The organism is Vibrio sp. CyArs1, assembly GCF_022432925.1.
In the GTDB taxonomy this organism is placed as follows: domain Bacteria; phylum Pseudomonadota; class Gammaproteobacteria; order Enterobacterales; family Vibrionaceae; genus Vibrio; species Vibrio mediterranei.
On the sequence record NZ_JAKRBO010000008.1, the window covers coordinates 173,015 to 228,109 of the forward strand.

Consider the following 55,095-nt stretch of genomic DNA (forward strand, 5'->3'; position numbering starts at 1 on the left):
CAGCTTCTGGGGTGCGAAATCCAACAGTGAAAATAGCCAAGCAATAGGTTTACCGAAACTAGCAAAGCCTTTTTGGCTAGGACTCCAATTGCGAGCGAGCTCTAAAGTCAGTCGATACAGCAAAGCGCCAACACCACCACTAACGCCGTACCAAAATAGCACGCCGACTACGTTTCTAGCATAACTCAGAAGTAGAGTTTCAGAGCCTGCCTTGCCTATGCCCAGAAGCGATAGGTTGTTGGTCTCTCGGTTTACTTTGGTTGACAGCAGTCTACGCGCATTGGCTTTATCTTCTTGAGCGAGGGCATTAATAAGTTTGTGGGCGTACTGTTCGTTGTTGCGCCAATCAATGGCCAAGAGAAGCAAGGCTAATTGATAGAATTCTGGCTTCCAAACTAATGGCTCAAGAGCCCAAAGTACTAGGCTAGTGGGGACTAACATTAGTAACAGGGCAAGCCAACCCGCAAGGCGTTGTTGCTCGTTTGTTGACGATGGGGAATTGACTTTACCTGCTACTAGCGCAGCAATCTGCTGCCAAAATCGAACAGGATGAGCGGCGGAGGGGATTGGAATTAGCAGATGAAATAACAGCGCACTCCACATTACCAGTAGTGCGCCATTTCCATATAAACTCTCTAGAAAAGAGCTCATTCAGCAGTCCTTGCGTTTTATTTCCCTTAGGAGGCTTAAGTTGAAGGGTTACTTAAGCAAATCCACCATATTTACTACCATTTCAGACGAGCTTTGCGCTGCCAAAGGTAGGAATTCTTCGAAGCTCATTGGTGACTCTTTGTCTGCCACGTCAGAGATAGCACGTACCACTACGAAAGGTGTATTGAACTGGTGGCAAACTTGCGCGATAGCTGATGCTTCCATCTCGACAGCGATAACACCAGGGAAGTTCTTACGGATAGTTTCTTGACGCTCTGGACGACATACAAACTCATCACCAGTACAAATTAGACCACGTACTGCGTGCTTATCTTTCATCTGTGCAAGCGCTTGTTCTGCTGTTTCCATCAATTTAGCGTCGGCAGCGAAGGCCGCTGGTTGACCCGCCATCTGACCAATTTCATAGCCAAATGCCGTCACATCAGCGTCGTGATGACGAACTTCAGTGGAGATGACGACATCTCCTAGGTTGAGTGAAGACTCAAAGCCACCTGCAGAACCTGTGTTAATAACCACATCAGGTTGGTAATCACTAAGAAGAATCGTTGTTCCTATAGCTGCCGCTACCTTGCCAATACCTGACTGTAGCAAGACAATGTCTGCACCGTTAAGTTGACCAGTAAAGAAGGTGCAACCGCCTTTTTTAGTTTCAACAAGGTTTGTTAATGCTGATTTTAGGATGGAAACTTCTTGTTCCATTGCGCCGATTACGCCGATTTTCATAGAGATTCTCTCAGGTTGGAAAACGTATTTGGCGTGCAGTATAGCAATAGTCTTTGCACAGCCCAACCATTGCTATAGCAATTACTCAAGGGTTTGCTTCAATCAGTCCTGATTCGATCAACTTGAGGCGAAATGCTTCAACTCTTTCACGGTTCACGTCAAAGTCGTAATAGCCAATTCTAGCTTCGGAGCGAACCAATAATTGGTCTCCTTCAATTTTTAGCTCCATATCATCGACATAGCGAAAAACACTGGAGGTGTATTCGACTCGCAGATAATTGCCTTCTTTGGCCGCAACTTCGGCATTCGGAAGGGTTAAGGCGACTTGTTCTATCTGATTGATATTGGTGTTTGGCGTCAATGTGAATGGGGCAAGTGTAAACTCTTCTCGGCTATCTTGAGTTGAAACACACCGAGGACTATCGCCACAGGGTTGCTCTGTCCGGTCCGTTGTTGTTTTATAACCTGCACCGCATGCGGTTAGGAGCATCACTGAAGAAAGTGTAAGCCACTTGGGTAATGTCATAATCATCCCTTAAACAAAAGCCCAGCTAGGCTGGGCTAAGAAAACAATGGTCATTCTGATTGATGAAGATCGGAATGGCGTGTCTGGTGTTAGACCTCTAAGAAGTCTAGTATGCCTTCTGCCGCTTTGCGCCCTTCGTCAATGGCAGTAACCACGAGATCTGAACCACGAACTGCATCACCACCAGCGAAGATCTTCTCATTGGTCGTCTGATACATAAATTCTTGAGAGGCTGGAGCTTTGATCCGTCCCCATTGATCGAGTTCTACACCGTGAGGTTCAAGCCATGACATCTGGTGCGGTTGAAAACCGAACGCCATGATAACAGCATCAGCGGCAAGAACGTGTTCACTGCCCTCTACTGGTTCTGGACGACGACGACCAGCCTCATCGGGCTCACCTAGTGCCGTTTTCACTACTTTAACGCCGCATGTGTTGCCATTGGCATCCACCTCTATGCCTAGAGGCTGCAAGTTGAACATAAAGTTCACGCCTTCTTCACGAGCATTTTTTACCTCGCGTCGGGAGCCCGGCATGTTAGCCTCATCTCGTCGATAAGCACAGACAACGCTACTAGCTCCTTGGCGAATAGACGTTCTGACACAGTCCATAGCTGTATCACCACCACCAAGAACGACCACTTTTTTACCTTTCATATCAATGAAAGGATCAGAGGCTTCCAACTCCATAACTTTGTAGGTGTTGGAAATCAAAAATGGTAGGGCATCAAATACACCAGATGCCTCTTCATTTGTCAGACCTGCCCGCATGTTTTTATAAGTGCCGACACCTAAAAACACCGCATCATAGTCTTTAACTAGTGTTGCCATGTCGATATCTTTACCCACTTCAGTATTGAGCTGAAACTCGACGCCCATTTCGCTAAAGATTCGACGTCGGTTTAACATGACATCCTTTTCCAACTTGAACGATGGGATACCAAAGGTCAGCAGTCCGCCGATTTCTGGGTAGCGGTCAAAGACAACGGGCTTAACACCATTACGAACTAGGATATCGGCAGCGGCTAGTCCCGCCGGGCCTGCACCTATGATAGCCACCTTTTTGTCCGTCCACTCTACATGGGACATATCCGGCCTCCAGCCCATTTCAAAGGCTTTGTCGGTAATGTATTTCTCGACATTACCTATAGTAACGGCACCAAAATCTTCGTTGAGTGTACACGAGCCTTCGCAAAGGCGATCTTGTGGACAAACTCGCCCGCAGACTTCAGGTAGACTGTTGGTTTGATGCGATAGCTCGACTGCTTCAATGATTCGTCCCTCATTCGCCAGTTTAAGCCATTGAGGGATATAGTTATGAACGGGGCATTTCCACTCACAGTAAGGGTTACCACAGTCAAGACATCGGTCTGCTTGAGCGGTTGCTTGTTGTTTCGTAAAGGGTTCGTAAATCTCTACAAACTCAATTTTGCGAACCTTGAGCGGCTTTTTAGCCGGGTCGACGCGGTTCACATCAATAAATTGGTATACGTTCTGGCTCATAATTCTGGCTCCTTCCAATTATTGTGCTTGAACGCGCAGCTCAGCGGCGCTTCTGCTTTGATGACCAAGTAGTGTGCGTAAATCCGCAGCTTTTGGTTTGACTAGGTAGAACTTTGGAATCCATTCATCAAAGTTCGCCAGAATATTCTCAGCATGCACAGAGCCGGTTTCTTCTAAATGCTCGGCAATCAGTCCACGAAGGTGTTCTTGGTGAATATAGAGATCGGATAAAGAGATAGCTTCGACAGATTCGGTGTTCACACGTCCTTCAAAATCCTCGTTAGTATCCATTACATAGGCAAAGCCGCCCGTCATACCGGCACCGAAGTTCACGCCTGTTGCTCCTAGAATCGCCACAATGCCACCAGTCATATACTCACAAGCGTTGTCACCTGCACCTTCGATAACTGCAATCGTGCCTGAGTTACGGACACCAAAACGCTCGCCAGCGGTCCCAGCGGCGAACAATTTACCGCCAGTGGCGCCATACAAACAGGTGTTACCAATGATAGTGGCTTCATTACAAGTGAATGTTGTACCGACATGCGGCTTCACGACCAGCTTACCGCCAGCCATGCCTTTGCCTACATAGTCGTTAGCATCACCGGTTAGATAGATTTCAACACCACCCGCGTTCCATACCCCAAGAGACTGACCCGCAGTACCATCGAGGTAAAGCTTAATAGGGCGACTCGCCATTCCCTGGTTGCCATAACGCTTGGCGACTTCACCTGAGAGTCTCGCTCCTGCAGAGCGATCGGTATTACGGATATCAAAGTAGAAGCTACCACCTGATTTAGCCTCGACCGCAGCTTGCGTTTCTTCGACAATCTTTTGGTTTAGCAGTGCTTTATCAAACGGCTGATTTGGCTCTGTCCAGTATAAAGGCAGCGAAAGAGGTGAGATAGGGGCCTCCAAGATATTCGACAGGTCAAGCTTAGCTTGTTTCGCTGTCATACCTTCGATACTGTCGAGCAGATCAGTACGACCGATAAGGTCAGTAAGCTTTTCTACTCCTAACTGAGCGAGCAACTCTCTTACTTCATCAGCAAGACCTGTGAAGTAGTTGACCACCATTTCAGGTAAGCCCTTAAAGTACTCTTTTCGTAAGGTCTCATCCTGAGTGGCTACGCCCGTGGCACAGTTATTCAAGTGACAAATACGTAAGAACTTACAGCCCATAGCCACCATTGGTGCAGTACCAAAGCCAAAGCTTTCCGCACCTAAAATTGCAGCTTTGACAACATCAAGCCCTGTTTTAAGACCGCCATCAACTTGAAGACGAATTTTGTGTCTTAAGTTGTTGGCAACAAGAGCTTGTTGAGTTTCAGCCAAACCGAGTTCCCAAGGACAGCCTGCATATTTGACCGACGTTAGTGGACTCGCCGCAGTGCCGCCATCGTAGCCGGAAATAGTGATAAGATCGGCATAGGCTTTTGCTACTCCTGTTGCGATAGTGCCAACTCCCGGCTCAGACACCAACTTAACTGACACGAGCGCATTTGGGTTGACTTGTTTAAGGTCGAAAATCAGCTGTGCTAAATCCTCAATAGAATAGATATCGTGGTGAGGAGGTGGGGAAATCAAGGTAACACCTTGTACTGAATGGCGCAGTTTGGCAATTTCCGCTGTCACTTTATGGCCAGGAAGCTGTCCGCCTTCACCGGGTTTAGCACCCTGAGCAACTTTGATTTGCAATACATCGGCATTAGTCAAATAGTGCGGCGTGACACCAAAACGTCCAGAGGCAATTTGTTTAATGCGAGAGTTACGATTAGTGCCAAATCGACGCGGATCTTCGCCACCTTCACCTGAATTGGAATATCCGCCAAGCTTATTCATCGCCATGGCCAGTGCTTCATGAGCTTCTGGGCTTAAAGCACCAATGGACATTGCAGCAGAGTCGAAACGTTTATACAGCTCTGAATTCGGCTCGACTTTGTCTAGTGCCAGTGGTGAGTCTGACTTTTTAAGCGCCATCATATCGCGCAGCATAGACACAGGACGTTCATTTACTTGTTTGGCAAACGTCTGATAATCAGATGATTCACCACTTTTCACTGCTTTTTGCAGCGTACCAACAACATCTGGGTTGTAGGCGTGGTATTCGCCGTCATGAACATATTTTAGTAGTCCACCGTGCTCGACAGGCTTGCGTTTTGCCCATGCTTTTCTAGCTAGGTTAAACAGGTCTTGTTGGAAATCTTCGAAGTTTGCACCTTGAATACGAGTAGTCACTCCCTTGAAGCAAAGATCGACGATGTCGGTGTGCAGACCAACGGCTTCGAACAGCTGAGAGCAGCGATAGGAGGCTACGGTGGAAATGCCCATTTTGGACATAATTTTATACAGACCTTTATTGATACCGTATTGATAGTTTTGCATCACGTCTCGGTAGCACTTATCAATAGCACCATCATCGATCAGTTTACCAAGTGCTTCGTAGGCCAAATAAGGGTAGATAGCCGTAGCGCCGAAACCAAGCAATACAGCAAATTGGTGAGGGTCTCGGGCCGTTGCAGTTTCAACGATAATATTGGCGTCACAACGTAAGTTGGCTTCGATTAAACGAGTTTGCACCGCGCCGACGGCCATTGCTGCCGGAATAGGTAGTTTTCCTTTGACTAGAGCTCGATCTGAGAGAACCAATAAAACGGTTCCTTGCTTGATGACGCTCTCGGCACTATCGCAAAGGTCAAGCAGAGCTTGCTTGAGATCTTTCTCATTTGGGTCGTAATTAATGTCCAAAATAGTATTGCGATAGTGCTTATAACTCAGCTCTAACAGTTGCTGCATATCAGAGTAAAGGAGTACTGGAGAGTCGAATGTGACTCGATAAGCGTGACCATCGGTCTCACAAAATACATTCATCTCTTGGCCAACACTGGTCGCCAATGACATCACATGCTTTTCGCGCAGTGGATCAATTGGTGGGTTGGTGACCTGAGCAAATTTCTGACGGAAATAGTCGGTGACCAAGCGCTCTTTAGAAGAGAGGACTGCCATTGGGGTATCATCACCCATAGAGCCGACGGCTTCTTGGCCCATATCACCTAAAACACGTAATACCTGATCCGTCTCTTCGTTCGTCATAGCGAACTGCTTTTGATAGGTTTTCAGCAGGGGTTCATCAAAACTGCGAGCTCCGACTTGGTCGTCCGGTAATTCACTAAATGAGGTCAGTTTGTGGACGTTGTTTTCCATCCACTCTCGGTAAGGATGACGGCTCTTTAGATCGTTATCTATGTCTTCTGAATGCCATAGCTCACCTTGTTGAGTATCGACAACAAGCAGCTCGCCGGGGCCAACACGACCTTTCTCTGCAACTTCATCAGGCGCGTAGTCCCAGATACCCACTTCAGACGCTAAGGTAATCAAATTGTCTTTGGTAATCACGTAACGCGCTGGACGTAGGCCGTTTCTATCTAGGTTACATGCAGCATAGCGACCATCAGATAATACGATCCCAGCAGGTCCATCCCATGGCTCCATGTGTTTGGAGTTGAAGTCATAGAAGGCGCGTAAATCAGGATCCATGTCTGGGTGATTTTGCCATGCTGGTGGCACAAGCATACGCATGGCACGGAAGATATCCATACCTCCAGACAGGAACAGATCCAGCATGTTATCTAAGCTGGATGAATCTGAGCCAGTCTCATTCACGAATGGCGCAGCGGTTTGTAAGTCAGGCAGGAGAGGTGATGCGAATTTGTAGGCACGCGCTTTTGCCCATTGTCTATTCCCCTCAATAGTATTGATCTCACCATTGTGCGCCAAATATCTGAATGGCTGTGCTAATGGCCAGCGAGGTTGAGTATTCGTTGAGAAACGTTGGTGGAATAGGCAGATCGATGACTCCATGCGGAGATCAGCAAGATCGAGATAGAAGCGTGGAAGATCAGCTGGCATGCACAGCCCTTTATAGACGATCACTTGTGTCGATAAGCTACAAATATAGAAATCTTCATCATCGATGATGCGCTTTTCAATGCGACGTTTAGCTATATACAAGCGTCGTTCAACATCTTGTTCACGCCAACCTGCGGGTGCAGAAATAAAGACTTGAACGATGCTGGGTACCGAGCTCAGTGCGATTGGACCAAGTACGTCATCATTGGTAGGAACGTCTCGCCAACCGGAAACAGTGAGTGTTTCCTGTGACAATTCTTGGTTGATGATATCTTTCGCTGACTGCGCTTTTACCGGGTCTTTGGAAAGAAATAGCATGCCTACGGCGTATTGTTTGCCGAGGTTCCAACCATTTTCTTCTGCGATGAGTTTAAAATAAGAATCCGGTTTTTGGAGTAGTAGGCCACATCCGTCGCCTGTTTTTCCATCTGAGTTGATACCGCCACGGTGAGTCATGCGGTCTAATGCTGAGATTGCGGTGCGAACCAGTTTGTGGCTGGGCTGACCTTGCATATGCGCAATAAGACCAAATCCACAGTTGTCTTTTACAAGACTTGGATCGTAAAGAGCCATTGCCTTTCTCCCTTTGAGCTTGCTGTCATCCTGACAGTAAATTAATGCTTTTTAATGACTTTTTGTTGTTATTTGCGTCAAATTTTTAGAATTTATAAACTTAACAAATTGTATCTATTCTATTTTCACGAACTTCACAACGTATAGCTTATGGCGATAAAGGTCAAGTTTTCAGAAATTTGTTGTGTATGATTCAGAAATTCAAACGATTTATCTGCGATAGCTGACAAGTCATTGCTGTGAAATAGTGAGAAGGTTAACAGTTTGTTGGGGTTGCAATGAAGACGGACACAAAAAAGGCCAGCAAACTGCTGGCCAAATTAGGAAGGAATACTGTTAGTTACTTATTGGTGTAACCAGACAGACAACCTTTAGGCTGAAAGCATTAATGAATCTGCTTTCGCTTCAAGGTTGGTGTTGCCCATAAGGTATTCATCGATGGCACGTGCACACTCACGTCCCTCGTTGATGCAACGCACGACCAGAGACTGACCAGTACGCATATCACCTGCGGCAAAAACACCTTGCTGGTTGGTTTGGAAACCTTGTGACGCTACGTTTCCTCGCTCATCCAGTTTGATATCAAGTTGTGCTAATACGCCCGTTGGTTCTGGGTGTAAGAAGCCCATTGCTAGGAATGCCATATCACAAGGAATGACACGCTCAGAGTTAGCCACTTCTTCAAAACTTGGACGTTCACCTGGCGCTGCGTCTTTCCATACGATGTCAGCAATACGAAGACCTGTTACTTGACCTTCATCGTTACCGATGAATTCTTTTGTCAGGATATTCCAATGACGGTCACAGCCTTCTTCATGAGAAGTGGTTGTTTTCATAATCATTGGGTATTGAGGCCAAGGCATATTCGCAGGGCGTTTTTCTGGTGGAATCGGCATGATTTCGACCTGAGTAACACTCGCCGCTTTATGACGGTTTGATGTACCAACACAGTCAGAACCTGTATCGCCACCGCCGATAACCACAACGTGCTTATTTTTAGCGTGGATTTCTTCGCCTTTCAGATCCATATCGTTAGCACGACGGTTATTCTGAGCAAGGAACTCCATAGCGAAATGTACGCCTTTAAGTTCACGTCCAGGAACAGGTAAGTCACGAGGAACGGTAGATCCACCTGTTAACAGCACCACATCAAACTCTTGGCGCAGTTGCTGAGCATTAACATCAACGCCCACATGTTGGTTTACTTTAAACTCAACGCCAGCTTCTGCCATCAGATTGATCTTACGGTCAATGATGTCCATACCCAGTTTGAAATCTGGGATGCCGAAGCGAAGTAGGCCACCCACTTTCTCATCGCGTTCAAATACAGTCACAGAGTGACCTGCACTGTTGAGCTGTTCAGCGGCAGAGAGACCAGCAGGGCCAGAACCGATGATAGCAACAGTTTTACCAGAACGAGAACGTGGCGTTTTCGGTTTTGCATAACCTTCGCGGTATGCTGTTTCAACGATAGTTTTCTCGATATTACAGATGGTGATAGGGTCTTGGTTAATGCCAAGTACACAAGCGCTCTCACAAGGAGACGGACAGACGCGACCTGTAAACTCAGGGAAGTTGTTAGTAGAACTTAGGATGTTCCAAGCTTCTTCCCAGCTATCACGATATACGGCATCGTTGAACTCTGGGATGATATTGCCGATTGGGCAACCACTGTGGCAGAACGGCACGCCACAATCCATACAACGAGAAGCCTGAGTATTGATTTTGTCGCCAAACTCTTCGTTTAGTACGAACTCTTTGTTGTCTTCAATACGAACGGCTGGGTCGAGCTTCTTTGGAAGCTCGCGACCATGTTCTAAAAATCCAGTAGGCTTACCCATTATACTGCCTCCACTTCTTCCGTTTGAGCTTGCTCAGCTTCTGCTTTGCGCTTTTGAAGTACCGCTTTGTAGTCACGCGGCATAACCTTAACGAGTGACGCTAGGCTTACTTCAAAGTTATCTAAGAACGACTGAGCGACTTCACTTCCTGTGAACTCTACATGCTTAGTCAGCATATCTTTAAGTAGTTCGCGATCTTCTTGTTCGATTGGGTCTAGGTCGACCAATTCAGGGTTTAGCTTGGTTTCAAAATCACCCGCTGTATCCCAAACGTAGGCAACACCGCCACTCATACCAGCCGCAAAGTTACGTCCTGTCGAACCAAGGATGATGGCCGCACCGCCAGTCATGTATTCACAACCGTGGTCACCGACACCTTCAACAACGACTTTAGCACCAGAGTTACGTACACAGAAACGCTCACCAGCCATACCGCGAATGAAGGATTCACCAGACGTTGCACCGTAGAAACATACGTTACCAACCACGATGTTATCTTCAGCGACAATCGTTGATTTCGCATCAGGGTAGAGTACTAACGTACCGCCTGACAGACCTTTACCCCAGTAGTCGTTCGCATCGCCTTCCACTTCAAACTTAACGCCTTTAGCAAGGAAAGCGCCGAATGATTGACCTGCGCTGCCAGTGAACTTCACGTTCATTGGTTGAGGTAGACCTTGGTCCTTGTAGACTTTAGAAATCTCATTCGACAGCATGGTACCAGCTGAACGGTCGGTGTTGATGATTGGGAACTCAGCATTTACGGCTTCGCCCTTCTCAAGTGCTGGAATTGCTGCTTGAATTAACTTACGGTCCAGAACCTGTTCTAGGTTGTGGTTTTGTTCCGTTTGGTTGTAAACGCCATCTTGCTCACGAGCCTGTTCAATATGTAGTACAGGTGTTAGGTCGAGGTTCTTATATTTCCAGTGACCAATATCTTCACGAACTTTTAGTTTGTGAGATTGACCCACCATCTCATCGATAGTGCGGAAACCAAGTTCAGCCATCACTTCACGTAAGCCTTCAGCCATGTATTGGAAGAAGGTAACAACATCTTCTACGCGACCATCGAAGCGCTCACGTAGTGTTTTGTTTTGTGTTGCGATACCCACAGGGCAGGTGTTCTTATGACACTTACGCATCATGATACAGCCTTCAACCACAAGCGCTGCGGTTGCGACGCCCCATTCTTCAGCACCAAGTAGAGTTGCTACCGCAAGGTCACGTGGCGTTTTCATCTGACCATCAGATTGAACCACGATACGGTTACGTAGACCGTTCTTCAGAAGCGTTTGGTGTGTTTCTGCCAAACCAAGCTCCCAAGGAAGCCCTGTATGGCGAATTGAAGACATTGGTGAAGCACCAGTACCACCGTCGAAGCCCGCAATCAGGACAACGTCAGCTTTCGCTTTTGCAACACCTGAGGCGATAGTACCTACACCCGCTTCTGATACTAGCTTCACGTTAACGCGACCCGCGCGGTTAGCGTTTTTCAAGTCGTAGATCAGCTGTGCCAAATCTTCGATTGAGTAGATATCGTGGTGTGGCGGTGGAGAAATTAGACCAACCCCTGGAGTTGAGTGACGAGTCGCACCGATCCAGTCATCGACTTTATCACCTGGTAGCTGACCACCTTCGCCTGGCTTCGCACCTTGAGCCATCTTGATTTGTAGCTCATCAGCGTTAGTTAAGTAGTAAGACGTGACACCGAAACGACCTGATGCTACCTGCTTAATTGCTGAGCGTTCCCAGTCACCGTTTTCTTTACGTTCGAAACGAGTTGGATCTTCACCGCCTTCGCCTGAGTTAGACTTAGCACCGATACGGTTCATGGCTACAGCAAGTGTTGAGTGAGCCTCGTAAGAGATAGAACCGAATGACATCGCACCTGTAGCAAAGCGCTTCAGAATGTTTTCAATTGGCTCAACTTCTTCCAGCGGGATTGAGCCTGCTGGGTTCTTAACGAAGTCTAATTGGCTACGCAGAGTCGCAGCGTTATCGCCTTGGTCATCGACGGCTTTCGCATACTTCTTAAACTGAGAGTAATCTTTGTTGCGAGTTGACTCTTGCAGTAGGGAAATAGTTTCTGGGTTAAACAGGTGCTTTTCACCACGCTGTTTCCACTGATAAACCCCACCCACATCAAGAACTTGAATTGGAATTTCACGTGTTGGGAAACCAATACGGTGACGAACCAAGACTTCTTTGGCGATATCATCGATGGTAAGGCCTTGAATACGTGAAACCGTACCCGTGAAATACTTCTCAACTACAGACTTACTGATACCTAGCGCTTCGAAGATTTGTGCACCATGGTAAGACTGAAGTGTGGAGATGCCCATTTTCGAGAAAATCTTTAATAGGCCACCGTTGATCGACTTACGGTAGTTCTCGAACAGCTCAGAGATGCTGGTTTCTGGATCCAGTTTTTTAGTGCGTTGTAGCTCAACCATGGTCTCGATAACGAGGTATGGGTTAACCGCGTTTGCACCATAGCCAACAAGCGTTGCAAAGTGGTGCGTTTCACGAGCATCGCCAGTTTCTACTACGATGTCACACTTAGCACGCAAGCCTTTGCGGATTAGGTGGTGGTGAACCGCGCCTACCGCCAGCATCGCTGGGATAGCGGCATGGTTAGAGTTGATAGCTCGGTCAGTTAACAGAATGATTGAGTAACCATCGATAACCGCATCTTCTGCGTATTGACAGATACGTTTTAGTGCACGCTCTAGCTTACCTTCGTCTTCACTTGCTTGGAAAACGATATCCAGAGTTTTCGCTTGCAGGTGCTCATTATCGATAGCACGCAGCTTCTCAAGTTCAGAGTTAGATAGAACTGGGGACTCTAGTTCAACTTTTTGGCAGTGCTCCGGAGATTCCGATAGCAGGTTCTGATCTTTACCAAGGTAAGTGTTCAGAGACATCACCATACGTTCACGAATCGGGTCGATTGGTGGGTTGGTAACCTGAGCAAATAGCTGCTTAAAGTAGTTAGACAGATGTTGTGACTGGTGCGAAAGGATCGCTAGTGGCCAGTCAGCACCCATTGCAGACAATGGCTCTTTGCCATCTTTTGCCATAGGTACAATGATTTCGTTCACTTCTTCTGAGCTAACACCAAACGCTTGCTGTTTGTGGAGTAGCTTTTCAGGAGAAGGTTGGCTGAATTCGTTGCTCGCGTCTGGAAGCTTTTTCAGGCTAAGCAGGTTCTCTTCCACCCATTTCTGGTATGGCTGAGCACTTGCGATGCCATCTTTCACTTCTTCATCAGAGATAATGCGACCTTGCTCTAGGTCAGCAACGAAGATACGACCAGGTTGCAGACGACCACGGAACTCAACGTTCTCTGGCTCAATGTCGACAACACCAGATTCTGATGCCATCACCAAGAAGTCATCTTTAGTCACGGTATAGCGAGATGGGCGCAGACCGTTACGGTCAAGCGTTGCACCTACCTGAACACCGTCAGTAAAGCACACCGATGCTGGTCCGTCCCATGGTTCCATTACGTTCGCGTGATACTGGTAGAATGCACGACGTGTTGGGTCCATGTTTTTGTTTTCTTGCCATGCTTCAGGGATCATCATCATCAACGCATGTGGCAGGCTACGACCAGAAAGAACCAGGAGCTCTAGTGCCATATCGAAGTTTGATGAATCCGAGCTGCCTTCTTGACAGATCGGGAGCAGCATGTCGATTTCTGCTTGTGTGAACAAGTCAGATTCGATGATCGCTTCACGAGCCTTCATCCAGTTCAAGTTACCGCGAACTGTGTTGATTTCACCGTTGTGGGCAATGTAACGGAAAGGCTGCGCTAGGCGCCATTTCGGGAAAGTATTGGTAGAGAAACGAGAGTGAACCAGTGCAAGCGCTGTCACCATCGTAGGATTTTGTAGATCTAGGAAGTACTGAGGCACTTGCTCAGTAGTGAGCTGGCCCTTGTAAACCAGTGTCTTGTACGACATTGAATTGATGTAGAAGTCATCACCAATGTTAGACACACTTTCTAAGCAAACGCGTACTGTGTAGTTACGTAAGACGTAAAGCTTACGTTCTAGCTCTTCAGGCGTACAGCCCGGACCACCAGAAACGAATACGTGTTCGAATTGTGGCTCAGTGCTTAATGGATCAGCACCAATCATTGAGTTGTCAGTTGGTAAGACACGATATCCAATTACTTCCAACTCTAAACGTTGTGCATTGCGCTCTAGAATGTCACGACATTGTGCGCGTTTGTGCTCGTCTTTCGGGAAAAGAACAACACCAACACCGTATTTCTCAAAAGAAGGCAGCTTGATACCAAGCTTAACAGCTTCTTCCAAAAGAAATTCATGGGGCTTCTGAAGTAGGATACCTGCGCCATCGCCACTGCATGGATCGCAGCCTTGACCGCCACGGTGTTCCATGCGCGCTAGCATATCCAGGGCTTGGGTCACTACTTCGTGTGATTTACGGTTTTTTAGGTGAGCAACAAAACCGATACCACAAGCGTCATGCTCCAACTCTGGAGTATACAGACCTTGTGTATTCTGCTCTCTATCTACCATAGATACTTCCTTCCAGTTTAATCTAGGCACAACTTGAGTGTGTGATTGTGCCTTGTCCTTTGTAATTTTGATTCTTGACTGCCAGAGGGGGCAGTTTTCGAGTCCATTCTGCATCTCGCAGGAAAAGTGTTGCGAGAAAAACATTCCGTGGTGATATTCAATGTCATCTTTCCACAATCCAGTGGAATATGTTGGTGGGAGTAGAATATCAACCTTCAATCTACTAATTCGTACTGTAATAAAAACGGCAAAAACAGCTGAATTGTGTAAGTATCCTACAATTTTGCGCTGTGTAATTCCAACGAAAGTTACGTCTGTTCCACATTTTTTTTATCTACTTTTGAATATATCTAATAACATACATGCAACATTTACCGTTTTTCTGTTGTTTTTATGAATATTTATTGATTTTGGTTAAGCATGCTTTTCGCACTCGTTGATACGATGCATGGTTTTCTTTTGCAGGGATGTAATTTAGTTTCACTAATTAGAGTGAGATTCATTCTTATTAATAGGTTTTTCGAACATGCAATTACATGAGTTGGTGAATACTATCGGCCAAGATCTCCAGCGTCGATACGGTGAAAAAGTTCACAAACTGACCCTGCACGGTGGTTTTAGCTGCCCTAACCGAGACGGCACGATAGGTCGTGGTGGTTGTACATTTTGTAATGTTGCCTCCTTTGCAAGTGAAGAGACACAGATTCAATCCATTCATGAACAGCTCACGGATCGTGCTGGTGAAGTGAAGCGTGCAAAGAAGTATCTCGCTTATTTTCAGGCTTATACCAGCACTTATGCAGAAGTACAGGTGTTGAAAAACATGTACGAAGAAGCACTTAAGTATGCTGACATCGTTGGATTATGTGTCGGAACGCGTCCTGATTGTGTTCCTGAATCCGTACTTGAACTTTTGGCTGGGTACGTTGAACAAGGATATGAAATTTGGCTGGAGTTAGGGCTGCAAACGGCTCACGATCACACACTTAAACGCATAAATCGAGGTCATGATTTTGCTGTGTACGATGAAATCACCCGACGCGCTCGTGCACTTGGAATCAAGGTATGTACACATCTTATCGTCGGTCTGCCAAATGAATCAAAGCAAGATAACCTTGTTACTCTAAACAAGGTGCTGGCCACCGGAACGGATGGCATTAAATTGCACGGTTTACATATTGTTGAAGGCAGTACGATGGCTAAGGCGTGGCGTGCTGGGAGATTAGAAGCGCCAACGCTAGAGTTTTACTTAGATGTGGCCAGTGAAATGATTCGTCGTACGCCAGCAGAGATCATTTTTCACCGCGTCTCCTCTTCCGCGCGAAGACCGACCTTGTTGTCGCCACTTTGGTGTGAGAACCGTTGGTTAGCGATGACAGAACTAGGCCGAGTGTTAACCAAACAAGGCCAACAGGGCTCATTGACTCTGAATCCGTTTATTTATCACAAACCTGTTCTCAAATAATTCTACTACCGTGTGAAGCTTCTGGCTTAATGATAGACTTAGGCCAGTTGTAACGCACGGAGTGCTGAATGAAACCTATCAAAAACCTCGCTCAATATTATGTCGACTTGTTAGTAAAGCTCGGCATTGTTCGTTTTTCTATTCTTCTCGCATTGGCTTTGGTGGCATTAGCCGTTGTGGTTCAGGTGGGTATAACCCTTGTTTTGAACGGGCGTGTAGATGACATCGATATTGTCCGTTCGGTATTTTTCGGCCTGCTTATTACTCCGTGGGCTGTGTATTTTCTCTCTGTTGTTGTCGACCAGTTGGAAGAATCACGTCAGCGTCTCTCTAAGATGGTTTCTAAGCTAAAAGACATGCGTTCGCGTGACCAAGATTTGAACCACAAGCTGCAACAAAATATCCGCAAACTCAATCAAGAGATTGAAGAGAGACAAAAAGCGGAGGAAGCGCGTGAAGAGGCGATGAAGGATCTAGAAAATGAGGTGTTTCAACGTGAACGTACTCAACTAGAGCTGGCTGAACGAACCGCTTTACTGCGTTCATTTATTGATGCTTCTCCCGACTTGATCTATTACCGCAATGCGGAAGGTGTCTTTTCTGGTTGTAACCGGGCGATGGAAGAGTTGACTGGTCGAAAAGAAAAAGAGCTAGTGGGTTTGACGCCATGGGACGTTTACTCTGAAGAGATCGCTAAACAAGTTGTTGAAACCGACCATAAAGTGATGGGTGATAACCAAGCACTGACGTATGAGCAGTGGTTAGAGTACCCAGATGGCAAGAAATGTTTCTATGAACTGCGTAAGGTGCCGTTCTATAGCAAAGATGGTAAGCACCTTGGGCTGGTTGGTTTTGGTCGTGATATCACCGAGCGTAAGCGTCATCAAGAGTCATTAGAGAAAGCGAGTCGAGACAAAACAACGTTTATTTCGACCATTAGTCATGAGCTGCGTACACCGTTAAATGGCATCGTCGGTTTAAGCCGAATGTTACTTGATAGCCATCTAAATACTGAACAGCGTAAGCACATGCAAACTATTAACGTCAGTGCCATCACGCTAGGCCATATCTTTAATGACATAATTGATATGGATAAGTTTGATAGACGTAAGCTTGAGCTTTTCCCTGAACCACTGAACTTTGAAGACTTTGTCACTGAACTTGAGAGCATTTCGGCTCTTATGGCGGAGCAGAAAGGGTTACGATTTGATCTTGAGCGTTTAACTGATCTCCCAGAAGGCGTGGTAGTCGATGCGACGAGACTGCGTCAGGTGATTTGGAATCTGGTTAGCAACGCCATGAAGTTCACTAAGCAGGGTGGCGTTGTGATGACCATCAGTGCGGATATTGAAGATAATTATGCTCATATCATTATCGAAGTTGAAGATACTGGAATAGGTATTCCTCAGCACGAACTTGATAAGATCTTCGCTATGTATTATCAGGTGAAGTCAGGGAAAGACAATTTACATGCTGTGGGCACCGGAATTGGTCTTGCTGTTTCTAAGCAACTGATAAAGATGATGGATGGTGACATCACGGTAGACAGTGAAGAAGGGTTTGGAAGTACATTTACGGTATCCATCAATGTCCCTTGTGCTGATAAACAACAATTGGCTCCAGTAGAAGTGAAGCAACAAGGTAGCCTCAATATTTTCTTACTGGAAGATATAGAGTTGAACATTACGGTCGCACGTTCGCTGTTGGAAAGCTTAGGACATACAGTCAGTGTTGCAATGACGGGCGAAGAAGCCATCGCGACGTTTAAGCCAGAAGAGTATGACCTCGCGTTGCTCGATATTCAGTTACCTGATATGACGGGCTTTGATGTTGCACAGAACTTTAGAGAGCACTACACACAATTGCCTCCTTTGGTCGCTTTAACGGCGAATGTGCTAAAGGATAAACAAGAGTACCTAACAAAAGGTATGGATGACGCTATCAGTAAGCCACTGAGTGTTAAAGCACTCACGGAAGTCATTAACAAGTTTGCTGGCGATGAAGAGTCTACTGACGTTGAGGAAGCAACCGTAGTTGAGAAAACAGATATTAATGACGAACTGTTTAACCGACTATTAGATTTCGATATGTTGGACTCTTATGTTGATATTGTCGGCACCAAACCTGTGTACGATAGCATCACTATGTTCGAGCAAATGATGCCAGACTATCTCGAGATACTGGATTCGAACATGACTGCGAAAGATCAATCCGGCATTGCCTCTGAAGCACATAAGATTAAAGGTGCTGCGGGGTCTATTGGCTTAAAACGCATTCAATCAGTTGCCCAGAAGGCTCAGTCTCCGGATATGCCAGCATGGTGGGAGAACATTGAAGATTGGGTTGAAGAGATAAAAAACGAATATCACAATGATATTCAAGTACTTAAAATGTGGTTGGAAAGTAAGGAATCAAAATGAAGAAAATACTCACAGCACTAGCACTTTCTGCAGCTTTAGCCGGTTGTGCAACCTCTCCAGCGACAGACTCAAAAGTATGGATGACGGGAAATACTGCTATGGTTGAACAGCAGACTGTTCGTCTAGAGTCGAACCTTTGGATCGATATGATGCCAAAAATCGGTGAAACGACTGCACTGGTAAAAGAACAAACTCTTCACGGTGCATTAAACCTAGTGACTGACACGCAGCTACCAGCTGATATGGATGTCGCTATGGTGGTATTGAAACAAGGTGATGTGTCTTGGGAGTTTGAAGGTGACGACTTTGAGCTGCGAAATCACTCTGAGAATCAGTGGGAAGTGGCGTTTAACTGGCAGTTAGAAGTCAACATTACTAAGCCAGTAGATGTTGCTGTGCAGCTGGTTGGTGGCGACAAACAAACTTGGGTCGTCAACAAACAAGTGAATGTGGATACGGTGTATTGATTGAGGCTGAATCGCTTTCATTAAAAAGGGACGCACAGTGCGTCCCTTTTGCATTCGTTAGAAGATGATTACTCTTCTAGATCGCCACAGAAGCGGTAGCCTTCACCGTGGATAGTTGCGATGATTTCTGGAGTACCAGAAACTGACTCAAAGTGCTTACGGATACGACGAATCGTTACATCTACAGTGCGATCGTGAGGCTTAAGCTCACGACCAGTCATCTTCTTAAGAAGATCGGCGCGAGTTTGAATCTTACCTGGGTTCTCACAGAAGTGCAGTAGAGCACGGAACTCTGAACGAGGTAGCTTGTAGCCGTCGCCACTTGGGCTAACTAGTGAGCGACTATTGATATCAAGAACCCAACCGTTGAACTCATATTTCTCAACGCTGCGCTTTTCTTCAGTAGCGGCACTTGTGCTCATTGAACGAGTTAACAGGTTACGTGCACGGATAGTTAATTCACGAGGGTTGAATGGCTTAGTGATGTAATCATCAGCGCCAATCTCTAAACCTAGAATTTTATCCACTTCGTTGTCACGACCAGTCAAGAACATTAATGCTACATTAGCTTGCTCACGAAGTTCACGAGCTAGTAGTAAACCGTTTTTACCAGGAAGGTTGATATCCATGATAACAAGGTTTACAGAGTTCTCAGACATGACTTGGTGCATTTCCTGACCGTCGCTGGCCTCGAATACAGCATATCCTTCTGCTTCAAAAATGCTTTTAAGGGTGTTACGGGTTACTTGCTCATCTTCAACAATAAGAATCTGCGGGCTTTGCATCGGCGGTACCTAATTTAAACTTGTGATAATTCTGTCGCTAGTAGAATAAATTCTAGGCAAAAAGTTAACATATAGGTAATGTTTCTTAGATGTTTACTCAAAATCGTAGAAACAGTTACAGGTTAAGTCGCCTTCCGTGATGTTGCCAAAAAAACGAGAAATCCCTTAAATCTCTTATTATTCTGCTATGTCATTGAGGCGAATTCTATAATGTTAACAGCATGCTAACAATGGTCAAATGTTAATTCCATGCACTTTGTTGATTTAAATCAATAGCGCCTTTGTAACAAATATTAATAGTATTGGGCAAATACAACAATTTAGATAATATGAGTATTGATGCACACTTGTGGCGTGCCTATTCAGAAATTTGCATAGAATTTATCACTGAGTGGGACAGTGAAAATTACGTGATCATAACGGCTTGGAACCCACAGAGTCGTAAACTGTCTAACGAACTAAATTGCATAAAAAACCTCGACTTAGAGCAAAGACTCAAAATTTATAACTACCAAAATGTTAAGGTGGGAAACCCGAGTTTTAGCTGGGTTGAAGACAGCTTTGCGGTAGAAATGACTTTAACGCAAGGCTGTGAGTTAGCGCAAAAATACCAGCAAAATGCCATTTATTGGGTAGAAAATGGTGTACTGTTTTTGGTTTCCTGTGATGAGAGTCAAACGCAAAAAAAATTAGGCCGATTGGGTGATTTCTTACGTTAGCAGAAAAAATTACCGGATAGGCGATAAAGGATTTTAATTTAATGCTCTTCTAAAGACTTGCTACTAGCATGGCTATTGAGCAAAAAATCACGGAGGAAAAATGAGAGATATCACACCTGATATTTGTGACCAACACGAAGATAAAGTCATGTTGCTGAATTTGCCACTGCAAAATTTCGGGCAACGTGCCGCGTTCTGGGGAGAGATTGTAACGGTACGCTGTTACCACGATAACTCAATGGTGCGAGAAGTGTTAGGGCAAAATGGTACAGGCAAAGTACTCTTTGTTGACGGTAATGGTTCTTGTGCCAAAGCACTGCTTGGGGACCAACTCGCGATTATGGCAATAGAAAACGGATGGGAAGGCGTGATTGTGAATGGCGCAGTTCGGGACGTGGCGGCTATGGCGGAAATGGATCTGGGAGTTAAAGCGCTAGCGGCATGTCCTTTCAAAACAGAAAAACGTGGAGCAGGTCAAATCAACGTTACATTAACGATGAACAACCAAATCGTTCAACCTGGGCATTACGTTTATTCTGATTGGAATGGGGTATTGATCGCTAAAGAAGCATTAGAGTTTTAAAGCGTAATCATGCTTGAACTGATGCTCAGTTAAAAACGGAAGCCTAGACCCACTTCAACGCCTTGTTGTATCTTCTCAAAATCGAAGGTGGCGTGAACGTCTAGGTTTTCGGTTAATCTCATCCTACTTGATATTTCCGCAGCCATTGCGCCTTGCTTTTCGTTATTCTCTTCATATTGGTAGCCACGAAGTGTGCTTTTTACCGAGATACGGTCAGACACATTGTAGCTAACGCCACTCAAAAATCCTTGGTCTATCGACTCGTGCGAATTATTCAATCGAGCCCCGATGTAAACATCTAACGAGTCAAAGATTGAATAGGAATAGCCACTATCAATATTCCAAGTATCAAAAGAATCACTGCTACCCAGCTTAGTGCCTGAAGAAAGAAAGAAGTTATGAGGGGAGGCGTCATGTTGCGAAGGCAGCGTAGGTAGGTCTACCGCGAGGGACATTCCTGAGAACAATAGCAAGGGTAAAGCGTAAAAAGACACTGCTTTCATAGCACCACTCCTTGGTTATTGTTTTTATAGTTTATTGACTTCTAATTAAAGCACATAAACTAAGCAAAAAGTTGTAAATCTATATAGCAATTGGTTATTAATAAAGATCCTAACTGAATAAGTTATCTGCAATTATCAATTTCTATGCGTTTAAGAAAAAAACGCCGCTAAAGCAATAAAAGTACATTTTTTAATTGACTCAGCTACAACAAATAGGTTAAACGTATGGGTAAGCACATAAGAGATTTTTAAGAAGACCCTATGTTTAGTTGCCAGCACGTAGTAATGACCACCACGATTATTATTACCGACATTACCAATGTTGGGGCGGGCTGGTAGACGGAAGAAATTCAAAAACAAGGCCTGTATCCCCAAGATACGGGCCTTTTTTTTACCTGTTTTGAGTATTTCGGGAGGAAAGGATGCGAGTACTAAAATTTGGAGGTTCATCATTAGCTGATGCAGACCGCTTTTTAAGAGCAGCGGACATCATCGCTAACAATGCCCAGCAAGAAGATTTGGCAGTGGTGCTATCGGCACCGGGTAAAACGACAAACAAACTTGTCGCCGTTATTGAAACTGCCCTAAAAAACAATGAAGTTGAGTTGCAGATTTCAGAGCTTGAAACATCATTCAACGAACTATTTTCTAATATTGCTGCTGTACTCCCGAATATTGAGCGCACAGATTTTGACAACCAAGTCAAAACATCTTTATTCCAATTGCATCAATTTGTCCACGGTATCCGATTACTCGGAACTTGCCCAGATCACGTGAATGCTCGCATTATCTCAAAAGGTGAGCGAATCTCGATTCAACTTATGAAAGCTGTACTGCAAGCTAAAGGTCAAGCTGCGGATCTTATTGATCCAGTTAAGTACCTTTTTGCTCAAGGTGATCATTTAGAAGCGATGGTGGATGTGGAAGTATCAACCCAAAACTTCCAAGCTAACCCACTGGCAGAAGGTGTCGTGCACATTATGCCGGGCTTTACTGCTGGCAACGCTAAGGGTGAATTGGTTACGCTTGGTCGTAACGGCTCTGACTATTCTGCGGCGGTATTAGCAGCGTGCTTGCGTGCTGATTGTTGTGAAATTTGGACGGATGTTGATGGGGTTTACAACTGTGACCCTCGCCTGGTTGATGATGCTCGCCTTCTCAAGTCACTGAGCTATCAAGAAGCGATGGAGCTTTCTTATTTTGGCGCTTCGGTTCTTCACCCAAAAACTATTGCACCTATCGCTCAGTTCCATATTCCATGTCTCATCAAGAACTCGTTTAACCCACAAGGGGCTGGTACCTTGATTGGTCAAGATACTGGTGAAGATAACTTACCAATCAAAGGTATCACGACGCTGTCTAACCTTATCATGGTAAACGTATCTGGACCTGGTATGAAAGGCATGGTGGGCATGGCGAGTCGCGTTTTTGGCGCTATGTCATCAGCGGGTGTGTCCATCGTTCTTATTACTCAATCATCTTCAGAATACAGCATCAGTTTCTGTATTGAAGAAGAAGACAAGCTCGATGCAGAGCGAGCATTGCGCGAAGCTTTTGAGCTGGAGCTCAAAAACGGCTTGCTAGAGCCTGTTGAGTTTATGGATGATGTCGCAATCGTGACACTAGTGGGCGATGGCATGCGCACGTCTCGCGGTGTCGCTTCTCAGTTCTTCTCATCACTGGCAGAAGTTAACGTCAATATTGTCGCAATCGCACAGGGCTCCTCCGAGCGCGCTATCTCAGCGGTAATCCCAGAAGACAAAATTTCTGAGGCCATCAAAGCGTGTCATGAAAATCTTTTCAATTCCAAGCATTTCCTAGATGTGTTTGTCGTTGGTGTTGGCGGTGTTGGTGGTGAACTGGTGGACCAAATTCAGCGCCAGCAAGCCAAACTGGCAGAGAAAGGCATCATTATCCGCGTATGTGGTCTGGCAAACAGTAAAGGTGTCTTGCTAGATGGTAAGGGACTTCCTCTCGACCAATGGCGCGATCGTATGGGCGATGTAAGTGAGAAGTTCTCGGTGGCAGGTTTAGCCGCATTGGTTCAGCGTAATCACATTATTAACCCTGTTTTGGTTGATTGTACTTCTAGTGAAGACATCGCCAATCAATATACCGAGTTTTTAGCCGCAGGCTTCCATGTAGTCACGCCAAACAAAAAGGCAAACACTGCGAGCATGTCTTACTATCATCAACTGCGTGATGTCGCTCGTAACTCTCGTCGTAAGCTAATGTATGAAACAACTGTAGGGGCAGGTCTGCCAGTTATTGAGAACCTACAGAACCTGATCGCAGCGGGTGATGAGCTAGAGAAATTCAACGGTATTCTATCGGGGTCGTTATCTTTCATTTTCGGTAAATTAGATGAAGGGTTAACGCTGAGCCAAGCAACTAATGTCGCAAAAGATAAAGGTTTCACTGAGCCAGATCCACGTGATGATCTATCAGGCATGGACGTAGCACGTAAACTGCTCATCTTAGCTCGCGAAGCGGGGATGGCACTTGAACTTGAAGATGTCGAAGTTGACCAAGCGTTGCCACCAGGTTTTGATGATTCAGGTTCAGTAGATGAGTTTATGGCCCGTCTGCCTGAAGCGGATGCTTACTTCAGCCAACTGTCAGCGGACGCTGCCAAAGAAGGCAAAGTGCTGCGCTACGTGGGCGAAATCGCAGATGGTAAGTGTCGCGTACGCATTGCTGCCGTGGATGAAAACGACCCTATGTTCAAGATTAAAGATGGTGAAAACGCACTGGCATTTTATAGTCGCTATTATCAGCCAATTCCACTGGTATTACGTGGTTACGGTGCGGGTACAGAAGTGACCGCGGCAGGCGTGTTCTCTGATGTGATGCGTACATTAGGCTGGAAACTAGGAGTGTAAGATGAGTGATAGCGTTGTCGTTTATGCTCCGGCCTCTATTGGTAACGTGAGTGTTGGTTTTGATGTATTGGGTGCTGCAGTATCTCCTATAGATGGCACTCTACTTGGCGATTGCGTTGAGGTTAAGCTAGGTGATAAACCTTTTGACCTAGCAACGAAAGGCAGCTTTGTTGATAAGCTGCCCGCTAACCCGCAAGAGAATATTGTTTATGATTGTTGGAAAGTGTACGCCCGTGAATTAGATAAGAAAGGGCTAGCCCTTAAACCTGTATTTATGACACTTGAGAAGAACATGCCGATCGGTTCTGGCTTAGGATCGAGCGCTTGTTCTATCGTCGCGGCGCTAGACGCTTTGAACCAATTTCATGGAAATCCATTAAATGAGACCGAGTTACTGGCTCTTATGGGAGAGATGGAAGGGCAAATTTCTGGTGGCATCCATTACGACAATGTGGCACCTTGCTATTTAGGCGGTGTGCAACTGATGCTGGAAGAGCTTGGTATTATTAGCCAAGAAGTCCCCTGTTTTGATGATTGGTATTGGGTGATGGCGTATCCAGGCATTAAAGTGTCGACGGCAGAAGCGCGTGAAATTTTACCTTCTCAATATCGTCGTCAAGACATCATTGCTCATGGTCGTCATCTGGCAGGGTTTATCCATGCATGTCATTCTAATCAGCCTGAATTGGCAGCAAAGATGATCAAAGATGTCATTGCCGAACCATACCGTGCTAAGTTGCTACCTGGCTTTAGTCAAGCGCGTGAATACGCAGCAACAGCGGGGGCTTTGGCAACCGGAATTTCAGGTAGTGGCCCAACGCTGTTCAGCATCTGTAAAGAAAAAGATGTGGCAGAGCGAGTGGCTCGCTGGCTAGAAGAAAATTATGTACAAAATAACGAAGGATTCGTGCACGTTTGTCGCTTAGACAAGCAAGGTTCGAAAGTAACAGGAAGTGAGCTATGAAGCTTTACAACATCAAAGAAAATGACGAGCAAGTCTCGTTTGGCCAAGCTGTCCGTCAAGGCTTAGGTCGCAACCAAGGTCTATTTTTCCCATCTGAACTGCCTAAGTTCTATGACGTAGATGCTTTATTGGCTGAAGATTTTGTGTCACGCAGTGCAAAGATACTTTCTGCGCTAATTGGCGATGAGTTGCCTGCAGAGAAGGTTAGCGAATTAGTAGACAATGCGTTCCAATTTCCGGCTCCAATCAACCAAGTGAAAGATGGTGTATACGCACTAGAGCTTTTCCATGGCCCAACGTTGGCATTTAAAGACTTTGGAGGCCGTTTTATGGCTCAGTCTTTAGCCGCGGTTTCTGATGGTGGCAAAATCACTATTTTGACAGCAACATCAGGTGATACTGGTGCTGCAGTCGCTCACGCTTTCTATGGTATGGAAGACATCAATGTCGTGATTCTTTACCCGAAAGGTAAAATCAGTCCACTTCAGGAAAAGCTGTTCTGTACGCTAGGCAAAAACATTCACACAGTGGCCATCGATGGTGACTTTGATGCTTGCCAAGCGCTCGTGAAACAGGCATTTGATGATGCAGCATTGCGTGAAGAAATTGGATTAAATTCAGCAAACTCAATCAACATCAGTCGTTTGATGGCGCAGATTTGTTACTACTTTGAAGCCGCGTCTCAACTTAGCAAAGAGCAGCGCGAAAACCTCGTAGTATCAGTACCAAGCGGTAACTTCGGTAACTTAACGGCTGGCCTGCTTGCGAAAGCGCTTGGATTGCCTATTAAGCGCTTTATCGCGGCAACCAATGCGAATGATACTGTGCCACGTTACCTAGAAACAGGTGATTGGGCTCCAAAACCGACGGTGGCAACAACGTCAAATGCGATGGATGTTAGTCAGCCAAACAACTGGCCGCGTATCGAAGAACTCTGCCGCCTTAAAGGTTGGGGTTTGGACACGCTAGGCAAAGGGGCAGTCTCTGATGAGCAAAGTGCTGAATCGGTTCGTGATCTTAATGCTCTGGGCTACTTATGTGAACCTCATGGTGCAATTGCTTACCGAGTACTTGAAGAGCAGTTGCAACCGGGTGAAACGGGCTTGTTTTTGTGTACCGCGCATCCTGCTAAGTTTAAAGAAGTGGTCGATGATATCTTAGGTTCTGACATTGAGTTACCTGGGCCATTGGCTAAACACGCAGCAATGGAGCTGTTATCTGAAGACTTAGCCAATGACTTTGAGGCACTAAAAGCGGTGTTACGCCGAGTCCAATAGGCCTAGATGACACTAATCGCAACGCCTTGAAATTTAAGTGTGGCTAAGTAAGCACATTTAGGTTTCGGGCGTTTTTTTGTATCTGTTGTTTGCGGATTACCTAAAACAATCAACACTGCCACTATTAAAGGAGCTCAGGATGACCCCTGTTCAAATGCGTGATTATTTCGACAAACTTGGCATTAAGAATGAGCTCAAGCCGACGGTGGCCGATATGATATCGCTTCATCGTGCTCAGCATCGGACGTTGCCATTTGAAAACTTTGACGTCTTCGCTGGGCAAGGAATTAAACTTGATATTGATACGATCTTCGAAAAACTGATACGTCATCAGCGTGGCGGCTATTGTTTTGAAGTCAACGGGTTACTGCTTCGAGTTATGGAGAGCTTAGGTTTTACCGTTAGGCCACTATTAGCACGAGTACATCTTAGCGGCGAGCCTTCGGGACGGAGCCATCAAGTGACATTGGCTACGATTGATGACCAGCAGTGGATTGTTGATGCAGGGTTCGGTGCGAATACGCCAAGAGCACCTCTGGAGCTGACATTGCATCGCGAGCAGTGTATTGACCACCAGTGTTTTCGATTTATCGAAGATGAACGCTGTGGTTATTTACTTCAAGTGAAACAGCAAGATTGGGTGAGTCTATACAGCTTGGATATGACCTATGTATGTCGTGGCGATATTGTGTATGGCAATCATTTTACCTCGACCAGTTCAGAGACTCACTTTACCAATAGTTTGATTGCAGCAAAGCCAATTGAAGGCGGCATCATTACACTACTCGATAGCACGTTAAAAATTAGAATGGATAACGAAGAGACGCAAGAAGTAGAACTGACTAAAGCGGACTTGGCGGAGAACGTTGAACGCCACTTTGGTATTCATCTAGAGGCATCACAGCTTGCTAGCATCATCGCAAAGCTTGGATGGTAATCGCTGACAATGTCACACCGTATGATACTTGAGTAATCGTATGACTTAGGTATGGTTGGCAAAAAACATAATGTGAAGGGTATAGGATGTTGGAGAAAGCTCGTTGGGGTATTGCAGGTTTAGGGAAAATAGCACGTCGGTTTGCCATCGACTTAACTCAACATTCGCAATGTGGCGAATTGGTTGCGGTGGCAGCACGTGATGAAGCTAGGGCCTCAAAGTTTGCCGAAGAGTTTGAGTGCAGCCGCTCGTATGGTTCCTACCAAGCATTAGCGGATGATGCCAACGTAGATGTGGTCTATATTGCGACATTGCATCCCTATCACCGAGATTTGGTGGAGCTTTTTTTAAGCGCTGGTAAGCATGTATTGGTAGAAAAACCCGCATTTACCAATGTAAAAGATTGGGATGAAATGGCTGCGCTAGCGATACGACATGGTGTCATCTTGGCGGAAGCCATGAAGTCTGTTGTGTTTCCTGCCTACCAAGAGTTAAAACAGTTTATTGTCAGCAACAATATCAAGCTAACCTCAGTACAGGCAGCATTTGGTAATTGGCATGAGTATGATGAAAACTACCAGATCTTCAATGCTCAGCAAGCTGGTGGTGCGACACTGGATGTGGGAGTGTATGCGCTGTGGTTGTACGCGGATTTATGTACATTGTGTGGCGTAACTATTGGTAAGCCCGATGTGGTCTTTTCTCAAGATAACCCTCAAGCAAAGGTGGATGAAACCGCAGAGTTTCATTTTAAATCTGGTCTTCAAGGTCAGTTAGCGGCCTCAATAACACGCAATTTAGTGCGTAGTGCTGTCATTCAGGGTGAGGACTTTGAAGCGACCATTGCTGAAAAGTGGTGGAACCCTAAATCAATTCAAGTGGTGTATCGAGGTGAGAGCGTATTGATAGCAGCGCAAACTATCGGGACTGGCTTTGAATATGAAATTGATCATCTAAGTGGGCTGATTTTGCAAGGTGCTAAGGCCTCATCAATCCTAAAGCATGAAACCAGCCGAGCCGTCATTGAGGTGATGGAGCAAAGTCTGATTGCTGGTGGTTTGGGTTATCTTAGCAAATAATCAGATAACAAATAAAAAGCGCCTTCAATGTGAAGGCGCTTTTTTAGCTCTAAGAGCGGATAACGGGATAATTAGTTAAGCAGTTTCTGCTTTGCCTTGTGGCTTCTCTTCATCTGCAAGGTCTGTTTCACCTTTACCTTTCGACTTCTTAATCACGTAGCCAGTGATAGATAGTGAGGCAACAATACCTAGAATTGTTGACAGCTGCATTGGCAGACCGAAGCCTAGGGTTGCGTTATTCAAGATGAAGGTAATAACAACCGTCGTCATAAAGATGGCTGGAACAGTCGTTACCCAGTGCATCTTGTTGTGACGTAGTAGGTAAGCCGAGGCTGTCCATAACATCATTACTGCAGTTGTTTGGTTAGCGAAACCGAAGTAGCGCCAGATAACACCAAAGTCTACTTGAGTTAAGATGCCACCGATAACGAATAGTGGTAGAGCCATCAGTAGGCGGTTACGTAGTGTTTTCTGCTCCATGTTGAAGTATTCAGCAAGGATTAGACGGCTAGAGCGGAATGCAGTATCACCTGAAGTGATTGGCAGAATAACCACACCTAGGAAAGCAAGCACACCACCAAATACACCCAATAGGCCAAATGAAGCGCTGTACACTACGTTACCTGGACCACCATTTTTTACTGCTTCAGCTAGCGAGTCGATAGAGCCGAAGAAAGACAGAGCAAGAGCACACCAGATAAGGGCGATAACACCTTCACCGATCATTGCACCGTAGAAGACGAAGCGACCATTCTTTTCGTTTTCCATACAGCGCGCCATCAGTGGAGACTGTGTTGCGTGGAAGCCAGAGATAGCGCCGCAAGCAATAGTGATGAATAGAGCTGGCCATAACGGTAAATCATTCGGGTTCATGTTGGTGAACATATCGCTGACTTCAAAGCCACCCATAACTTGGTGCTCGCTTGATAGTGCCACTGCTGTGATAAGACCAACAGACATGAAGATGAGCAGTGCACCAAATAGTGGGTAGAAGCGACCAATAATTTTGTCGACAGGTACGATTGTCGCGATGATGTAATAAGCGAAGATAACCACAACCATGGTTGTCATGCTCATTGACATGCCCATTTGGTCATTCACTAGGTTAGTGATCATGCCTGCAGGTGCAGAAACGAATACCACACCAACAAGTAGCAACAAGACGATGGCAAAAATGTTCATAAAGTGTTTGGCGCCATTGCCTAAGTAACGACCGGTAATAGTAGGAACAGAAGCACCACCGTTACGTACTGAAAGCATACCTGAGAAGTAATCGTGCACTGCACCAGCAAAGATACAACCAATGACAATCCAAAGCATAGCGGCAGGACCGTATAGCGCACCCATGATTGGGCCGAAGATTGGACCAACACCAGCGATATTTAACAATTGAACCAAGTACACTTTCTTGGTCGACATTGGCACGTAGTCAACACCATCAGCTTTAGTGTGAGCTGGTGTTTGACGTTTTGTATTAATACCAAAGACCTTCTCAATGAAAGCCCCGTAGATAAAGTAGCCGCCGATCAAGGCTGCAACACAAGTTAAAAACCACAACATAACTGTTATCCCTAGTTTGTGATGACATTAAATTCTGGTAACCATTATAAAAATGATGAATTGGCTACACATCGGCTTATTCGGTTAGTGGTGGAATAGATGATTAAGTGGTCAATAACCAACTTAAGTGGTTTTATCGAAGAGTAAGTGGTCGTTTTTCCGAGTTAAGTGGCGGTAGAAAAGCGTGAAGCTCATCACTTAGTCAAGGATTGAGTGGTAAAAAACACTTAAAACTGGCATTGTGACGGCAGAGAGAGTTGGATGAAAAGGAATCTCATGAAAGCGTTTTTAGTGGCAGCATCCGCTTTGTTAATATTTGGATGCGCCAAAGGAGTGGATGACCTCGCTAAAGAGGGAAGTTGGGAACAGATTGGCTATCAAGATGGTGTGCGTGGGCAATTGTCTCGCAGTTACTCTGACCTTAATAAACTCGGCGCTGCCGTTCATTCAGAGTACGACTCGGGCTATCAAAGAGGCATTCTAGAGTTTTGTGATGCTGATTTTGCTTATCAAATCGGGTTATCTGGGCAGTATTACACTGGGGCGTGTGAAGGCTTACCCGATGGACAGCGTTTTAGAATGGAATGGCAACGCGGTTGGAATGACTATTCTCATTAAAAAATGATTCAGGAAGCTAGGGCATGACACCCTAGCTTTTTTATTCACTTTCTTGGCTCTTGCTTATTACCGCTTTTCTTAGGAAACCGTCTTGTTGATGTAACTGCTGATGTGCTTGCTGCTTATCTAATCCAGTTAGAATCATGAGAATCGACAGCTTCACGTCATATTGAGTTTCTTTTAACGTGACTTCTGCCTGTTGTTTGTTGCAATCCGTAGCCTGCATCACAATGCGCGTTGCTCTGGCGACTAACTTTGCATTGGTCGCTTTTACATCCACCATCAGGTTCTCATAGCTTTTACCTAAACGGATCATACTTGCTGTCGTGAGCATGTTGAGAACTAACTTCTGTGCGGTCCCCGATTTCAGTCTAGTGGAACCTGTCAGAGCTTCCGGACCAACCACAGGACTAATAGCTATTTGAGCGATGTTAGCAATATCAGAAGCGGGATTGCATGACAGTGCGACTGTCGTGGCACCCAATTGATTGGCGTATTCTAATGCGCCAATGACGTAAGGCGTGCGCCCACTAGCGGCGATGCCAACAACCACATCTTTTGAAGTCAGCTTATGGTCAATAAGGTCTTGTTCACCAAGAGCTGGGTCATCTTCTGCACCTTCTTTGGCTCGGAACATCGCGTCATTACCGCCAGCGATGATACCGACGACCATATCAGGGTCGGTGCCAAAGGTTGGTGGGCATTCTGATGCATCAAGTACGCCTAATCGGCCGCTGGTGCCAGCACCCAAATACAATAATCGACCACCTTGTTTAAAGGCCTTAGTGATGGCGTCTACCGCCAGCGCAATGTCTGGAATGACCTTTTCTACCGCAAGAGGCACTAGGGCATCTTGTTGATTCATGCGCGCTAGAATCTGTTGCGATGAGAGTAAATCTATATCCATGGTCTCAGGGTTTCTTCCCTCGGAGACAAGTTGAGAAAGCGCATTGAGAAGTGCGTCGTTAGTCATAGTGGTTCCTAGTCAGCTGAATAGAGTACGCCTAAAGGGACGGCTTTACTGGCGCCAGTTACTGAGGGCAAATTGCTCGGTATCTTGTTGAGATAGCAATGTGCAAGCCAAGCGAAGGCCATGGATTCCATATAATCTCCACTAATGGCTTCGCTATCGGTTGGTGCCACATTCCAGCCTTTAAGCAGTTCACTCAGGCGTTTCATTATTATTGGGTTATTTGCGCCACCGCCACACACTAAAAGCTTCGGCGCAGTACCGATGGGATAGTTCTCAATGGCATTAGTGATAGTCAGGGCGGTAAATTCGGTCAGTGTTCTGAGCACATCATGCTTGTTCATCGGCGTTGAGATGGCAGCAAGGCATTGTTTCAACCACTGTTCATGATAATGCTCGCGTCCGGTACTTTTTGGTGCAGGACGTTTTAGGTAGTCATCTTTGAGCATTTCATCTAACAAATGGGTAATCACATTGCCTTGTGCAGCAAGCTGTGCATCTTTGTCAAAAGGTTGGCAAAAAGCGTGAGAGCACCAATGATCCAAAAGCACATTTCCAGGTCCTGTATCAAAGCCAATCACCTCGCCGTTGGGCTGCAATATGGAAACATTGGAAATACCACCAATGTTTAAAATCACCTGTGTTGAGTCACTATCGGCAAATAAGTAACGATGGAATGCGGGTACTAAGGGTGCACCCTGTCCACCGAGTGCCATATCTTTACGTCGAAAGTCTCCGATCGTATCAATACCTGTTAGTGTTGCTAGGAGGTTATTGTCTCCCAACTGAGTGGTAAAGCGTATTGCACCACCTGGTTGGTGAAAGACGGTTTGGCCGTGATTACCGATGGCTGCGATATCGTGCTCCGTATAGGTGGTTTTACTAAGCAAAGAACTGACGGCCTCAGCATAAAGTAGCCCTAGCTGGTGGTCGAGCTCACCGATATGTTTAAGGTTGGTTTCTTGACCATGACAGATAGCAAGCACTTGAGTTTTCAGTGATTCAGGGTAGCTAAGGAAATCGCTGGCGAGTAAGTTAATTTCACGGTCTTTTATCGATACCAGTGCAGTATCGACACCATCCAAACTGGTACCCGACATTATGCCTATGTAAAGCGCTTCCTTAGTCATCATAAACTTACTCCGTTTTTACCTAGCAATATTGTAAATCAAAAATAATCAGAATAATCTCTGGAGACGCCCATTTGATAATAAATTTGCAGAGGAGCAATTATGGGACCGCTATGGCTTGATGTGGAAGGTTATGAACTGAGTGCTGAAGATAAAGAGATTCTTGAGCATCCTACCGTTGGGGGCTTGATTTTGTTTGCGCGTAACTATCATGATTCCGAGCAGCTTATTGAACTGAACCGCCAAATCCGTCAAGCGGCGAAAAAGCCCATTGTTATCGGTGTGGACCAAGAGGGGGGGCGTGTTCAACGTTTTCGAGATGGTTTTACATTATTGCCGCCAGCCGCTCGATACGCGCAATTACGTGATGAAGCGCTCGCGAACCAAGCTGGTTGGCTTATGGCAGCAGAATTGATTGCCCACGATATTGATTTGAGCTTCGCGCCTGTTCTCGATCAAGGACATCAATCTAAAGCCATCGGCAATCGTGCTTTTGGTGATAACTTTCAAACCATCGTCCAGTACAGCACAGCGTTTATGGCCGGCATGAAAGCTGCGGGTATGGCGACTACTGGCAAGCACTTCCCTGGTCACGGAGGAGTAACGGCAGATTCTCATTTCGAAACGCCAATGGACAGTCGAGACACTATCTTTGAAGATGATATGCGAATCTTCAAGGCTCATATCAAAGCGGGTGTGTTGGATGCAATGATGCCAGCTCACGTAGTGTTCCCACATTATGATGACAAGCCTGCCAGTGGTTCGAGCTATTGGTTAAAAGAGGTACTTCGTAATCAGCTAGGCTTTCGAGGCATGGTGTTCTCTGATGATCTTTCTATGGAAGGCGCGGCGATCATGGGAGGGCCCGCAGAGCGTGCTCAACAAGCGCTGGACGCAGGCTGTGATACGTTGCTCATGTGTAATAATCGTCAATACTCTATCGAGGTACTAGATAACTTACCAATTACTAAGGTGAAGCAGGCTAGTCGGATGTTGAGGAAAAAAGAGTTTAATTTAGAAGACCTTAAGAAGAGTGCTCAATGGAAAGCGGCGAATCACAAAATTCTGTCGTCGTTGGAAGGTTAAGAGTCGCTATTGCTATCCCCTTGTCGGTGCAGGGGGATAGGAATTGAGAAATGCCTAGCCTCAGCTGATCGAGATAGGTGGTAATACTTCCGTTAATGAAAGCCTAACGTCTCTTTTAATGATTTCAGGTAGCGGCGACTTACAGGTATTGGGTGATCACTTTGAGTAATGATCTCGGCTAACCCATTGTCTAACAACTTAATTTCTTTAATAGCCTTGACGTTCACTAAAAACTGGCGGTGGCAACGGATCAACGGCGTTTTATCTTCGAGTACTTTAAGCGTTAGCTGCGATGTGGCTTTTTGTTCGGCAGTTTGAACATGTACACCGGAAAGGTCGCTGTAGGCAAACTCAACATCGGTAGTTGGAATAATGACGATACGGTTGTGGCCGACACAAGGGATTTGGTCGAGTGTTTGTGGTGCGAGAGTATCGATCGCTTCCAGCGTTTGTTGCTCACGTTTTTTTAGTCGCTTAACGGTTTTTTCAAGACGACACGGATCAACAGGTTTTAGTAAGTAATCGAACGCATTATCTTCAAACGCTTGGATGGCATATTGATCGTAAGCGGTGACAAAGACGACTTTCGGCATGGTATCAGGGTCGAGCATGCCAAGTAGTTCAATACCGGTGACTTGTGGCATTTGAATATCAAGAAAGACCACATCTGGTTTGAGTTGGTTAATTTTCTTAAGACCTTCAATGGCATTACTTGCCTCACCAATGATGTCAATTTGCTCGGTTTCCTCCAAGAGCTCTATTAGCTCTTCACGAGCAAATAACTCATCATCAATTACTAAAGCTGTTAACTGTGTCATGACGCAATAGCCGTCCTTTTATCTTTGCGTGTAGAAGGCGAGGGGATGATAAAGCTCATTCGCGTAAAGTGGTCTTTTTCCACTTCAATTTTTAGCGCTCCGTCACGACCAAATTGATTTGTTAGGCGTTTACCGACAATTTGCATACCTAGCCCTTCATGTCCCTCCTTGGGCGCAATAAAGGTTCCGGCATTATCCTCGACGACTATCTCGCTCCCTGACAGAGTGGTGTGACTATAGATTCGAATGATCCCACCTTCAATTAAATTGGAAATACCATGCTTAATCGCGTTTTCAACCAGAGGTTGTAAAGTGAAGCTCGGTACTTCTTGTTCTAACAGTTCTGGAGCAATATCAATATCTACTTCTAAACGGTCGGTAAAACGCGCCTTTTCGATAGTGAGGTAAGCGTTAACGTGGGCTAATTCCTCTTTCAAGGTGACCGTTTCGATATTCTGTTTCAGGTTGCTACGGAAAAACTGAGAAAGATGCTGTATTAGGCTGCGTGCTTTATCAGGGTCGCGTCTAGTGATAGCACTAATGGTATTCAATGCATTAAACAGAAAATGTGGGTTAACTTGTGCGTGAAGTAGCTTGATTTCTGCCTGTTTGAGTAAGGTCTGTTTATTTATGTAGTCACCATGAAGGATCTGGCTAGAGAGCAGCTGAGCAATACCTTCAGCCATGGACATATTAATGGTTGAGAACAGCTTACGCTTGGGTTCGTATAGCTTGATAGTGCCAATTACTTCGTCACCCGTGCGCAGTGGAATTATAAGCGCAGATCCCAATTTACAGTCTTCAGATATTGAGCACTGGTAAGGATTCTCTTTGCCATCGAGGTAAATGATCTCGTTGTTGTTCATCGAATCGAGCGTACTTTGAGAGGAGATAGGTCGGTTAAGGTGATGATGGTCAGCGCCTATACCGACAAAAGCCAGTATCTTGTCATGATCGGTAATGGCGACGGCACCGACATTGGTTTCTTCGTAGATAATTCGTGCAATCTTGCTGGCGTTATTGGAGTTAAAACCATGGACTAAAATGCCCACGGAGCGTTCTGCAATGTTTAATGCGCGACGAGAGAAGGTCGCTGAGTATTCCTCGAAAATGGTCTTACGGTCTTGAAGAATGCTCATGAATAGCGCTGCACCGACAGAGTTGGCGATGATCATCGGAGCGGCGATATCAGAAACCAACGCATAAGCTTGATCAAAAGGTTTAGCTACAATGAGGATGATTAGCATCTGAACCAGTTCCGCCACAAAAGTAATGTAGAAGACAACCAGGGGGTTAAATAGCTCTTCTTTTTTATCCTTTCTGAGAAAATACAGATGCATTAAACCACCGATGACCCCTTCTGCCGTGGTGGAAATCGCGCAGGCTAAATCGGTAAATCCTCCTAAGGTGTAGCGGTGTAGACCACCGGTTAATCCAACGGCAAACCCTACGATGGGGCCGCCGAATAGCCCACCCATCACCGCACCAATGGCTCGAGTATTGGCGATAGCATCGTTGATTTGTAATCCGAAGTAGGTACCCAAAATACAAAACGATGAAAACAGTACATAAATGCTGAGTTTATGACTTAAACGATTGGAGACACTAAACAGTGGAATAAAAAGCGGTGTCTTGCTCAGCATATAAGCGAGCATTAGATACACGCACATCTGCTGCAAAAGGGAGATGATTAAGTCCATAGATTACAACCAACAACGAAGTTGTATTTTATTGTATACGCAACTGACCAATCGTGGCAGTTTGTTATCATCGAACTGTTATCAAGAACTGAAGCGCCAGTAATTCTCAATGTAAAATTAAATTTACATTTAATGTTTTTCAAAGTTTACGCTTGCATGTGTTTTTTATCTAGGTATATTACCAGTTAAAGCTTAGCCGGACGGTTTTAATTATAAAGTTCGGTGTAAAATAATATTTACAGGTGAGGCCATGAAGAAGAGTGAACTAAGTAATATTAATATCAGTGACGAACAGGTACTGATTACACCAGAACAACTAAAAGAAAAATTACCGCTGAGTGAAAAAGCTAGAAAGTTCATTCAAGATTCCCGTGAGACTATCGCTAACATTATTCATAAGAAAGATCATCGTCTACTTGTCGTATGTGGGCCTTGCTCTATTCATGATGTAGAAGCGGCGAAAGAGTACGCAAAGCGTTTGAAAGCGTTGTCGGAGCAGCTTAACGACCAGCTATACATTGTTATGCGTGTTTACTTTGAAAAGCCGCGTACAACGGTAGGCTGGAAAGGCTTGATTAATGACCCTCAACTGGATGGTACCTTCGATATCGAGCACGGACTGCACGTAGGGCGCGAACTCTTGGTAGAGCTTGCGGAAATGGATATTCCATTGGCGACAGAAGCGCTTGACCCGATTAGTCCACAATATTTGGCGGATACTTTCTCATGGGCGGCAATTGGTGCACGTACAACAGAGTCACAAACTCACCGCGAAATGGCCAGTGGTCTTTCGATGCCAATCGGCTTCAAAAATGGTACTGATGGTAGTTTGGCTACAGCAATTAATGCGATGCAAGCTGCTTCATCAAGTCACCGTTTTATGGGAATCAACCGTGAAGGTCAAGTCGCCCTATTAACGACTCAAGGTAACGAAAACGGCCATGTTATCTTACGTGGTGGTAAGCAGACCAATTATGACTCAGTGTCGGTCACCGAATGTGAGCAAGAGTTAGCGAAATCGAATCTTGATGCGTCATTGATGGTGGATTGTAGTCATGCTAACTCTCGTAAAGATTACCGTCGTCAACCACTAGTAGCTGAAGATGTCATTCACCAAATCCGAGAAGGCAACAAATCTATTATTGGTCTAATGATTGAGAGTCATATCAATGAAGGAAACCAAAGTTCAGACATTCCTCTAGATCAAATGAAATATGGGGTGTCGATCACCGACGCATGTATCAATTGGGATACAACTGAGGCACTATTACGTCATGCTCATAAAGAGCTTGTCCCATTCTTGGAAAATCGTATTAAGGAATAATTACGTCCATGGCTGCTGAATTGAACGCACTGCGCGACCAAATTGATGAAGTCGATAAGCAAATGCTCGAGCTTCTTGCGAAGCGTCTATCCCTAGTAGAACAAGTTGGTGAAGTGAAAAGCCGTCATGGTTTACCTATCTATGCTCCGGATAGAGAAGCTGCCATGCTAGCGTCTCGTCGTGAAGAGGCGGCGAAGAAGGGCATACCACCACAGCTAATTGAAGACATTCTGCGCCGTACGATGCGCGAGTCTTACGCGAGCGAAAAAGACTCTGGATTCAAATGTCTAAATCCAGAGTTACGTTCAGTGGTTATCGTTGGTGGTAACGGTCAACTCGGTGGCCTATTTGGTAGAATGTTCAAACTGTCTGGCTACGAAGTCAAAGTACTAGGCAGCCAAGATTGGGATCGTGCAGATGAGATTCTCGATAACGCTGGTTTGGTTGTTGTCACTGTGCCGATTCACCTCACTGAGGGTGTGATTGAAAAGCTAAATGCGTTACCGAAAGATTGTATCCTTTGTGATTTAACGTCGATCAAATCTAAACCTTTGAAGTCAATGCTTGATATTCACAAAGGTCCCGTTGTTGGTCTTCACCCGATGTTTGGTCCTGATGTACCAAGCCTTGCGAAACAGGTGATAGTTTACTGTGATGGCAGAGGTGAGAGCGAATACCAGTGGTTGTTGGAGCAGTTCAAGATTTGGGGCGCAAGTTTGTGTCAGATTTCTGCAGAGCAGCATGATAAAGGCATGACGCTTATCCAAGCGCTTCGTCACTTTACCTCGTTTGCTTACGGTCGCCACTTAAGTCAGCAGAACCCTGATTTAGATACGTTAGTTAAACTCAGTTCACCTATCTACCGACTTGAGTTGGCGATGGTGGGTCGATTATTTGCTCAAGACCCAAGCTTATACGGTGACATTATTATGTCTTCAGAAGAGAACATTGAGATGATCAAGTGCTTCCATAAACAGTTTGGAGAAGCATTAGCACTGCTTGATAGCAAAGATAAAGATAAGTTCATCTCTGAGTTTAATGAAGTTAGCGAGTGGTTTGGTGATTATTCACAGCAGTTTATGTCCGAGAGTCAGAACCTACTGAAGCAGGCTAACGATGCCATACATCGCGGTTAAACGCGGGCGATGAAAGAACCAATTAAAAAACGCAGCGAAGTCGCTGCGTTTTTTTAGTTTGTCTGTTCACTTGTTTCGTTGGTGGTGTCTTCGGTAACGGCAGTTTTAATCGAAGAATCCACATAGGGTGCATTAGTTAGGTTTATTTGTAGCTTAACCACGCTACCGACAAGATCAATCAGCGGTGCCCATTGCACTTTCTTTTCTTTCTCGAACACGTAATCGAAGTTCTCAGGGCTCCAATCGATGAAGTATTGAGGGTTAAGTGTGCGCCCTAAAAAGCGTACTTCATAGTGAAGGTGTGGTCCGGTTGAATTACCGCTATTTCCACACGTAGCGATGACGTCTCCTTTGCTGACGAACTGCCCACTCTTAGCTTTAAACTTATGTAAGTGAGCGTAAGAGCTCATAAAACCAAATGAATGGCGCACCGTCATATAGTTACCATAACCTTGACGGCTTGGTCTTACCGTTTCAATAACGCCATCGGCTGGCGCTAAGATTTGTTCACCTGTTTTACAGGTTAGGTCGATACCAGTATGTAACTGGCGCTTACCAGAGATAGGGTTAGTACGTCGTCCATAAGACGAGGAAACGCGCTGATAAGTAACCGGGCTGTCATTGGGAATTAAGCGCAGCATTGTGGCACGAACCGCGGAGTCAATGGCGGCCGCATCAATACGCTCCGCTAATGGCATTTCCGCATCGTAGAGCTCTTCATCGGTGAGACCAAGAACTGTTTCCACGTCATTAACTCGTTTGCTCAGGAGTTGGAGCTCATCACGTTTCTCTTCAAGTTCTTGAGAAAGATCGTGAGTGACATTGACTTGTTCTTCCAGTTTAGCTTCAAGTAGCGCTTTTTCTTGCTGTAGATCCGTCAGAGACACTTCAGTAGATGACAGCTGTGTTTGAGATTGGTTATAGGAATAACCGACTAAGCCCAAGGCAACAGGAAAGGCTGCAGCGAAGAGGATGGCAGTGTAAGTACGCTTTCGTCCTAAACGCAGAGTTCGTTTCTTTCCTTGTTCATTCGGTATTACTACCTTGATTCTATTCGGCATAGTGATTATCGCTACACCACATTTGTCTATGAAATGTGGTGATTTTTCAGTTAATTTCGTTATTTTGTGGGTGAAAATCACAAAAAAGAGGGCGCTATTATTAGCGCCCTCTTGAAAAAAAACAAGTTTATCTCAAATTCAAACGGTTATTTTGAGATGCGTTTGTATTTAATACGGTGTGGTTCAGCAGCTTCTGGACCCAAAGTCTTCTTCAGCCATTCCATGTACTCAGTGTAGTTACCTTCATAGAAGTTAACTTGACCTTCATCGCGATAGTCGATGATGTGAGTAGCGATACGGTCTAGGAACCAACGGTCGTGCGAGATAACCATGGCACAGCCTGGGAACTCTAGTAGTGCTTCTTCAAGTGCACGTAGAGTTTCAACGTCTAGGTCGTTGGTAGGCTCATCGAGTAGTAACATGTTGCCACCCGCTTTAAGAAGCTTAGCTAGGTGAACACGGTTGCGCTCACCACCGGAGAGTTCACCGATGATCTTCTGTTGGTCGCTACCTTTGAAATTAAAGCGTGAGCAGTACGCACGCGCAGGAATTTCAAAGTTGTTGATCTTAATGATGTCAGCGCCTTCTGAGATCTCTTGGAAAACCGTATTGCTATCGTTCATTGAATCACGGAACTGTTCTACAGAAGCCAGTTTCACGGTATCACCAAGTTCAATCGTGCCGGCATCTGGTTGCTCTGTGCCACTTAGCATTTTGAATAATGTCGATTTACCCGCACCGTTAGCACCGATGATACCTACGATAGCACCTTTTGGAATGCTGAAAGAAAGATCATCAATCAGTACACGGCCATCGAATGACTTAGTCAGGTTGTTCACTTCTAGAACTTTATCACCTAAACGCTCACCTGGTGGAATGAATAGCTCGTTCGTTTCGTTACGTTTTTGATGATCGCCACTTTGTAGCTCTTCAAAACGTGCCATACGTGCTTTTGACTTCGCTTGACGGCCTTTAGGGTTTTGACGAACCCATTCCAGCTCTTTCTCAATGGTTTTCTGACGAGCTTTCTCTTGAGACGCTTCTTGTTGTAGACGTGCATCTTTTTGCTCTAGCCATGAAGTGTAGTTACCTTCCCATGGAATACCTTCACCACGGTCAAGCTCAAGAATCCAACCTGCTGCGTTATCTAAGAAGTAACGGTCGTGGGTAATCGCAACAACAGTGCCATTGTAGTCCACTAGGAAGCGTTCAAGCCAAGCAACAGATTCGGCATCTAGGTGGTTGGTTGGTTCGTCAAGAAGCAGCATGTCTGGCTTCTCAAGCAATAGACGACAGATAGCGACACGGCGACGCTCACCACCGGATAGGTGTTGAATCTTCGCATCCCACTCAGGTAGACGAAGAGCGTCAGCGGCACGCTCTAGGGCGTTCTCTAGGTTATGGCCATCTTTCGCTTGGATAAGAGCTTCTAATTCACCTTGTTCTTTAGCCAATGCGTCGAAGTCTGCATCTGGTTCAGCGTAAGCCGCATACACTTCGTCGAGACGCTTGATTGCACCAGCAACATCGGATACTGCTTCTTCAACGATTTCACGAACCGTTTTTGATTCATCAAGAACAGGTTCTTGCGGCAAGTAACCTACGTTTAGACCAGGTTGCGGACGCGCTTCACCATCGATATCAGTATCAATACCCGCCATGATACGTAGAAGGGTAGATTTACCAGCACCATTTAGGCCTAGAACACCGATTTTTGCACCAGGGAAGAAGCTAAGAGAGATATCTTTAAGGATTTGTCGCTTTGGTGGCACTACTTTGCTCACGCGCGACATGGTATAGACGTATTCAGCCATTGCCGATCGTTCCTACTTTTGAAGTCAATAAAGTTGTTATTTTACACTACGCAGTCAGAACGTTTCAATTTTCGTTGTGCGATCTTAAGCCTCAATATCATTCAAAATGCGCGGTTTCGCCAAGAGTCAGGGAATTCTCAACAATGGAAACAAATTCTTAATGACAAACCCATTGGCAAGAAGGAGTAATTGGTCTTAAATTGAAGATTGACCATGTATTCAAATGAAGCTGACAAGGCTCAATAAAAAACGACAACAATAAGCTCACTGGTCATTCTTCACAGCATCTAAGGAAATCGGTACATGCTTTTATACGGACGGTATAAGCAACGACTGTTAGCAGTTACTTCGGTCATAGTAGCCTCACTGGCATGGCCTGCATTTGCGGCAGAAACAAAACTAGAACAACAACGCTCAGATTATGATAGGGCGCAAAAGCTCATTGATATAAAAGATATCAGTGGTTATCAAAAACTTCGGCCTAAAATTGAAGATTACGCTTTGACTCCTTATGTCGATTATCGAGTGTTTTCTTTGCAGCTTGCAGATAAGTCGATTGAGGACGTCAATACGTTTATTGAGCAGCATAAGGGTTTCCCTTTCTCCTATCGTATTAGAGCGCCGTATTTGGATCAATTGGCCCGTCAAAACAAATGGCAAGACATTCTAACCTTTCAAACCTCTTACCCAAATGGTGAACGATATCAATGTCACTACCACTATGCTCAGCTTAAAACTGGGAATAAACAGGAGGCGTACAAAGGCGCTCAAAACTTATGGTTGAGTGGAAATAGTGTTGATAGTGCTTGTGATAAGTTATTCAAGGAATGGGATAAGTCAGGAGCGCTGACCGACCAACTGATTGTCGAGCGAATGATCCTTGCTTTTGAAAAGCGTAATGGGTCATTAATTAACTATCTAAATAAGAAGCTGGCAACATCGACAGGTAAACAGCATGGGAAACAAATTAAAGACCTGTTCAAATCACCTAATAAGGTGGTGTCTTTTGCTGACAGTAAATTCCCACAACCGTATAAAAACCAGCTAACTGAACTGTCACTCCGAAAGTTAGCTCGTAGTGACAGAGATAAAGCAAGAACCGCACTAACTCAACTGAGTAAAAATGCCTCGCTAGACGATGAGTTGCAACAGTCGATGCAAGATTATGTGGCGATGCGTTACATCACGACGGATTCCGAAACCGAAGCTAACTGGCGTGATAAAGTGCTTAGCCAATCAAGCAATGATGGTTACTTGGAACGTAGAGCGCGTCTTGCGGTGCAACAAGCCGATTGGAAAGACTTGAACCGTTGGATTAGTAAAATGTCGCCAGAGAAACAAGAAACCAGTCGTTGGCAATATTGGTTGGCGCGTTCTGAGTTGGTAACAGGTAACAAAGAGCAAGGACAACAACGCCTAGAAGGGATTGTAGGTCAGCGTAACTTTTACAGCGCCGCTGCCGCGACATACCTAGAGCACTCTATTGTTTATCCTATTTCCACGACAGTGTTAGACCCAAAAGTCGTAGCGCCGTATCAAGCTAGCTTAGATCGAATCGAAGAGTTGATTGAGCGAGACAAAATAGCCGCAGCTAAATCAGAGTGGCGTTTCTTGTTGTCTAACGTAACTGCGAATGAGAAGCAGATGTTAGCGGCTTATGCTGGTAAGAAACGTTGGCATCACTTCACCGTCGTTGCGACAATTTCTGCCAAAATGTGGGACAACATGTCATTGCGCTTCCCAACGGCTCATCGCTGGTGGTTTGATTTCTACAGTGACAAGCTCGACCTTGATAGCGTGTTACTCATGTCGCTAGCACGTCAAGAAAGCGCGATGGATGTGGAAGCGCGCTCTCCTGTTGGTGCTCGCGGCGTGATGCAGATTATGCCAGCTACGGCAAAGTATACTGCGAAAAAGCACAAGATACGCTACGGCAGTACTAGTGACTTGTATCAGGTGGGTAAGAACATTGAGATAGGCTCGCACTACCTTAATGAGCTGCTTGATAACTACGATGATAACCGTATCTATGCATTAGCTGCCTACAATGCAGGGCCTAACCGCGTAAAACGTTGGCGTGAAGCTTCTGATGGCAAGTTAGATGCCATCGCCTTTATTGAAGCGATACCTTTTAGAGAGACTCGTGGTTACGTTCAGAACATTCTAATGTTTCAAGTCTACTATCGAGATTTACTTGGTGTTCAGGGAAGTTTCCTCACTGAAGCGGAAGCGAAAAAACGTTACTAGTGGAGATGGGCTACCAATTCATGTGGGCTTGGAGTTAGAATGGGTAACTGGATGTTTCTGATGGAATATTAAATGGAACCACACTATCAAGACTGGCAACAGGTACTCGACCTTATTCAGCGTTCGCAAAGCAGTGAGCAGCAAGCAATGCTGATGACGATGTTGCTAACACCAGATGAACGTGAAGCAGTGACGGCGCGGGTGAACATTCTCTGTGAGTTGTTAAAGGGAGACATGTCACAACGCCAAATTAGTCAGATGCTAGGCGTAGGTGTGGCGACCATTACTCGTGGCTCTGCGGAAGTAAAGCGCTTGGCCGACAAAGATAAGAACGCGCTCAGCGACTTATTGCTTAAGTAAGCGAAACCTACGGGTTTCGCTTACCTTGTTAGAGCAAACGTCTTTAGAAGTGTTCAGGATTGGTAAATGGGATCAGCGCCAGTATTAACGCTTGGTGATACACAGAACTGCGTGTGAGCTGATGCTGGGTTAGCAAACCAATTGCCCCGCCTTTTTGTTTGATATTATCGGTACCAAAGGTCTTATCCATCACATCGCCTAGTTCAACGCTTGGCGACAGCTGGTCTACGACAGCGGGTGGAAGCATTAGACTCGCGCTTCTTGATTCGCCCGTCAGTGTCTCTGTTTCAATAATCATCCATGCAAACGTGGAATGCCCATCTAAACCAGCTTCAATCCCAACATAGAAATCACCGTCTTTGACGGTTTTCTTGGCATTGTGAACTCGTGTTTTAGCACCAAGATGAGTTTCATCATTGCTCATAGGTTGCTCGGCCACGCCACTTGCCACGTTTACCCCTTGAAAAGTGAACGTTTGGCTAGGAAAAGCGGATTCAAAGGCGCTTTTTACGGCATTGATTTTGGCTGGGTTAAGCGACGCGATAACCACTTTGTTCATTATTACTTATCCTGTCTATACGTTTGAGCTTAATTCTAACGTAAATCTACCTTAGATTTGTCATTTAATAACGATGTGTTTTTTATCATTAGTGTGAGTGCTAAATGCCTCCATTAGGAATAATTAGAATTTATATGGTACGACATTCTGTATTTGATGGTAATGTTGTACGCATAAGAGATAATAGAAATGAGATTAAAAAAAGTAGTGGTTGCCTTAGGGCTTATTTCTCTTGTTGGTTGCCAAGCGACGCAGCGACAAAACGCGACAACAGGAGAGTATGAGACAAACTCAGCAACCAAAGGAGCTGTGATTGGCGCAATTGCTGGCACAGCTGTTGGTATTGCTTCAGGTGGTGATAGCCGTGGGATTCTTATTGGTGCGGCGAGTGGCGCAGCGTTGGGTGGTGGTGTTGGATATTATTTCGACCAACAAGAAAAAGCGCTGAGACAAGAGTTGTTAAATTCAGGTGTGCAAGTTGAGCGTGTTGGTGACAATCAACTTTTATTACGTTTAGAGAACGGTATTGGTTTTGACAGTAATTCTCACGCTCTTAACAGTAGTATTCACAACACACTGAGAGGTGTAGCGCGTATTTTGGTTGAGTACCCTGATACCAGTTTAGTTATCGAAGGCTATACCGATAGTACGGGTAGTGCTCAATACAACCAAGAGCTATCAGAAAAGCGCGCTGAGCAAGTACGTTCGTTCTTGATTAGTCAGAATGTAGCGGCAGGTCGTGCGGTCGCCCGTGGTAATGGTGAGCGATTCCCAATTTGCAGCAACTCTACACCAGAGGGGCGTCAATGTAATCGTCGAGTGGAGATTAAGATTCTGCCGCTAAAGTAGCTTTGAAGACAGGCCACAGCTCGTAAAATAGAAATAGCCCCAGCTCATGATGACTGGGGCTATTTGCTTTTATTCACCTAAATCGGGCATCACTGGTTTTACGTTATCGATAGGGTAGCAACCCAGTACTTTAAGGTATTTAGTGATTTTTATAAGCTCATGAATGGCTTGTTGCATTGATTCTGAGTCTTTATGGGCTTCCACATCCACATAAAACATCTCTTCCCAAGGATTACCCATAATAGGGCGTGACTCGAGCTTGGTCATATTGATTCCATAGCGCTGGAGTACTAAGAGGGTTTCAACCAACGAACCTGCTTGTTGAGACGTCGCCATGATAAAGGTAGTTTTTGCTGGAATTTGCGCTGACACTTCAACAGGCTTTCTTGCAACGACGATGAATCGAGTATGGTTTTCTGTCTGATTAGCAATGTTGCTTTGAATCGATTGCAAGCCATACAGTTTGCCACTGGCTGCGTGGCCGATTGCAGCAACATCGTCTCTATTAAGCTGCTGAACTTTCTGCATTGCATCCGCTGTACTTGCACAAGACTCTAGTTGAACGCCAGATAGTCTGCCCAAGAACTCACTGCATTGCTGATGAGGTTGTGGGTGAGAGTACAGCGTTTTGATGTTTTCCAGACGAATTTCTTTGGTCGCAACCAAGCAGTGCTCAATAGGTTGGGTGATTTCACCAACGATATGTAAAGTCGTATGTTGCAGTAAGTCGAATACTTCATTAATTGAGCCAGAGCTGGTGTTTTCAATAGGCAATACACCGAAATCAGCATGACCTGACTCAACCGTTTTTGTGACTTCTTTAAACTGGTCACAATTGAGTTCAATTAGCTCCGTGTTCTTACGAGAGAAATAATCTCGGCTTGCTAGGTGTGAATAAGAACCCTTAGCACCTAGAAAGGCCACTCTAGCAACAGGTTTTCTGCTTTGTTGCGGGTTGGCTAGGTTTTGCAGGTAAACCTGTTGCAGCAGAACAGAATCTTCAATGATGGTGTGGAAGATCTTTGTGATGTAAGACGCATCCAGCTTGTACTTGTCTTTACCGTTATTAATGAGCTTAACCAAAAGCTGTTGCTCACGAGCGGCATCACGAACCGGTTTTGAGGTTTCTACTTTGCTTTTTGCTACTTCAATGCTGAGTTTGCGACGTTCAGAAAGAAGCTGCAACAAGTTGTCGTCTAGCTCGTTCAGACGTAAGCGAATTTCTTCAAGTGAGTAGTTTGTGTCTGTCATCAAATAATCCTTATAAAAAAACCTCCCATTGGGAGGCTTTCCGTTCGTTTTTGACTTTTCTTTCGAAAACGAAGAAGCCTCCAAGCCTAGTGGAGAAAAAAGAAGTCAAAAAAGAACAGATTAATCGGGTACATAGAAAATGTAGTCTTAAGTTTTTTTGGGCTAAGCCACACAATAAGCAAGGGAGTGGGGAGCGTCAAGCAAAAAAATAGCGCCTTACGGCGCTATTCTACAATCGTTTTATTTACGAGCCTTTATTCGGTTTCTTCTACTAACTCAGGCTTATCCGTGCGTCTCGCTTCTGGCTTATGTCTGAGTTTGTTTAGCTGACGTTCTAACTTCTGTTCTACCTCGTTAACGGCAGCGTATAAATCTTCATGAGTAGCGGAAGCGACAAGTTTGCCTTTGGGTACCGTAATGGACGCTTCGAATTTCATTTGTTTGTTCGGCTCTTCGCTGAAAGCAGTCTGGCAACTAATGATATCCACTTGCCATTTTTCTAACTTCTTAAACTTGCTTTCGATATGCTCACGGATTGCAGAGGTGATCTCAATGTTTTTACCAGTGATGTTTACTCTCATATGTTTTTTCCTCTGTTGCATCCCTCATGGGTTAACTCCAGATTACTTATCCATGGAGAAAAGAATGTGATCTAGATCACTAAAATGATAGGGTTTTTCGCATCAAAATTTAAATGTGATCTAACGCAAAACTTTTTACTGTTAACACATGAAAAGACTTTCTTTTCCGTCAAAAGTCATTAATTTGGAAAGAGTAGCGCACTGAAAATCCTCCATTTTTGGCGCGTTTTTACGACCTAAGAAATCTCCTGCTTAAAATTCACTCGACTTTAAAATGTGATCACTATCACTCAGTAATGGTTTCTTCTTTTGACCCCAAAACTCGATAAAATTCAATGTCACTATTTAGTGCTTGTTGCTCCTGCCTGATCTGCTGTAGAGACTCTAGCTGTTTGTAGATAACATAGTATCGGTTGATATTGGCCACGTAAGTAACGGGCTCAGAGCTGATATTTCTTCGTGCCATCAGCTCCACATTGCCAAACCATTTATTGGGGTCGTAACCGTGCTTGGTAGCTAAGCGCCGCATTTTAGCGATGTTTCCCGGACCTGCATTGTAGGCCGCCAACGATAAATAAACTTTGTCATCATTACTTATCGCGTCATCGCTAAAGTATCTATCTCGGATAAAGCGCATATATTTCACGCCAGCATGGACGTTATTCTCAATTTTATTGATGTTTTTGATGTTTACATTGCGATCACGAGCGGTACTTGGAAGGACCTGCATGATGCCAACAGCGCCTTTGGGTGAGACTTTGTTTTGGTTTAGCTTAGATTCTTGAAAAGCCTGTGCGGCAATCATAAGGAAGTCAAAGTCGTATTTGTCGCCATATTTCTTGAACAATGAAATCAGCCTATCCAATTGTTGGACATTCTTAGGATCAAGGGCCTTTGAAAACCAGCCTGTGTTATCCAAGTATTTGTTATAAATAACATTACCGAGCAATGTTCCTTGCTTGGCCGTTTTAATATAGGCGTTTACTTGTTTCTCTAATTTTGGTGAGTCTTTGCGCATGGCCCACGCGATTTGACCATTTTTACTCAATGGTATTGAGTCATGGATATTCAAATCGTCAAACGTCTTGTTCCAAAAGAATGCTTTATGGCTATCGAGGACGGTCGCTCCAATATAGCCTTGCTTGACCATTTCGACCAATTCGTAGTCTTGAAGCGTTTCTTCTAAATACTGAACGTAGACAGGAGGCTTATCATTGCTGGTTAGTTTTTGATTTAGTGCCTGTAAGTTCTCGAAATAACTGGAGCTTCCACGAACCCAAACTTCTTGACCACTCAGGTCTTCGACACTTTCTAAAGACGGATAATCGCTAGTCGTCACAATCAGCTCGCTGATGTCAGAGAGAATCGGGGTACTGAACTGAATGATTTCTTGTCGTTTGGGTGTAATTGTGAGGTTTGCGACAACCAGATCTCCATAGCCATTAACTAAAGCCGGAATGAGGTCGTCTCTTGGTACAGGAATAACCTGTACTTTCATCTTGGAGTATTTCTTTTTGAGATTTTTCTCGAAGTGATAGAGCTGTTCCGCTCCAATCCCTTTGGGTTGTCCTTTTTCTATGTAATAGAAACCAAGATCAGCAGAGACCAAAACGCGAATAACACGCTTCTCTACTAAACTATCCAAATCGCCAGTATAGGGTTCATTACTTAGAGGAGTTAACTCTAAAGCCCTTACTGGAAGTGTCATGATCCCTATGACAAAACATAATAAAATCGCCTTCACAACTATCCCTTTTTGCTACTTAGCTAAAGATAAATATATAAATAAACAAGGAATTTTGCCAACTTATGGGCACAAAAAAGCGCTGCATTGGCAGCGCTTCTGGAAGGCGGATTTGTCTATAACCCTAAAGTGGGTTTAGTTCCATTAATTTCTCAGTACGCTCAACTTGCTCTTGCATTCCTAGTTCTTCGTACGCTTTCTTTTGCAGTACTAAAGATTGGCGAGCTGCTTCTGTATCAGGATAGGTTTTTTGAATTTCTTGAGCTCTATTGATAGCGGCAATCCAAGCTTCACGTCGGATATAGAAATCAGCGGTAGCAAGGTCATATTTAGCCAAACGGTTTTTCAACGCAACCATACGTTTCTGCGCGTCTTCGGCGTAAGCACTATTCGGGTAACGTTTTAGTAGGCGATCGAAATCAGCAAATGCAGCTTTTACTGGCTCAGGGTCGCGGTCTGAGCGATCGATCCTGAGAATGTCATGCATGAAGTTTCTGTCTTGTGCCATATGCGTTAAACCTCGCATATACAACACCCAGTCAGAACGTTCGTGAGTTGGATTCAATCGAGAGAAACGCTCTATCGTAGCCAGACCCAGCGCTAAGTCATCGTTCTTGTAGTAAGCGTAAATCAAATCAAGTTGTACTTGTTCAGTGTAAGCACCAAATGGGTAGCGAGAATCCAGCGCTTCAAGGCGCTCAATGGCTGATGTCCAGTTACCACCTTGTAACGATTCTTGAGCTTCAGCGTAGAGCTGGGAAGGCGGAACATCTGGGACGGTGACTTCTTTGTCAGCACAACCAAACAACAAAGCTAGAGAAAGCAAGCTTGTTAGTTTAAGTAGTTTCATACGAGAACGAGTTTCCTTGACGTAAATATTTTTCCGTGTCCATTACTTTTCTTCTCAGTAACAGATACAATGATGGGCTATATTATCCACACTCGTGGTATTAGTCCCAAGGTTTTTTAAAAAGTTCGATATGGCTCAGCAGATTGAATTAACAAATACAGTAAAAGACAGCCAGTTAGGTCAACGTTTAGACCAAGCTGTAGCTGAATTGTTCGCAGATTTTTCTCGTTCGCGCCTGAAAGAGTGGCTTCTGGACGGAAAAATTGCCGTTAACGGTGAGGTAATCACTAAACCGCGTACCAAAGTTATGGGCGGCGAGTTGATAACCGTTCAAGCTGAACTAGAAGATGAAGAGCGCTTTGAAGCTCAAGACATTCCTCTTAATATCGTCTACGAAGATGATGACATTATTGTGATCAATAAGCCAAGAGATTTCGTTGTTCATCCTGGAGCAGGGACACCAGATGGCACGGTTCTTAATGCGTTGTTACATCATTTCCCGGCAATCGCAGAAGTACCACGCGCAGGTATTGTTCACCGCCTCGATAAAGATACGACAGGTTTGATGGTTGTCGCTAAGACGGTTCCTGCTCAAACTCGATTGGTACGTGCTCTACAAAAGCGTAACATCACCCGTGAATACGAAGCTATTGCTATCGGTAAAATGACGGCTGGTGGTATGGTAGATAAAGCGATCGGTCGTCACTCGACTAAACGTACACTGATGGCTGTGAACGAACTTGGTAAACCTGCGGTAACTCATTACCGAGTTGCAGAACATTTCCGAGAGCACACTCGTATTCGTTTGCGTCTAGAAACGGGTCGAACTCACCAAATCCGTGTTCATATGTCTTATCTTCAGCATCCACTGTTAGGTGATAGCGCTTATGGTGGCCGCGCTCGTATTCCACGCGGAGCGAGCGAAGAACTGACTCAGATGATTCGTAGCTTTGATCGTCAAGCTCTGCACGCGGTAATGCTTAAGTTTGCGCATCCAGTTACTGGAGAAGAGATGACTTTCCATGCTCCTATTCCAGATGACATGGTGGTCATGACGGAAGCGTTGCGTGAAGACACTAAGTTAAACAAAGAAGAAGATTATTAATGTCGCTTCTGACGCCAAACTGGAGCAAACCTAATAATGTTGAAGCGGTAAGCTCAACACGTGAGAATGGAGTCTCAAAGGCTCCATTTTCCAGTTTTAATTTAGGGATGCATGTTGGTGATGAACCTTCCGATGTATTGGCAAACCGTCGAGCACTGGAAATCAGTGCGAATATGCCGTCTTCTCCTGTTTGGCTTAATCAAACTCATTCGACTAGAGTCGCTATCGTTCAAGCTCCAACTGAACTGGTATTGGACGCGGATGCGAGTTTTACACGAACGCCCGGTGTCGTCCTTAGTGCCATGACGGCAGATTGCTTACCAATTCTAATATGTGCAAAGGATGGAACAGCAGTTGCTGCGGTCCATGCAGGATGGCGTGGATTGGCCGACGGGATTGTCGAAAAGGCCGCTGGCCTGTTCGATAGTGAAGCACAGGCTTGGATTGGACCAGCAATTGGCTTTGAGTCTTTTGAAGTTGGGCTGGATGTGAAACACGCATTTTGTCAGATGAATCCTGAATATGGAATTGCGTTTAAAGAAAGCGTGAATCCAGAGAAATGGCTTGCTGATCTGGCACTCATTGCACAGATGAAATTACAAGCTTCAGCGATCAGTGATGTAACGCTGAGTAACTTATGCACGTTTAGCGATGAAAAGCGTTTCTTTTCCTATCGACTTGATGGACAGACAGGTCGTATGGCAAGCTTTATCTGGATCAATCACTGATTTTCACTCCTTTGTCTTGAAATCCGTTTTGCTAGCAACCATCTTAATTGCATAACAAGCTGTATGTAATTTAAACGGGGGTTGCTATGCGCCTAGATCGATTTACTAGCAAATTCCAAATTGCTATTTCTGATGCTCAGTCATTGGCATTGGGTCGAGATCATCAATATATTGAACCTGTTCACCTTATGGTTGCTTTGCTTAACCAAGAGGGCAGTTCTATTCGTCCACTATTAACCATGTTGAACGTCGATGTGGTTCAATTACGTTCCAAGCTGTCTGAGTTAATGGACAAACTTCCTAAAGTCACAGGTGTCGGTGGCGATGTTCAGCTGTCTAGTGCTATGGGGCAAATATTTAATCTCTGTGACAAAATTGCTCAAAAGCGTCAAGACGCCTATATCTCTTCTGAGATCTTTTTGCTTGCAGCAATAGAAGATAAAGGCCCTTTAGGTGCACTTTTGAAACAGCAAGGATTAACAGAAGCAAAAGTAAACCAAGCAATTGAGCAAATTCGTGGTGGTCAGAAAGTAGATGATCCCAATGCGGAAGAAAAGCGCCAAGCTTTGGAGAAATTTACCATCGATCTTACCGAGCGAGCGGAACAAGGCAAGCTTGATCCGGTCATTGGTCGTGACGATGAGATTCGCCGCACCATTCAAGTACTTCAACGTCGTACCAAAAATAACCCCGTCATTATAGGTGAGCCCGGTGTAGGTAAGACAGCTATCGTAGAAGGACTAGCACAACGCATTATAAATAATGAAGTCCCTGAAGGTTTGCGTGGGCGTCGTGTTCTTTCTTTAGATATGGGCTCACTGGTGGCTGGCGCCAAATATCGTGGTGAGTTTGAAGAGCGTTTGAAATCGGTCCTAAATGAACTAGCTAAAGAAGAAGGTAACATCATTCTCTTCATCGATGAGCTGCACACTATGGTTGGTGCTGGGAAAGGTGAAGGTTCGATGGATGCAGGCAATATGTTAAAGCCTGCATTAGCGCGCGGTGAACTGCACTGTGTAGGTGCGACAACATTGGATGAATATCGCCAGTATATTGAAAAAGATGCGGCGTTAGAACGACGCTTCCAAAAAGTACTGGTTGATGAACCAAGCGTCGAAGACACCGTAGCGATATTACGTGGTTTGAAAGAGCGTTATGAGCTCCATCACCATGTTGAAATTACTGACCCTGCTATTGTTGCTGCAGCGAGTTTATCGCATCGATATATTACTGATAGACAACTACCCGACAAGGCGATCGACCTTATTGATGAAGCCGCGTCGAGCATTCGACTTCAGATAGATTCGAAGCCGGAATCTTTGGATAAGTTAGAACGTAAAATCATTCAACTAAAAATCGAGCAGCAAGCTCTCAAAAATGAGTCGGATAATGCTAGTGAGAAGCGCTTGCTTGCTCTCAATGAAGAGTTAGAGTCAAAAGAGCGTGACTATGCGGAGCTGGAAGAAGTCTGGAATGCAGAAAAAGCAGCGCTATCGGGTACTCAACATATTAAGTCTGAACTCGAACAGGCAAGACTCGATATGGATGTGGCAAGACGTGCAGGCGATTTGAACCGAATGTCTGAGCTACAATATGGCCGTATCCCAGAGCTAGAGAAACAACTCGATTTAGCGACTCAAGCTGAAATGCAAGAAATGAGCTTGCTTCGCAACAAAGTGACAGATGCTGAAATCGCGGAAGTATTATCAAAGCAAACAGGGATTCCAGTATCTAAAATGCTTGAGGCAGAAAAAGATAAGCTTCTAAAAATGGAAGATGTTCTGCACAAACGCGTCATAGGGCAAGCGGAAGCTGTCGAAGTTGTATCTGATGCCATTCGCCGTAGTCGAGCTGGCCTCGCGGATCCTAATCGTCCAATAGGTTCTTTCTTATTCCTTGGCCCAACTGGTGTGGGTAAAACGGAACTGTGTAAAACGCTTGCAAGTTTTATGTTTGATAGTGAAGACGCCATGGTGCGTATTGATATGTCTGAGTTCATGGAGAAACACTCAGTCGCTCGTTTAGTAGGTGCGCCTCCCGGTTATGTAGGTTATGAGGAAGGTGGATACCTAACGGAAGCCGTTAGACGTAAACCATACTCGGTTATTTTGCTGGATGAAGTTGAGAAGGCGCATCCTGATGTCTTCAATATTCTACTGCAAGTTCTAGACGATGGTCGCTTGACCGATGGACAAGGTAGAACAGTCGACTTTAGAAATACGGTAGTCATTATGACATCGAATCTTGGTTCATCTCGTATCCAAGAGAATTTCCAGGTGCTTGATTATGAGGGTATCAAGCGAGAAGTAATGGATGTTGTGAGCTCTCACTTCAAACCGGAATTCTTAAATCGTGTAGATGAAAGTGTGGTCTTCCATCCATTGGGGGCGGAGCACATTAAATCTATTGCGGGTATTCAATTGCAACGCTTGGGCAAACGCATGGAAGACAATGGCTATCACCTAGTGGTTGCCGATGCAGCTTTAGATTATATCGCCAAAGTCGGTTATGACCCAGTATATGGAGCTAGACCGCTTAAAAGAGCGATTCAACAAAGTATCGAAAACCCGTTGGCTAAAGAGATACTTGCCGGCAAAGTCGACCCAACTAAGCCAGTTCGTCTGATAGTGAACAACGACAAAATTGCTGTTGGGCAGTAAATAGCAAGGGAAATAGAGTAATAAAAGGGGGCTTAGCCCCCTTTTTTGTGTCTTTTTTCGACGCTTTGTTTCTTTTGTGTTCGAACGGCTGTAAAAAACGATTTTATTTCAAATTAGCGCTTGCCAAGAATTGGTTCATCTCTATAATGCCACCTCGCTGACACGGGATGAGGCAAAGAAAAGCCTTTACGAGTTAGCAGGTCAAGTTGCTTCTAAGAAGTAAAGCAAAATTAGTTAGGAAAGTGGTTGACACGATAACTGAAATAGCTAAAATGACCGTCCGTTTTGAGTAAGGCTCAAAACAAGCTCTTTAACAATATAAACCTATCAATCTGTGTGGGCACTCGTTGATGATAATCAAATTAGAAACTTCGGTTTCAAATTAGGTTTTCAATGAACTGAGTGACCAATCAAGTCGAAAGACTTGGCACAGTCAATTCATTATCGTTCTGTTGGAACGATAATAGCTTTAGATTACTAAGGTAGTTTAAAGTCAGTATTCATTGAGCCGACAAAATCTTAAATTGAAGAGTTTGATCATGGCTCAGATTGAACGCTGGCGGCAGGCCT

The 55,095-nt window shown here is 45.0% G+C and carries 41 protein-coding genes and 2 other annotated features (1 of these 43 running past the window's edge); of the genes, 20 read left to right on the top strand and 21 right to left on the bottom strand.

What is annotated here, in order from left to right:
- From MMA19_RS21170 to gltB (MMA19_RS21200), 7 genes are all read right to left on the bottom strand, one after another.
- A protein-coding gene (locus tag MMA19_RS21170) for a cobalamin biosynthesis family protein (RefSeq protein ID WP_006072891.1) crosses the window boundary here: on the bottom strand, nucleotides 1-651 show its 5' portion. Its footprint begins 303 nt before the window's first position; only the first 651 of its 954 coding nucleotides appear in the window; the start codon lies at nucleotides 649-651; the stop codon falls past the left edge of the window.
- Between the two features lie 48 nt (nucleotides 652-699).
- Nucleotides 700-1,395 carry a 5'-methylthioadenosine/S-adenosylhomocysteine nucleosidase gene (gene mtnN, locus MMA19_RS21175; protein WP_240207149.1) on the bottom strand — a complete coding sequence of 232 codons (696 nt, stop codon included), beginning with the start codon at nucleotides 1,393-1,395 and terminating at the stop codon, nucleotides 700-702.
- 85 nt (nucleotides 1,396-1,480) lie between these two features.
- Complete coding sequence (locus MMA19_RS21180; protein ID WP_240207150.1) at nucleotides 1,481-1,921, bottom strand: DUF1499 domain-containing protein; 441 nt, start codon at nucleotides 1,919-1,921, stop codon at nucleotides 1,481-1,483.
- Nucleotides 1,922-2,010: 89 nt separating this feature from the next.
- A complete protein-coding gene (locus tag MMA19_RS21185; protein ID WP_240207151.1) occupies nucleotides 2,011-3,423 on the bottom strand; it encodes an FAD-dependent oxidoreductase in 1,413 nt (470 codons plus the stop codon).
- An 18-nt stretch (nucleotides 3,424-3,441) separates the two neighbouring features.
- On the bottom strand, nucleotides 3,442-7,905 hold the full coding sequence (gene gltB / locus MMA19_RS21190) for a glutamate synthase large subunit (protein ID WP_240207152.1): 4,464 nt from the start codon (nucleotides 7,903-7,905) through the stop codon (nucleotides 3,442-3,444).
- Between the two features lie 371 nt (nucleotides 7,906-8,276).
- On the bottom strand, nucleotides 8,277-9,746 hold the full coding sequence (locus MMA19_RS21195) for a glutamate synthase subunit beta (protein WP_006072896.1): 1,470 nt from the start codon (nucleotides 9,744-9,746) through the stop codon (nucleotides 8,277-8,279).
- Nucleotides 9,746-14,293, bottom strand: coding sequence for a glutamate synthase large subunit (gene gltB / locus MMA19_RS21200; RefSeq protein WP_240207153.1), 4,548 nt, complete (start codon nucleotides 14,291-14,293; stop codon nucleotides 9,746-9,748). Before gltB (MMA19_RS21200) ends, MMA19_RS21195 begins: the two co-directional genes overlap by 1 nt.
- 526 nt (nucleotides 14,294-14,819) lie before the next feature.
- On the opposite strand from gltB (MMA19_RS21200), the gene MMA19_RS21205 reads away from it, so the two are divergent.
- The 3 genes from MMA19_RS21205 (at nucleotide 14,820) to MMA19_RS21215 (ending at nucleotide 18,645) form a co-directional block, all read left to right on the top strand.
- Nucleotides 14,820-15,758 carry a TIGR01212 family radical SAM protein gene (locus MMA19_RS21205; RefSeq protein ID WP_240207154.1) on the top strand — a complete coding sequence of 313 codons (939 nt, stop codon included), beginning with the start codon at nucleotides 14,820-14,822 and terminating at the stop codon, nucleotides 15,756-15,758.
- Between the two features lie 68 nt (nucleotides 15,759-15,826).
- Complete coding sequence (gene arcB, locus MMA19_RS21210; RefSeq protein ID WP_006072899.1) at nucleotides 15,827-18,178, top strand: aerobic respiration two-component sensor histidine kinase ArcB; 2,352 nt, start codon at nucleotides 15,827-15,829, stop codon at nucleotides 18,176-18,178.
- Nucleotides 18,175-18,645, top strand: a complete 471-nt coding sequence (locus tag MMA19_RS21215) for a hypothetical protein (protein WP_006072900.1) — start codon at nucleotides 18,175-18,177, stop codon at nucleotides 18,643-18,645. The genes arcB and MMA19_RS21215 overlap by 4 nt, the downstream gene beginning before the upstream one ends.
- Nucleotides 18,646-18,713: 68 nt before the next feature.
- Here the strand turns inward: MMA19_RS21215 and arcA are convergent, their stop codons facing one another.
- Nucleotides 18,714-19,430, bottom strand: a complete 717-nt coding sequence (gene arcA, locus MMA19_RS21220; RefSeq protein ID WP_006072901.1) for a two-component system response regulator ArcA — start codon at nucleotides 19,428-19,430, stop codon at nucleotides 18,714-18,716.
- Nucleotides 19,431-19,759: 329 nt separating this feature from the next.
- Between arcA and MMA19_RS21225 the strand changes: the two genes are divergently transcribed.
- Together MMA19_RS21225 and MMA19_RS21230 are read left to right on the top strand one after the other, a co-directional pair.
- On the top strand, nucleotides 19,760-20,149 hold the full coding sequence (locus tag MMA19_RS21225) for a DUF3293 domain-containing protein (RefSeq protein WP_006072902.1): 390 nt from the start codon (nucleotides 19,760-19,762) through the stop codon (nucleotides 20,147-20,149).
- A gap of 100 nt (nucleotides 20,150-20,249) precedes the next feature.
- The gene (locus MMA19_RS21230; RefSeq protein ID WP_006072903.1) at nucleotides 20,250-20,732 is read left to right on the top strand and encodes a putative 4-hydroxy-4-methyl-2-oxoglutarate aldolase; all 483 of its coding nucleotides are present in this window, start codon (nucleotides 20,250-20,252) and stop codon (nucleotides 20,730-20,732) included.
- Between the two features lie 29 nt (nucleotides 20,733-20,761).
- Here the strand turns inward: MMA19_RS21230 and MMA19_RS21235 are convergent, their stop codons facing one another.
- On the bottom strand, nucleotides 20,762-21,235 hold the full coding sequence (locus tag MMA19_RS21235) for a hypothetical protein (protein WP_006072904.1): 474 nt from the start codon (nucleotides 21,233-21,235) through the stop codon (nucleotides 20,762-20,764).
- A gap of 277 nt (nucleotides 21,236-21,512) precedes the next feature.
- Nucleotides 21,513-21,628 (top strand) — a sequence feature (Thr leader region).
- 29 nt (nucleotides 21,629-21,657) lie between these two features.
- On the opposite strand from MMA19_RS21235, the gene thrA reads away from it, so the two are divergent.
- The 5 genes from thrA (at nucleotide 21,658) to MMA19_RS21260 (ending at nucleotide 28,374) form a co-directional block, all read left to right on the top strand.
- The gene (gene thrA, locus MMA19_RS21240; RefSeq protein WP_038223951.1) at nucleotides 21,658-24,117 is read left to right on the top strand and encodes a bifunctional aspartate kinase/homoserine dehydrogenase I; all 2,460 of its coding nucleotides are present in this window, start codon (nucleotides 21,658-21,660) and stop codon (nucleotides 24,115-24,117) included.
- A gap of 1 nt (nucleotide 24,118) precedes the next feature.
- Nucleotides 24,119-25,081 (top strand): homoserine kinase, encoded by a 963-nt coding sequence (gene thrB, locus MMA19_RS21245; RefSeq protein WP_062459838.1) that lies wholly within the window; start codon nucleotides 24,119-24,121, stop codon nucleotides 25,079-25,081.
- Nucleotides 25,078-26,358: a threonine synthase gene (gene thrC, locus MMA19_RS21250; RefSeq protein WP_240207155.1), complete on the top strand. Its 1,281-nt coding sequence runs from the start codon at nucleotides 25,078-25,080 to the stop codon at nucleotides 26,356-26,358. Before thrB ends, thrC begins: the two co-directional genes overlap by 4 nt.
- A gap of 139 nt (nucleotides 26,359-26,497) precedes the next feature.
- On the top strand, nucleotides 26,498-27,295 hold the full coding sequence (locus MMA19_RS21255) for an arylamine N-acetyltransferase (RefSeq protein ID WP_240207156.1): 798 nt from the start codon (nucleotides 26,498-26,500) through the stop codon (nucleotides 27,293-27,295).
- Between the two features lie 86 nt (nucleotides 27,296-27,381).
- Nucleotides 27,382-28,374 (top strand): Gfo/Idh/MocA family oxidoreductase, encoded by a 993-nt coding sequence (locus MMA19_RS21260; RefSeq protein WP_240207157.1) that lies wholly within the window; start codon nucleotides 27,382-27,384, stop codon nucleotides 28,372-28,374.
- Between the two features lie 75 nt (nucleotides 28,375-28,449).
- Here the strand turns inward: MMA19_RS21260 and MMA19_RS21265 are convergent, their stop codons facing one another.
- Complete coding sequence (locus MMA19_RS21265) at nucleotides 28,450-29,934, bottom strand: carbon starvation protein A (protein WP_006072910.1); 1,485 nt, start codon at nucleotides 29,932-29,934, stop codon at nucleotides 28,450-28,452.
- Nucleotides 29,935-30,210: 276 nt separating this feature from the next.
- Here MMA19_RS21265 and MMA19_RS21270 point away from each other — a divergent pair, with 276 nt between their 5' ends.
- Complete coding sequence (locus tag MMA19_RS21270; protein WP_031493145.1) at nucleotides 30,211-30,552, top strand: DUF2799 domain-containing protein; 342 nt, start codon at nucleotides 30,211-30,213, stop codon at nucleotides 30,550-30,552.
- Between the two features lie 40 nt (nucleotides 30,553-30,592).
- Here the strand turns inward: MMA19_RS21270 and murQ are convergent, their stop codons facing one another.
- Entirely contained in the window at nucleotides 30,593-31,525 is a 933-nt protein-coding gene (gene murQ, locus MMA19_RS21275) for an N-acetylmuramic acid 6-phosphate etherase (protein ID WP_006072912.1), read from the bottom strand.
- Between the two features lie 8 nt (nucleotides 31,526-31,533).
- Complete coding sequence (locus MMA19_RS21280; protein ID WP_240207174.1) at nucleotides 31,534-32,652, bottom strand: anhydro-N-acetylmuramic acid kinase; 1,119 nt, start codon at nucleotides 32,650-32,652, stop codon at nucleotides 31,534-31,536.
- Between the two features lie 102 nt (nucleotides 32,653-32,754).
- Between MMA19_RS21280 and nagZ the strand changes: the two genes are divergently transcribed.
- The gene (gene nagZ, locus MMA19_RS21285; protein WP_240207158.1) at nucleotides 32,755-33,738 is read left to right on the top strand and encodes a beta-N-acetylhexosaminidase; all 984 of its coding nucleotides are present in this window, start codon (nucleotides 32,755-32,757) and stop codon (nucleotides 33,736-33,738) included.
- Between the two features lie 92 nt (nucleotides 33,739-33,830).
- Here nagZ and btsR read toward each other — a convergent pair whose 3' ends face one another.
- Nucleotides 33,831-34,556, bottom strand: a complete 726-nt coding sequence (btsR, locus tag MMA19_RS21290) for a two-component system response regulator BtsR (protein ID WP_006072915.1) — start codon at nucleotides 34,554-34,556, stop codon at nucleotides 33,831-33,833.
- The gene (locus MMA19_RS21295; RefSeq protein ID WP_240207159.1) at nucleotides 34,553-36,256 is read right to left on the bottom strand and encodes a sensor histidine kinase; all 1,704 of its coding nucleotides are present in this window, start codon (nucleotides 36,254-36,256) and stop codon (nucleotides 34,553-34,555) included. Before MMA19_RS21295 ends, btsR begins: the two co-directional genes overlap by 4 nt.
- A gap of 250 nt (nucleotides 36,257-36,506) precedes the next feature.
- On the opposite strand from MMA19_RS21295, the gene MMA19_RS21300 reads away from it, so the two are divergent.
- The gene (locus MMA19_RS21300; protein WP_006072917.1) at nucleotides 36,507-37,580 is read left to right on the top strand and encodes a 3-deoxy-7-phosphoheptulonate synthase; all 1,074 of its coding nucleotides are present in this window, start codon (nucleotides 36,507-36,509) and stop codon (nucleotides 37,578-37,580) included.
- Nucleotides 37,581-37,588: 8 nt separating this feature from the next.
- A complete protein-coding gene (tyrA, locus tag MMA19_RS21305; RefSeq protein WP_240207160.1) occupies nucleotides 37,589-38,716 on the top strand; it encodes a bifunctional chorismate mutase/prephenate dehydrogenase in 1,128 nt (375 codons plus the stop codon).
- 53 nt (nucleotides 38,717-38,769) lie between these two features.
- Here the strand turns inward: tyrA and MMA19_RS21310 are convergent, their stop codons facing one another.
- Nucleotides 38,770-39,777: a M23 family metallopeptidase gene (locus tag MMA19_RS21310; RefSeq protein ID WP_006072919.1), complete on the bottom strand. Its 1,008-nt coding sequence runs from the start codon at nucleotides 39,775-39,777 to the stop codon at nucleotides 38,770-38,772.
- Nucleotides 39,778-39,923: 146 nt separating this feature from the next.
- Complete coding sequence (gene ettA / locus MMA19_RS21315) at nucleotides 39,924-41,591, bottom strand: energy-dependent translational throttle protein EttA (RefSeq protein ID WP_240207161.1); 1,668 nt, start codon at nucleotides 41,589-41,591, stop codon at nucleotides 39,924-39,926.
- Between the two features lie 303 nt (nucleotides 41,592-41,894).
- Here ettA and sltY point away from each other — a divergent pair, with 303 nt between their 5' ends.
- Together sltY and trpR are read left to right on the top strand one after the other, a co-directional pair.
- Nucleotides 41,895-43,838, top strand: coding sequence for a murein transglycosylase (sltY, locus tag MMA19_RS21320; protein WP_240207162.1), 1,944 nt, complete (start codon nucleotides 41,895-41,897; stop codon nucleotides 43,836-43,838).
- A gap of 72 nt (nucleotides 43,839-43,910) precedes the next feature.
- The gene (trpR, locus tag MMA19_RS21325) at nucleotides 43,911-44,198 is read left to right on the top strand and encodes a trp operon repressor (RefSeq protein WP_006072922.1); all 288 of its coding nucleotides are present in this window, start codon (nucleotides 43,911-43,913) and stop codon (nucleotides 44,196-44,198) included.
- Between the two features lie 43 nt (nucleotides 44,199-44,241).
- Here the strand turns inward: trpR and yjjX are convergent, their stop codons facing one another.
- Nucleotides 44,242-44,757: an inosine/xanthosine triphosphatase gene (gene yjjX / locus MMA19_RS21330; protein WP_240207163.1), complete on the bottom strand. Its 516-nt coding sequence runs from the start codon at nucleotides 44,755-44,757 to the stop codon at nucleotides 44,242-44,244.
- A 189-nt stretch (nucleotides 44,758-44,946) separates the two neighbouring features.
- Between yjjX and MMA19_RS21335 the strand changes: the two genes are divergently transcribed.
- Nucleotides 44,947-45,606, top strand: a complete 660-nt coding sequence (locus MMA19_RS21335; RefSeq protein WP_062459828.1) for an OmpA family protein — start codon at nucleotides 44,947-44,949, stop codon at nucleotides 45,604-45,606.
- 69 nt (nucleotides 45,607-45,675) lie between these two features.
- Here MMA19_RS21335 and pheA read toward each other — a convergent pair whose 3' ends face one another.
- The 4 genes from pheA to bamD form a co-directional block, all read right to left on the bottom strand.
- Entirely contained in the window at nucleotides 45,676-46,857 is a 1,182-nt protein-coding gene (gene pheA / locus MMA19_RS21340; RefSeq protein ID WP_240207164.1) for a prephenate dehydratase, read from the bottom strand.
- 12 nt (nucleotides 46,858-46,869) lie between these two features.
- Nucleotides 46,870-46,989: a sequence feature (Phe leader region), on the bottom strand.
- 122 nt (nucleotides 46,990-47,111) lie between these two features.
- Nucleotides 47,112-47,438, bottom strand: a complete 327-nt coding sequence (gene raiA / locus MMA19_RS21345) for a ribosome-associated translation inhibitor RaiA (RefSeq protein WP_006072926.1) — start codon at nucleotides 47,436-47,438, stop codon at nucleotides 47,112-47,114.
- A 286-nt stretch (nucleotides 47,439-47,724) separates the two neighbouring features.
- A complete protein-coding gene (locus MMA19_RS21350; RefSeq protein ID WP_240207175.1) occupies nucleotides 47,725-49,146 on the bottom strand; it encodes a lytic transglycosylase F in 1,422 nt (473 codons plus the stop codon).
- A gap of 160 nt (nucleotides 49,147-49,306) precedes the next feature.
- The gene (bamD, locus tag MMA19_RS21355; RefSeq protein ID WP_006072929.1) at nucleotides 49,307-50,032 is read right to left on the bottom strand and encodes an outer membrane protein assembly factor BamD; all 726 of its coding nucleotides are present in this window, start codon (nucleotides 50,030-50,032) and stop codon (nucleotides 49,307-49,309) included.
- 130 nt (nucleotides 50,033-50,162) lie between these two features.
- Here bamD and rluD point away from each other — a divergent pair, with 130 nt between their 5' ends.
- The 3 genes from rluD to clpB all read left to right on the top strand — a co-directional run bounded on the left by rluD (nucleotide 50,163) and on the right by clpB (nucleotide 54,525).
- Nucleotides 50,163-51,137, top strand: coding sequence for a 23S rRNA pseudouridine(1911/1915/1917) synthase RluD (gene rluD, locus MMA19_RS21360; RefSeq protein ID WP_240207165.1), 975 nt, complete (start codon nucleotides 50,163-50,165; stop codon nucleotides 51,135-51,137).
- On the top strand, nucleotides 51,137-51,865 hold the full coding sequence (gene pgeF, locus MMA19_RS21365; RefSeq protein ID WP_240207166.1) for a peptidoglycan editing factor PgeF: 729 nt from the start codon (nucleotides 51,137-51,139) through the stop codon (nucleotides 51,863-51,865). Before rluD ends, pgeF begins: the two co-directional genes overlap by 1 nt.
- Nucleotides 51,866-51,951: 86 nt before the next feature.
- Nucleotides 51,952-54,525 (top strand): ATP-dependent chaperone ClpB, encoded by a 2,574-nt coding sequence (gene clpB, locus MMA19_RS21370; RefSeq protein ID WP_240207167.1) that lies wholly within the window; start codon nucleotides 51,952-51,954, stop codon nucleotides 54,523-54,525.
- The last annotated feature ends 570 nt before the right edge of the window (nucleotides 54,526-55,095 follow it).

Excerpts from the sequence above, each read along its gene's own strand:
- sltY (WP_240207162.1), top strand. The coding sequence starts at position 41,895 with ATGCTTTTATACGGACGGTATAAGCAACGACTGTTAGCAGTTACTTCG.
- MMA19_RS21215 (WP_006072900.1), top strand. The coding sequence starts at position 18,175 with ATGAAGAAAATACTCACAGCACTAGCACTTTCTGCAGCTTTAGCCGGT.
- ettA (WP_240207161.1), bottom strand. The coding sequence starts at position 41,591 with ATGGCTGAATACGTCTATACCATGTCGCGCGTGAGCAAAGTAGTGCCA.
- MMA19_RS21260 (WP_240207157.1), top strand. The coding sequence starts at position 27,382 with ATGTTGGAGAAAGCTCGTTGGGGTATTGCAGGTTTAGGGAAAATAGCA.
- MMA19_RS21265 (WP_006072910.1), bottom strand. The coding sequence starts at position 29,934 with ATGTTGTGGTTTTTAACTTGTGTTGCAGCCTTGATCGGCGGCTACTTT.
- tyrA (WP_240207160.1), top strand. The coding sequence starts at position 37,589 with ATGGCTGCTGAATTGAACGCACTGCGCGACCAAATTGATGAAGTCGAT.
- MMA19_RS21280 (WP_240207174.1), bottom strand. The coding sequence starts at position 32,652 with ATGACTAAGGAAGCGCTTTACATAGGCATAATGTCGGGTACCAGTTTG.
- gltB (WP_240207153.1), bottom strand. The coding sequence starts at position 14,293 with ATGGTAGATAGAGAGCAGAATACACAAGGTCTGTATACTCCAGAGTTG.
- thrB (WP_062459838.1), top strand. The coding sequence starts at position 24,119 with ATGAGTGATAGCGTTGTCGTTTATGCTCCGGCCTCTATTGGTAACGTG.
- MMA19_RS21180 (WP_240207150.1), bottom strand. The coding sequence starts at position 1,921 with ATGACATTACCCAAGTGGCTTACACTTTCTTCAGTGATGCTCCTAACC.
- arcA (WP_006072901.1), bottom strand. The coding sequence starts at position 19,430 with ATGCAAAGCCCGCAGATTCTTATTGTTGAAGATGAGCAAGTAACCCGT.
- MMA19_RS21335 (WP_062459828.1), top strand. The coding sequence starts at position 44,947 with ATGAGATTAAAAAAAGTAGTGGTTGCCTTAGGGCTTATTTCTCTTGTT.
- bamD (WP_006072929.1), bottom strand. The coding sequence starts at position 50,032 with ATGAAACTACTTAAACTAACAAGCTTGCTTTCTCTAGCTTTGTTGTTT.
- raiA (WP_006072926.1), bottom strand. The coding sequence starts at position 47,438 with ATGAGAGTAAACATCACTGGTAAAAACATTGAGATCACCTCTGCAATC.
- clpB (WP_240207167.1), top strand. The coding sequence starts at position 51,952 with ATGCGCCTAGATCGATTTACTAGCAAATTCCAAATTGCTATTTCTGAT.
- arcB (WP_006072899.1), top strand. The coding sequence starts at position 15,827 with ATGAAACCTATCAAAAACCTCGCTCAATATTATGTCGACTTGTTAGTA.
- btsR (WP_006072915.1), bottom strand. The coding sequence starts at position 34,556 with ATGACACAGTTAACAGCTTTAGTAATTGATGATGAGTTATTTGCTCGT.
- MMA19_RS21185 (WP_240207151.1), bottom strand. The coding sequence starts at position 3,423 with ATGAGCCAGAACGTATACCAATTTATTGATGTGAACCGCGTCGACCCG.
- MMA19_RS21230 (WP_006072903.1), top strand. The coding sequence starts at position 20,250 with ATGAGAGATATCACACCTGATATTTGTGACCAACACGAAGATAAAGTC.
- mtnN (WP_240207149.1), bottom strand. The coding sequence starts at position 1,395 with ATGAAAATCGGCGTAATCGGCGCAATGGAACAAGAAGTTTCCATCCTA.
- gltB (WP_240207152.1), bottom strand. The coding sequence starts at position 7,905 with ATGGCTCTTTACGATCCAAGTCTTGTAAAAGACAACTGTGGATTTGGT.
- MMA19_RS21295 (WP_240207159.1), bottom strand. The coding sequence starts at position 36,256 with ATGGACTTAATCATCTCCCTTTTGCAGCAGATGTGCGTGTATCTAATG.
- MMA19_RS21225 (WP_006072902.1), top strand. The coding sequence starts at position 19,760 with ATGAGTATTGATGCACACTTGTGGCGTGCCTATTCAGAAATTTGCATA.
- MMA19_RS21350 (WP_240207175.1), bottom strand. The coding sequence starts at position 49,146 with ATGACACTTCCAGTAAGGGCTTTAGAGTTAACTCCTCTAAGTAATGAA.
- yjjX (WP_240207163.1), bottom strand. The coding sequence starts at position 44,757 with ATGAACAAAGTGGTTATCGCGTCGCTTAACCCAGCCAAAATCAATGCC.
- MMA19_RS21205 (WP_240207154.1), top strand. The coding sequence starts at position 14,820 with ATGCAATTACATGAGTTGGTGAATACTATCGGCCAAGATCTCCAGCGT.
- thrA (WP_038223951.1), top strand. The coding sequence starts at position 21,658 with ATGCGAGTACTAAAATTTGGAGGTTCATCATTAGCTGATGCAGACCGC.
- MMA19_RS21235 (WP_006072904.1), bottom strand. The coding sequence starts at position 21,235 with ATGAAAGCAGTGTCTTTTTACGCTTTACCCTTGCTATTGTTCTCAGGA.
- thrC (WP_240207155.1), top strand. The coding sequence starts at position 25,078 with ATGAAGCTTTACAACATCAAAGAAAATGACGAGCAAGTCTCGTTTGGC.
- MMA19_RS21270 (WP_031493145.1), top strand. The coding sequence starts at position 30,211 with ATGAAAGCGTTTTTAGTGGCAGCATCCGCTTTGTTAATATTTGGATGC.
- murQ (WP_006072912.1), bottom strand. The coding sequence starts at position 31,525 with ATGACTAACGACGCACTTCTCAATGCGCTTTCTCAACTTGTCTCCGAG.
- MMA19_RS21255 (WP_240207156.1), top strand. The coding sequence starts at position 26,498 with ATGACCCCTGTTCAAATGCGTGATTATTTCGACAAACTTGGCATTAAG.
- nagZ (WP_240207158.1), top strand. The coding sequence starts at position 32,755 with ATGGGACCGCTATGGCTTGATGTGGAAGGTTATGAACTGAGTGCTGAA.
- MMA19_RS21195 (WP_006072896.1), bottom strand. The coding sequence starts at position 9,746 with ATGGGTAAGCCTACTGGATTTTTAGAACATGGTCGCGAGCTTCCAAAG.
- MMA19_RS21300 (WP_006072917.1), top strand. The coding sequence starts at position 36,507 with ATGAAGAAGAGTGAACTAAGTAATATTAATATCAGTGACGAACAGGTA.
- pheA (WP_240207164.1), bottom strand. The coding sequence starts at position 46,857 with ATGACAGACACAAACTACTCACTTGAAGAAATTCGCTTACGTCTGAAC.
- rluD (WP_240207165.1), top strand. The coding sequence starts at position 50,163 with ATGGCTCAGCAGATTGAATTAACAAATACAGTAAAAGACAGCCAGTTA.
- pgeF (WP_240207166.1), top strand. The coding sequence starts at position 51,137 with ATGTCGCTTCTGACGCCAAACTGGAGCAAACCTAATAATGTTGAAGCG.
- MMA19_RS21310 (WP_006072919.1), bottom strand. The coding sequence starts at position 39,777 with ATGCCGAATAGAATCAAGGTAGTAATACCGAATGAACAAGGAAAGAAA.
- trpR (WP_006072922.1), top strand. The coding sequence starts at position 43,911 with ATGGAACCACACTATCAAGACTGGCAACAGGTACTCGACCTTATTCAG.